Raw genomic sequence first — 54187 nt, 5'->3', positions numbered from 1 at the left:
AGGGCGGGCCAGCTGAACAGGCCGAACCATTCCACGGCCCGGCCGCCTGCCGACGATGCCGCCCAGCCGCCCAGCGGCAGGGCAATCAGCAGGACGTAGAACAGGATGTGGGTGGTGCGGGCCAGCAGGTTCTGCCAGCGCGGCGCGTCGACCGGCAAGGGATGGGCCGGGTTCATCAGCCGCCAGACGATTCGCCCCAGGGTCAGGACCAGAATCGTCATCCCCACCGACTTGTGCCAGTCGATCATGGCCCGCGACATCGGCCCCTCGGTCGCTTCGTGGACGGTGACCAGCCCGACCTGGACCGCGACCAGAAGCGCAATGCCCCAGTGCAGGGTCAGGGATACGGTCGAATAGCGATGACGGGGTTCGGCCATATCTCTTCCATTCCGCAACGGCAGGGCTTCAGATTGCAGCCAACAGCCGGTTTATGCCAAGCCGCTTGCGTCGTCCCTGTCTACACCGGCACATACCGCCCGATATACAGAAGATATCTGTCCAGGATTCCCTCGATGACCTACCGCGCGCCCGTCCGCGACCTCGCCTTTACCCTCGAAGCCATCGCCGGCATCGATATGGTCGCCGCCAGCGGGGCGTTTCCGGACTATGACGGCGACCTGATGCGGGCCGTGCTCGAGGCCGCCGGCCAGTTCTCCGAAGGGGTCCTGGCCCCGCTGAACCGCATCGGCGACCTGCAGGGATCGAGCTTTGCCGACGGTGACGTCACCGCCGCCCCGGGCTTCGCCGACGCCTATCGCCAGTTTGCGGCCGGCGGCTGGACCGGCCTGACGGCCTCGACCGACTCCGGTGGCCAGCACCTGCCCAAGGCGCTGGAACTGGCGGCCTATGAGACCGTCCACTCGGCCAATATGGCCTTCGGCCTGTGCCCGATGCTGTCCCTGGCCTCGATCGAGGCGCTGGAAGCGCATGGTACCGAGTCCCAGAAGGCCATCTATCTGACCCGGCTGGTTTCGGGCGAATGGACCGGGGCCATGGTCCTGACCGAGCCCCAGGCCGGCTCCGACCTCGGGGCGCTGACGACCACGGCCACGCCCAACGGCGACGGCACCTATGCCCTCAACGGCCAGAAGATCTACATCACCTGGGGCGACCACGACGCCACCGACAACATCGTCCATCTGGTGCTGGCCCGCCTGCCGGACGCGCCCGCCGGACCCAAGGGCATCAGCCTGTTCCTGGCCTCGAAATATGCGGTCACTCCCGACGGGTCGCTGGGCGCGCGCAACGCGTTCAAGCCGGTCGGCATCGAACACAAGCTGGGCATCCACGCCTCGCCGACCTGTGTGATGAGCTATGAGGGCGCGACCGCCGAACTGGTGGGCCGGCCCAACCAGGGCCTGTCGCATATGTTCGTGATGATGAACGCCGCCCGCCTCGCCGTCGGCGTGGAAGGAGTCGGGATCGCCGAACGCGCCTATCAGCACGCCCTCGCCTATGCCGCCGACCGGCGGCAGGGTCGCTCGATCTGGACCGGTGAGGCCAATGCCCCGATTCTTGATCATCCGGACGTGCGTCGCACCCTGTCGGTGATGAAGGCGAAGATCGCCGCCGCCCGGGCCATCTGCCTGGCGACCGGCGTCGCCGCCGACCTGGCCCGTCACGCGGCCACCGAAGAGGAGCGTCAGGCCTGGAAGGGTCGCGAGGACCTGTTCACCCCGATCGCCAAGGCCTGGTCGACAGATGTCGGCTGCGAGGTCGCCTCACTCGGCGTGCAGATTCACGGCGGCATGGGCTTCATCGAAGAGACCGGCGCGGCCCAGTACTACAGGGACGCGCGCATCGCCCCCATCTACGAAGGCACCAACGGCATCCAGGCCATCGACCTGGTCGGGCGCAAACTGGGCCAGGACGGCGGAGCCTCGGCCAAGGCCGTGATCCTGGCCATGAAGACCACCCTGCTGGACCTGCCGCGTCTGTTCGAGGGCAAGCCGGTCGAACGCTTCGCCAATGCCATCGAGGCCGTCGAGGACGCCACCCTGTGGATCCTGGACCGCAAGGCCGCCGAGGACGGCGGGGCCGATGTGCTGGCCGCCGCTGACGCCTATCTGAAGCTGCTGGGCGATGTGATCGGGGGCTGGATGCTGGCCAAGGGGGCCCTGGCTGCCAAGACCCGTCTCGACGCCGGTGACAGCGACACGGTCTGGCTCAACGGCAAGATCACCCTGTACGAGGTCTATGCCGCCAATGTGCTGGGCCATGTCTCCAGCCGTCTGGCCACCATCGGCCAGGGCGGGGCCCTGCTGGAGCGGATGTCGGCCGAGGTTCTGGCCGGCTGAATCCGCGCCTCAGCCCCGCTGCCGCAGATAGATGGGATTGGAATAGATCCAGACCGCGTTCCGATCCCGGCCGAAGAAGGTGGGGATGTCGGTCCGGACCTCGATCCGGTAGACCCCCGGCCCGCGGTCGGAGAACCGCACCGTGCCGTCCCGGCTTTCCAGCACGGCGATCTGGATCCCGTCCTTGATCAGATGGACGGTCGGCTTCACCGCGCGCGCGGTGGGCGGCAGGGTCACGGTGAACCGGGCCCCGGCCCGGGCGTCCAGCTCGTCCCCCATCACCACCTTGCGTCCGTCCTGGACCGCCGAGAACATGAAGCCTGTCGCATCGGCCAGGACGTCGAGCGACACATACAGATGTCCCGCGGCGATGGCTGCATAGACCGTCTGCCGGTCCACGGCGGCGTCGCCGGTGAACGGGGTCCGCGTCAGGATGTGGTTGCGCACCAGACCCATGATGTCCCGCGCCCGGGGAAAGGCGAAACAGCGGTCATTGATGATCTCGAGGCACTGGTGGAAATCCGGCGCGTAAAGACCGACGAATTTGCGCTTTTTCCCGACGCCGTCCCAGATGTCGAACGGCGAGCCCGCGCTACGGCCCAGTTCCAGATAGGCCGCGGTCCGGTTGACCGGCAGCAGGGCCACCGCGGTCAATTTCTCGCCGAGGCTGGCCATATGGAACAGGTCGGCCAGGTCCAGCATCTCCATCCCCGCGACCCGGTCGTCCAGCGGCCCCTGCCAGGCCCAGCGCGGACTGTCGGCATGGGCCAGGATGACCATGCCGCCCTGGGCCGTGACCGAGTCGAGGAAGCTGGCCGTCGCATCCTCCCGGGTGACCGGATAGGCGTCGATATCGAGGCCCAGCAGGGAGCCCTCGGGCCGGGTACTCTCCGCCCCGCTCAGCATCAGGGTCGACCCGTACCAGCCCTCGCGCCCGTCCCGCAGGGCGTCCAGATTCTCATGCTCGGTGGCGATCAGGAAGCGGACCCCGACCGCCTCCGCGTCCCGGGCCACGGCCGTATAGGTGCCGGACGCGTCCCCGGAATATTCGGTGTGCAGGTGCACCAGCCCCGTATAGTCGAAATAGCCGTCGGTGCTGACATGGCCGGCGAAGGACTCGGCCGCCGTCGTCAGCATCGACGCCCGCGCAAGCCCCGTCAGCAGCAGCGCCGCCAGCGTCATCAGGACGATCCTGAGCATCCCGTCCCCCGATCCGGGATGACGGCGACCGCATCCGTGATGCGTCACCGGGGATCGCCCCCCGCGACCCCGGCCGGACCCTCGGGGTGGTCGGTGGCAAGCGCATCACGGTCCGGCTGCGGATCGGACAAGAGTCCGCGACGGACCGGTGACCCATGCTCCGGGTACGGGTCGCGACCGGTGCCTCAGGGCCCCGGCGCGGCGTCCATCAGGGCGATGGCGTCAAGCACATAGCGGGCGTGGGCGACGACACCGATGCCGAGGTCCTGTCCATCGACCTCGACGGTCTGGACCAGCACCCCGGCGATGAACGGGTGGTCCGGCATCGGCGTGTCCGGCAGACGACGCGCGCTCGGGGTCCAGAACACCGGCCCGCCGGAGTCCCCGGCATGGACCGGGAAGTCCAGCAGGAAGGTCGGGAAGGCCGCGATCGGCGTCAGCGGCCATGAGGCGATCCGCCCGACCCTGAGGATCGGAAACCCGGCCCGGTTGGCCGACAGGCCGCGCGGAAAGCCCAGCGACAGCAGTTCGTCACCCGGCCCGACCTGCCAGGTGTCAAAGTCCGTCGATCCGGCCAGCCAGCCCAGCGGGATGGCGGCCCGGGCGAAGGTCTCGGGGGCGACGATCTCCATCACCGCGATGTCGCGATCGGGATGCCGGGTCCAGTCCGGTGTCAGGTCGGCCTCTCGGATGCGCAGCGGTTCCGGCGTGAACCGCCAGGCCCCGTCCGGCAGGGCCGTGCGCCAGCCGATCCGCGCCTCGGTACCGGGCATACGCTCAAACACATGGGCGGCGGTGACCAGCACGGTGCGTGGCGTGCCGTCCGGCCGGGGAGCCTCGACCAGGAAGCCGGTCCCGACCGTGCGCCGCCCGTTGCCGTCCGGCTGGTCCAGCTGCACCGTGGCGTCGATCAGGCCGCGCGTCAGGTCCCAGCTCGGGGCCATGACCGGGGCCGGAACCGGCGAGGGCTCGGGCGGAATCTGGATCGCGAACATGGACACTCCGGCGGCCAGGGCGGCTGAACTTCATTTGACGGCGCGGGGGCACCGCGCACAAGGTCGGCCGACACCGACAGGAGCCTGGCCCATGAACCGCCGTCAACTGATCGCCACCGCCGCCGCGACCGCCGTCGCCGGCCCTGCCCTTGCCCGCCAGACTCCCGGAGCCTCGATGACCCGTCCGCAAGCCCCCGTCGCGAAGAAGATTCCCGTGACCATCGAACAGCTGGGCCGGGTCCGGACCGACGACTATCAGTGGATGAAGGACGACAACTGGCAGGCCGTGCTGCGCGACCCGACCCTGATCAAGGCCGATGTGAAAGAGCATCTCACTGCCGAGAACGCCTATCGCGAGGCGATGATGGTCGCGACCCTGCCGCTGCAGGCGGCGATGTTCGAGGAGATGAAGGGGCGGATCAAGGAGGACGACAGCTCGGTCCCGTCACCGGATGGTCGCTGGGAGTATTTTACCGAATTCAAGACGGGGGACCAGCACCCGCGGTTCATGCGCAAGCCGAGGCTGAAGCTCCCGGATGGAACGGAACTCCACCCGAACCACGTCGAGCCCCAACTCCTCCTCGACACCAACGCCCTGGCCGAGGGCAAGGCCTATTCCCAGGTCTCGAGTGCGGACCACAGCCCCGACCACACCCTGTTCGCCTATGCCGAGGACGCCCAGGGGTCGGAGGTCCACCAGATCTATGTGAAGGACCTGGCCACGGGCGACGTCCTGCCCGACCCGATCGGTTCGGCGACCGGGGACTTCACCTTCTCGCCGGACAGCCAGTGGATCTTCTGGACCAACCGCAACGACAACGGCCGGCCGGACAAGATCTTCCGTCGGCCCGTCCGCGGCGGCGCGACCAGTCTGGTCGATGAGGAGGCCGACGAGGGCATGTTCATCAGCGTCGGGCGGACGTCCGACGACGCCTTCGTCCTGATCTCGATCGCCAACCAGGAGACGTCGGAGGCCCGGGTCATCCCGGCCGCGACCCCGACCGCCACGCCGGTCGTGCTGGAACCGCGCCACACCGGCCGCCTGTACGACGCCGACCACTGGGGCGACCGTTGGGTCATCCGCACCAATGCCGACGACTCGATCGACTTCAAGATCGTCGAGGCCCCGACCGCGACACCCGGCAAGGCCCACTGGACCGACCTCGTCGCCCATGCGCCGGGGCGTTACATCGAGGGGGTGGCCCTGGTGAAGGATTTCGTCGGCCGTCAGGAGCGGGCCGACGCCAACACCACCATCGTCATCCGCGACCGTTCGGGCAGCGAGCACCAGATCGCCGTCGACGAACCCGCCTATGCCCTGTCACTGCGCGGGGCGTCGGAGTTCGACACCACGGTCATGCGCTATGGCTACAGTTCGCCGTCCACGCCCAGCTCCACCTATGACTATGATCTGGCCACGCGCGAACGGACCCTGCGCAAGGTGCAGGAGGTGCCGTCGGGCCACGACCCGGCCGACTATGTGGTCGAGCGGCTGAACGCCCCCGCCGCCGACGGCGCGCTGGTGCCGGTCACCATCGTGCGCCGCAAATCGACGCCGGTTGACGGCTCGGCCCCGCTGCTGCTGTACGGCTACGGCTCCTACGGCATTCCGATGTCGGCCAGTTTCTCGACCAACCGGCTGTCGCTGGTCGACCGGGGCTGGATCTATGCGATCGCCCACATTCGCGGTGGCTCGGACAAGGGTTGGGGCTGGTTCCTCGACGCCCGGCGCTTCACCAAGAAGAACACCTTCACCGACTTCATCGCGGCGGCCGAACACCTGATCGGCAGCGGCCACGGCAAGGCCGGCCATATCGTCGCCCAGGGGGGGTCGGCCGGCGGCCTGCTGGTCGGGGCCGTGACCAATATGCGCCCCGACCTTTGGGCCGGCGTCATCGGCCAGGTTCCGTTCGTCGATGTGATCAACACCATGTCGGACACCAGCCTGCCGCTGACTCCGCCGGAATGGCCCGAATGGGGCAATCCGATCGAGGACCCCGAAGCCTACGACTACATGATGAGCTACAGCCCCTACGACAATGTCGAGGCCAAGGCCTATCCGGCCGTGCTGGCCACCGGCGGCCTGTCCGATCCGCGCGTCACCTACTGGGAGCCCGAGAAATGGGTGGCGAAGCTGCGCCCGGCGACGACCTCGGGCAGGCCGGTTCTGCTTAAGATCAACATGGAGGCCGGTCACGCCGGGTCATCCGGGCGGTTCGACTATCTGAAGGAGGTCGCCCACGACTACGCCTTCGCCGTCTGGGCCATCGACAGGGGCTGGGAGGCGGCCTGACCCCGGATCAGTGGGGGCTCTTGCCGGGCTCGAGCCGCGTCATCCACGGCGCGAGCCGGAACCGGCGCGGGATCTCACCCACGGTGTGATGGTCGATGAATTCGCGGGCGAAGCCCACGACATCATTGACGGTCCGCTCATCGACAGGCTTGGACATCGCCCCGAGGGCACCGGCAAACCCCTCCGGGATCTGTTCAGGATTCGCGGTCAGGAAGACGACGGCCGCGCCGTATTTCTTGACGAGGGTCTCGGCCACCAGCGGGCCGGTCATGCCGTCGAGAAGATTCACATCCACCAGCGCCAGATCGGGCCGTTCGCGCTCGGCGATGACCAGAGCCCCGGCCCGGTCCATGGCGCAGCCCACGACGGCGCAGCCTGAGTCGGCCAGGACCAGCTCGAGTTCCATGGCCAGCAGGGCCTGGTCTTCAACGATCATGACCCGGAGGTCAGGCTTTGCGGGCAACAGCCGATTCCAACTCGAACAACGCATCGACGCACAGATATGTCGGACAGCGAACAGTCTGAACGCGCGTCAGGCGGATTGGTTCACGCTCATTGACCATACAGGCCCGGCATCGGAGCCCGGAGTGGGAAAGCGCGGGTGCCGCGGAGCGGACGACGCCGCCACTCGCGGCGGACGGATGGCTGGGGAACAAGGACTCGAACCTTGAACGACGGTACCAAAAACCGCTGTGTTACCATTACACCATTCCCCAGCAGGTCCGGCATCCCTGACGACAGTGCGTCAGGAGGCGGTCGGGATACGCGAACGTTGCGGGCGATGCAACACCCGCTTTTCAGACAATTTTCGCAGGGCCGATATCCCCGCTTGCGACAGCCAAATGCCCTCGCTATAAGCCGCCTCCTTAAGTCGGAGTGTGGCTCAGTCTGGTAGAGCACTGCCTTCGGGAGGCAGGGGTCGGAGGTTCGAATCCTCTCACTCCGACCATTTATCCGGTTTCCCCCCGGATCGGACCTTGGACGCGCCCGGCTTCTGTCCACCGCATCGTCCTGAAAATCCTCACCGCCCCGCCACACAGCCTGACCCGTCTATGGACCCGCGCACTGCGGTCCCCCATGTTCAGGGCATGATCAGCGCCATCCCCCCCGAAACCGTCGTCACCTTCTGGCAGCAGGCCGGACCCGGCAAATGGTTCGCCAAGGATGACGCGTTCGACGCCGAATTCCGGCAGCGTTTCGAAACCGCCCATTTCGCCGCGGCCCGTCGCGAGCTGGACGACTGGATGGCGACGCCGGACGGGGCCCTGGCCCTGCTGATCCTGCTGGACCAGTTTCCGCGCAATGTGTTCCGCGACACCGGCCACGCCTTCGCCACCGACCCGCTGGCCCTCAGCCTGGCCAATGCGGCGGTCGCGCGCGGTCACCATGACGCGGTCGCCCCGGCCCTGCGCAATTTCCTGCTGCTGCCGTTCGAACATTCCGAGCGGCTGGAGGATCAGGACCGCTATCTGGCCCTGGTCGCCGGTGACGCCGACAGCGAAAAATGGGGCCGTATCCATCGCGACATCATCGTCCGCTTCGGCCGATTCCCGCATCGCAACGCCGCCCTCGGGCGGGAAACCACGCCGGAGGAACAGGCTTTCCTCGACGGCGGCGGTTTCGGCGGCTGATCCACAGGAAAGCGCGTTCGTGATGATTCGCCGGGCCGCGAATCAGGCAATCTGGCGTGATGAACGCCCTGGCCCAGATCGCTGACCTGCAGACCCGCACCGGGGCGGTTCCGGCCGCGTCGGCGGATCATCCCGAATTCCAGTATCTGAACCTGCTGCGCGACATCCTCGACAACGGGGTCAGGCGCGACGACCGGACCGGCACCGGGACCCTGGGGGTGTTTGGCCGCCAGATCCGTTTCGACCTGGCGCGGGGCTTTCCGCTGCTGACCACCAAGAAGCTGCACCTGCGCTCGATCCTCGTCGAACTGCTGTGGTTCCTGCGCGGCGACACCAACATTGCCTGGCTGCAGGAGAACGGCTGTTCGATCTGGAACGAATGGGCCGACGCGAGCGGCGACCTCGGCCCCGTCTATGGCAAACAGTGGCGCTCGTGGGCGACGCCGAACGGCGAGACGATCGACCAGATCACGCGACTGGTCGAAGGCCTGAAGACCAATCCCAACAGCCGTCGCCACATCGTGTCCGCCTGGAACCCGGGCGACATCGACGACATGGCCCTGCCGCCCTGCCACTGTCTGTTCCAGTTCTTTGTCGCTGACGGAAAGCTGAGCTGCCAGCTGTACCAGCGCAGCGCCGACGTCTTCCTGGGCGTGCCGTTCAACATCGCCTCCTACGCTTTGCTGACCCTGATGGTGGCCCAGGTGTGCGGTCTGGAGCCGGGCGAGTTCGTCCATACCTTCGGCGACGCCCACCTGTATCTGAACCACGTCGAACAGGCCGAGCTGCAGCTGACGCGCCAGCCCCTGCCCCTGCCGGTCATGACCCTCACCCCGCACGACGACCTGTTCGCCTATGAACCCGCCGATTTCGTGCTCAGCGACTATGCCCCCTGGCCGCACATCAAGGCCGCGGTCGCGGTGTGATGACGGACGGCAAACGCGCGCTGTCCCTGGCCGGGTTGACGGCCGACGTCCTGCGCATCTCCGACCTCTACGCCGCCGAGCACAATATCGACCGCGACCGCGACTGGGCCCTGCTGAAGCTGCAGGAGGAGCTGGGCGAGCTGACCGCCGAGCATCTGCGCCTGACCGGCCGGGCGCGCGGCACGCCGGATGCATCGGCGCTCGGCGACGAGGCGGCGGACGTGCTGGGGATGTTGCTGCTATACTGCGACCGCGCGGGCATCGATCTCGAGACCGCGATGCAGCGCAAATGGCTGCACTGGCTGGAGCCGCGCTGAATGCCCATCCCCACCCTCGCCCTCGTCGTTGCCCGCGGTCGCAACGGGGTGATCGGCCGCGACGGTGACCTGCCGTGGAAGCTCCGCTCGGACCTGCAGCGGTTCAAGGCCATCACCGTCGGCAAGCCCTGCATCATGGGTCGCAACACCTGGGAGAGCCTGCCGCTGCGGCCCCTGCCCGGCCGGCTCAACATCGTCCTGACCCGCGACGAGGGCTATGAGGCCGACGGCAAGTCGCGCGGGGCCCTGGTCTGCACCACCCTGGACGAGGCCCTGGACATCGCCCGCGAGCACGGGGCCGAGGATGAGGTCGACGAGATCTGCGTGATCGGCGGCACCGCCCTGTTCGCGGCGACGCTGGGGCGGGCGAAGACCCTGTATATCACCGAGGTCGAGGCCGAGCCCGAAGGCGACGCCCTGTTCCCGCCCTTCGACGAATCCGCCTTCGAGGAGGTCGCCTCCGAGCGCCACGAGCCCGGCGAGAAGGACGACCACGCCTTCACCTTCCGCGTCCTGAAACGGCGCTAACCATCCGGAGAGAAACGATGATCGTGGCAACCACCAACGACCTCGCCGGCTATCGCATCGTGCGACAGGTCGGGCTGGTACGCGGCATCACCGTGCGCTCGCGCAGCATCGTCGGCAATCTGGGCGGGGCGATCCAGTCGGTGTTCGGCGGCAAGCTGTCGATCTACGTCACCCTGGCCGAGACGGCCCGGCAGGAGGCGCTGGACCATCTGATCACCCACGCCCGGGAACAGGGGGCCAATGCCATCCTGGCCATGCGCTATGACGCCAACGAGATCATGGACGGCATCACCGAGGTCCTGGCCTATGGCACCGCCGTGGTGGTGGAGCCGGTCTGAACGGCCAGGGCGGCTGGGCGGCCCTGATTACCGGCAGGCATCAGAGATGTGGCCGGCGGCCATCACGCGGCCGGTTTCCGACGATGACCAGTGGTGAGCCGGGCAGCGGCGTGCCAACCTCTCCGGGGCCCGGCGGACAGGGCCGTTGGGGAAACTGACATGAGCCTCTTCAGCTGGCTGACCGGCAGCCGACCGGCCCCTGCAGGCGTGGCGCGCGAGCCGGTGGCGACGCTGCGTAAACGGCTGCTGGCGCTGAACCGCGACAGCGCGCCGTTCCATATCCGCAACGGCAAGCCGGAGGGCGTCGATCTGGTCGCCGAATGGAAGATCGTCGACGCACAGTGGCACGAGACCTTTGCCAGGGCCGGGATCAAACGGGTCTTCAAGGTGCTGATGAAGTTAGACGAAACGCTCGGCGTCGTCCGCTCAACCGACCAGGAGTGGTCGGTGGAATGGTCCGCCGGCGTGCCGACGCTGAGCCTGGCGGGATCGGCGTTCCGCGGCCAGCAATGGGAAATCAGCTACGAGAGCGTCCATGCCTTCCGCGAGGACGGGTCATGGGGCGAAATCTACAGCTACCATTTCAATACCGGCGAAATCAAAGGGCCGTTGCACAAGGCTGCGGCCGAGGGCGGCTGGGGCTGGAAGGGCGTGGCCTTCGGCAAGCTGTGAGGCTGCCGAGCGGCCACGCCCCGTGGCTCAGCTGAGGACCGCCATCGCGCTGCGATCGAAATCCTTCAGCTCGTCCATCCGCCCATCGCGGATCTTCTGAACCCACTGCGGATCGGCGAGCAGGGCACGGCCGACGGCGACCAGATCGAACTCCCCGGCTTCCAGACGTTTGATCAGACCATCCAGCGAGGCCGGCTTCGATCCCGCGCCGCCGAAGGCGGCGATGAACTCGCCGTCCAGACCGACCGAGCCGACGGTGATGGTCGGCTTGCCGGTCAGCTTCTTGGCCCAGCCGGCGAAATTCAGGTCCGAACCCTCGAACTCCGGCTCCCAGAAGCGGCGCTGGGAACAGTGGAAGACATCGACCCCGGCCTCGGACAGGGGAGCCAGCCATTCGGTCATCTGGTCCGGCGTCCCGGCGATACGGGCATCGAAATCCTGCTGCTTCCACTGCGACAGACGCAGGATCAGGGCCATGTCCTCACCCACGCCTTCGCGCACGGCCCTGACCACCTCGGCCCCGAAGCGGGCGCGCTCGCCGATGGACGGTCCGCCCCATTTGTCGGTGCGGTCGTTGAGGCCGCTCCAGAAGAACTGGTCGATCAGATAGCCGTGGGCCCCATGGATTTCGACGGCGTCGAAACCGAGGTCCCGGGCGGCGCGGGCCGAGCGACCGAAGGCGGCGATGGTGTCGGCGATGTCCTCCTCGGTCATCGGCTCCAGGCCGCGCTTGCCCGGCGTGGTCATGCCGGACGGGCTGTCGACCTTGCCCAGCGGCTTCCAGTCCGCGCCCTGCCCGCGGGCCGAGCCGACGTGCCAGATCTGCGGCGCGATCAGGCCACCGGCGGCGTGAACCTCGTCCACGACCTTCTTCCATTGTGGCAGGGCCTCGCCGTGAAAGACCGGCACATTGGCGTCATTGCGCGCGGCGGGCCGGTCGACGACCGTGCCTTCGGTGACGATCAGGCCGACGCCACCCTCGGCGCGGCGGCGGTAGTAGGCGGCGACGTCGTCGGTCGGAATCCCGCCCGGTGAAAAGGATCGCGTCATCGGCGCCATGACGATGCGGTTGGGCATCTTCAGGGACTTGACCTGGAAGGGCTGGAACAGGGCGTCGACGCTCATCGGGCTTCCTCGTGGGATACTGGAACCGACAAGGTGGCGATTAGAGTTGCGTTTGGAAACCCTCAGAAACCGAGTTTTTCCGCCAGGGTCCCCGCCACCGCCCCGAAACGGCGCGCCATGTCTCCATCGGATTCGACCGCGACCAGCGGGCGTCCGGCGTCGCCGCCCTCGCGCAGGGCCTGGCTGAGCGGCAGGTCGCCGAGAAAGCTGACCCCCAGACGCTCGGCCTCGTCGCGCGCCCCGCCATGGCCGAAGATGGGAATGAGCTTGCCGGTCACCGGATCCGGGAAGCCGCTCATGTTCTCGATCAGGCCCAGGGTCCGAGCTCCGACCTTCTCGAACATCGTATGGGCCCGGCGCGCGTCGGCCAGGGCCACCTCCTGCGGGGTCGAGACGATGACCATCCCGTCCAGCAGGGTCTTCTGCACAAGGGTCAGATGCACATCGCCGGTGCCGGGTGGCAGGTCGACGACCAGCACATCCAGCGGCTGGTCTTCGGTACCCCAGCGGGTTTGGGTCAGCATCTGGGTCAGGGCCTGGGAGGCCATGGGTCCGCGCCAGATCATCGCGTCCTCGGCCTTGGTCAGCAGACCCACGGACATCACCTTCAGCCCGAAGGCCTCATGCGGGATCAGGGCCCCGTCGACATAGTCCGGCTTGCCCGAGACGCCGAGCATGGTCGGCAGGGAGGGGCCGTAGACATCGGCGTCCAGCAGGCCGACCCGCAGGCCGCGCGCCGCCAGGGCGCAGGCCAGGTTGACGGCCACGGTCGACTTGCCGACCCCGCCCTTGCCGCTGGCCACGCCGACGACCCGCCGCACATGGGCCGGGCGGTCGGTGGCCACGGGGGCCTTGGCCCGCGACTGGTCCATCGCCTTGGGCGACAGGCCGGCCGTACGCCGGGCCGGGGTCGCGACGGCCTCGGCGGTCAGGATGACCGATACCCGGGCCATACCGGGCACCGCGGCCAGCGCCGCCTCGGCCGCGTCGCGGACGGGCGCATAGAGGCCGGTCTCGCCGGCCGGCACCTCGATGACGAATCCGGCCCGGTCTTCTGCTACCACCAGACCCTGAACCAGACCCGCCTCGAACAGGGGCTTGCCCGATTTCGGATCGATCACGGCCTCGAGGGCAGAGAGAACGGCGGCACGGTCAACCAAGGGGAAACTCCGACAAACCTTGAGGCGGGGGCCGGGGCGTTCTATCGCCCCCGGACACAAACCGCGAGCCTGCCATCTTGACCCACCCCCTGATCCAGCTGATCGCCGGCCCGACCGCCTCGGGCAAGTCCCGGCTGGCGCTGGAAACGGCCGAGCGGACGGGGGCGGTCATCCTCAATGCCGACAGCCAGCAGCTGTATGCCGACCTGCGCATCCTGTCGGCCCGGCCGACGGCCGAAGATGAGGCGCGCGCCGAACACCGGCTGTACGGAATCGCCGACGCCGCCGACGCCTGGTCGGTCGGCCGCTGGAGCCGGGCGGTGATGCCGGTGCTGACCGAACTGGCTGCCGAGGGTCGCCCTGCCCTGCTGGTCGGTGGCACCGGCCTGTATTTCAACGCCCTGACGCGCGGACTGGCCGACATTCCCGACATTCCCGATTCCGTGCGCGACGAGATCGGCGCGCTGTACGACTCAGCCGGCGAAGGCTCGGTCCGGCGCCGCCTGGTCGAGGCCGACCCCGAGTCCGAGGCCGCCATCGCGCCCGGCGACCGGCAACGGCTGATCCGCGCCCTCGCCGTGCTGACCGTCACCGGGCAACCGCTCAGCGTCTGGCGCGCCGACACCCGCCCGGTGCTGGCCGAGGGCAGCTGGCAGGCCGTGGTGGTCGAACCGCCGCGCGATCGCCTCTATGCCGCCTGCGACGCCCGGGTGGATACCATGGTCGAACAGGGGGCGCTGGATGAGGTGCGGGCCCTGGTGGCCCGGCGACTGGACCCGACCCTGCCGGCCATGAAGGCCGTCGGCGTGCGCGATTTCGCCGCCCATCTGCGCGGCGAGGTCAGCCTGAATGAGGCCGTCACCGCCGTGCAGCAGGCGACCCGCAACTATGCCAAACGCCAGCTGACCTGGTTCAGGAACCAGACGCCGGACTGGCCGCGTCATCCCGGCTTCACCTGACCCTTGGAAACGGCGGCATGACCGCCTATATTGGAGTTGCCGGGGCTTGCTCCGGATATGGCGATAAACGTGCTTGTAATAAGCGGACCGGACCCGGGTGCGATTCCCGGCGGCTCCACCATTCCTTCCCCGCGTTATCGGCGGAGCGAGCATGGGGCCGACTAGCATCGACGGACGTGTAAAAAGGTTTCTTTCGCCCGTCCTGGCCTACCGTATCGGGCCATTTTCTAACTGCGAACGATAACTTCGCTGGAGAAGTCCGCCTCGCCGCGTAATGCGGTTCGGTTGATTTCGAACTCTTAAGTCCTCAGGGATCAGTTCCTGGGGCGGGGCCGCCAGGGGGCCCGCCAACAGAACCCCTGGCACTTTTCCGGTTTTGGGCCCCGGTCCGGACCGTCTCTCCGACATTTCCTTTCGTCACCGTCTTCCGTCGCCTCGTCTGCACGGCTATCAGTCACACGAACACCCGAGGTGACGATGGCTGACGAGACCCCCCCGGTCGACGAGATGCACTATGAGCAACTCGCGCAGGACGCCCTGCGCGGCGTGATCCGCTCTGCCCTCGAGTTGGCGGCCGGCCCGAGCGGCATCCCCGGCGCCCACCATTTCTACATCACCTTCAAGACCCGGGCCCCCGGCGTCAGCATCCCGCCGGACACGCTCGCCAAATATCCGGACGAGATGACGGTGATCCTGCAACACCAGTACTGGGACCTGAGCGTCGATGCCGACCGGTTCAGCGTGATGCTGAAATTCGGCGGCATGCCCAAGGTTCTGAACGTGCCCTATTCGGCCGTGACCCGGTTCTATGACCCGGCGGTGCAGTTCATGCTGCAGTTCGAGGCCCCCGAGACGGTCGAGGAACTGACCGCCGAGCCCGAGCCGAATCCGCCGGTGCCGTCAGGCGATGACGGACCCAAGGTCGTGTCGCTGGACCAGTTCCGCAAGAAATAGCCGGCGGATCAGCCGTCGGCCGTGACCCGGGGGAAAACCCGGATCGTGATCCGCTCCCGTTCGCCCTGTCGCCGCTCGACCAGCAGGCGGGCGACCTGGCTGTCGTCGTGGAACAGATAGCCCTTGATCGCGTCCAGCAGGGCCTTGGCCAGGTTGTCGAGGTCCATCCACGGCGGATCGCCGACGTGCTCCATGACGATCTCGACCGTGTAGTCGCCATAGCTGGGGCGCGAGCTCCATTCCTTGCGGAAGAACTCATAGGCCAGCGGCTTGTAGTATTTGGCCTGGGTGGTCAGGCCGTCGATGGTGATCTCGACCACATCGCCGGTCTCCCGGGCGCGGACCTTGCCCGTGCCGATCCAGTCCGCCTGCATGCCGCTTTCCTCACCTTGCCCTGCCGGTTGCCCGTGCTACACCGCCGCGACCCCTCAAGCCACGCCTGAAGAGCCCGTTCAGATGACCAAGACCCGCACCGAGACCGACACCTTCGGCCCCATCGAGGTCGCCGCCGACCGCTACTGGGGGGCGCAGGCCCAGCGCAGCCTCGGAAACTTCAAGATCGGCTGGGAGACACAGCCCCTGCCGATCGTCCGGGCCCTGGGCATCGTCAAACGCGCCGCGGCCGAGACCAATATGGCGCTGGGCAAGCTGGACCCGACACTGGGCGCGACCATAATCGCCGCCGCCGACGAGGTCATCGCCGGCAGGCTCAACGACCATTTCCCGCTTGTGGTCTGGCAGACCGGCTCGGGCACCCAGTCGAACATGAACGCCAATGAGGTGATCTCGAACCGCGCCATCGAGATGCTGGGCGGCGAGATGGGATCGAAGAAGCCGGTCCATCCCAACGACCACGTCAATATGAGCCAGTCGTCGAACGACACCTTCCCCACGGCCATGCACGTGGCCTGCGCCGAACAACTGGTCAATGACCTGATCCCGGCGCTGAAGCATCTGCACGCGGCGCTGGACGCCAAGGCGAAGGCCTGGGCCCATATCATCAAGATCGGCCGCACCCATACCCAGGACGCCACCCCCCTGACCCTCGGTCAGGAGTTCGGCGGCTATGCCCAGCAGGTCGCCAACGGCATTGAGCGGATCGAACAGACCCTGCCGAAACTGATGGAACTGGCCCAGGGCGGCACGGCCGTGGGCACGGGGCTGAACGCCCCGATCGGCTTTGCCGAAAAGGTCGCCGAACAGATCGCCGCCATCACCGGCCTGCCCTTCACCACGGCACCGAACAAGTTCGAGGCCCTGGCCGCCCACGACGCCATGGTCTTCAGCCACGGCGCGATCAACACGGTCGCCGCGTCCCTGTTCAAGATCGCCAACGACATTCGCTTCCTCGGTTCGGGCCCGCGCTCGGGCCTGGGCGAGCTGGCCCTGCCCGAGAACGAGCCCGGCTCGTCGATCATGCCGGGCAAGGTCAATCCGACCCAGTCGGAAGCCCTGACCCAGGTCTGCGTCCAGGTGTTCGGCAACAACGCCGCCATCACCTTCGCCGGCTCCCAGGGGCATTTCGAGCTGAACGTCTACAACCCGGTGATGGCCTACAATTTCCTGCAGTCGGTGCGGTTGATGACCGATGCGGCGGTGTCGTTCACCGACAACTGCGTGGTCGGCATCGAACCGCGCGAGGACAATATCAAGCGCGGCCTGGACAATTCGCTGATGCTGGTTACCGCCCTGAACGGCAAGCTGGGCTACGACGCCTGCGCGAAGATCGCCAAGACGGCGCACAAAAACGGCACCACCCTGCGCGAGGAAGCCGTCGGTGGCGGCTATCTGACCGACGCCGAGTTCGACGAGGCCGTGCAGCCCGGGAAGATGATCTCACCGGGGTGAGGGGTACCTACTTCGGGTTGGTAGCGAGGCCGCGGGTTTCGGCGTAACCTCGCCTCATGGCCAAACCCGAATTGAAGAAGATCGAGATAGAGCCGGCACTGCTGGAACAGGCCGCGCGGCTCGGCATCGACGTCACCGGCGTGGATGAGCGCAGCCTGCGCCTGTACCTTCAGAAGGTCGATCCCGCCGGAGCCGAGGCCCGCGCCAGGCGCTGGGCCGAGGAGAACGCAGAGGCGTTGGAGGCCTACCGCGCCCGGATCGAGCGGGATGGTGTTTTCGGCGAGGATTTCCGGACCTGGTGATGCGTCAATTCGACGTGTTTCCGAACCCGTCCCCGCGTTCCGGTGTCGCCGCACCCTTCATCGTCCTGATGCAGTCCCACTTCATGGACCTGATGCCGACGGCGTTGATCGCGCCTCTGATCCGCGAGCCGCGCAGCGGCGACTTCACCAAGGTCTCGATCCCGATCCGGCTGAACGATGAAACGCTCCACCTCTCCCTGGCGGAAATGGCCCCGATCCTGCGTTCCGCACTCAAGCGAGCGGCAGGAAGCGTGGTGCCGTACGAAGACGACATCCGCCGCGCCCTCGACCGCCTGTTCACCAGCTTCTGATCAGGGCTTGTCGCGGATCGTCGCCCCGACCGGCAGCATGGCCAGCTTGGCCAGTTCCAGATCCTTCAGGGCGAACGGGATGCCGATGATGGTGATGGCCTCGGCGACCGCGATGATCAGGTGCGACAGGGCGATGTACCAGCCGGCGAAGACGAACCAGATCACATTCAGCCCGATCCCCAGACAGCCGACGTCCTTGCCCGTCGCCTCGCCGGCCCAGACGACCTCGCGCCCGAACGGCCAGAAGGAATAGCTGGCGATGCGCCAGGCGGCGAAGCTCCACGGCAGGCCGACCACGGTGATCGCCAGGATCGCCCCGCCCAGCAGCCACAGCAGGCCGGACAGCCAGCCGCCGAAAAACAGCCAGAGCAGGTTCAGGATCAGGCGAATCACGGATCGTCTCCTCGGTGCCGGGGCGGCGCGACCTGCGGATTATGCACGGCGACCGGCGGCACCGCCATGAATTCGCGGTAAGCCGTCCGGCCTTGATCCCGGAGCCGTCTGCGCCCAGCCTGTCGATCTTCTGTCGCACAGAGCCCGGAGACCCGGATGGCCGACATCATTAATCTGAACCAGGCCCGCAAGGCCCGGGCGAAGACCCGGGCGAAGGCGGAGGCCGCCACCAACCGCGTCGCCGGCGGACGCACGAAGGCGGAGCGTGCGGCGGTCGAAAAGGAAAAGGCCCGCGCCGCCCGTCTGCTGGACGGTCAGAAGCGCGAGGACTGACCATGGACGATCCGCGCAAGAACCGGCGTATCCGCCATGGCCTGATCCCGCTGATGGTCGCGATGCGGGTCATGGCCCGGCGCGAGGAAGAGGCCAGGAAGGCCGCGCGCGAGGCGGCGCGAAGCCCCGACGACAGGCCGCCGAAGCGCAAACGCCTCCGCTGGTTCAGCTAGGCCGCGGCGCGCGGATCAGCAGGGCTTGCCCGGACAGCACCAGCGCCAGACCGGCCAGGGCCGGCCAGCCGAAATGCGCCCCCTCGAACAGCACCGACACCAGCATGGCGATCGGTGGGGTCAGGGCCGAGATATAGCTGGCCAGGGCATAGCCGCGTGACCGGGCCAGGGTGAAATAGATCACAAAGGCGATGACCGAGCCGAAGATCGACAGATAGAGCAGCGATCCGAGATAGGCGGCGGTCGGCTCGAAACGCCAGTGCACGCCAGTGGCCAGTCCATAGAGAACCAGCAGACCCGTGCCATAGGCCATCGCCCAGGCCGTGGCCGGGATCACCGCCGCCCCGGCGATCTGGCCGCGCCAGGCGAAATAGTTGCCGACGGTCGAACTGGTGACCGCGATGATCGCGAAGCCGATTCCGATCAGGGCGGCGGTGCCCAGATGCGCCCCGACGATCTCGCTGGCCGACAGGACAGCGACCCCCAGCAGTCCCAGACAGGCCCCGGCCCAGGCCACCCGCGCCGCCTTCTGTCCGGCCACGACGCGGAACAGCACCAGGTTCAGAAAGGCCAGGGCGGCGAAAATCACCGCGACGATCGCCGAGGCAACCCGCTGTTCGCTGGCATAGACGAAGGCATAGCTGAGGGCGAAGACGAAGGCCCCCTGCCCGAGGGCCGCCAGATGCTGGGCCCGGGTCAGGCGGATTTTCCGCCCCGTCACCAGGCAGCCGGCGAACAGCACGATCGCGGCCAGGCCGAATCGCCAGACCACGGAGGCGATCGGATCAACCGTGCCCAGTTGCAGGGTGATGGCGAACCAGGTCGTGCCCCAGATCACGGCGCAGACGCCCACGCCCAGCAGGGCCAGCACACCGGCCGAGGGTCGACGAAAGCCGGAAAGGGTCAAGGGGCGCTCACGGAACAGGGACGGCGGAGCGATGAACCGACCCGCCGCAGGGTGCAACCCCTGTCAGGGCCGCAGGTGATCGACCGCTCAGGTCGAACGCAGTCTGAGCTTCTGGCGGGCCTCGACCGGCACGGCGTCATAGACGGTCGGGGGCCGGATGCCGAGGGTCCGGCGCGCCTCGTCCAGCGGCTGCTCGAACAGCGCCTCATAGTCCAGTGCCGGCAGCCAGCGGGCCGCACGGCCGTTGCGCCAGGCCTGCAACACCGCCCTGCGGGCCGGGATGCTGCGGTTTTCGCGCTGCACCTCGCGCGCCGCGCCCCAGCCGATGAAGGCAAAGCCGAGATTGCGGGTCTGGCCATAGGAAAAAGACACCACACAGGCCTCGCCCAGGGCGTCGGTCTCATAACCGGTCAGGACGTGCCAGATGTCGTGGACGTCGCGCAGGCGGCGCGAATACCAGATCAACGGATGCGGGGCGTCGATGAAGGGCACCACCTCCCGCTCGACCGCCGCCAGACCGTCGGCGGTAAAGCCGCGGGCGTTGCGAAAGGCGCGGTAGGCCCCGCCGACACTGCCCTCGGGAAACCGCGCCAGCCAGACCGGATCGTCGAGCTTGTGCGCCAGTTCGTCGCGCAGGAAGGCCTGCCGGCCGCCCTCGGTGGTCTTCAGTAACTGATTGTAGCCGCGCGACACAGACCGGCCGCTGAGGGCCTTCATGATCTCAAACACCTGGGCGGTGTCCTCCTTGTCGCGGATCAGCCGACCAAAGGCCTGGATGGCCTTGATCGGGCGCAGGCGCTCCGAGCGGTTGCGCATGAAATCGTCGGAACCGGTCGCAGTGGTCATCGTCATGGCGGAGGCCTTCCTGATCGCTGACAATATAGCCGGTTTCGCGCCCGGCGGGAACGGCCAAGCCCGGCTGGACTTTAAGGGGGGGACAGCAACAGGACCACAGCGCTTGCCCCAGACCCCTGCCCGTCTCGCCGCCCTGGCCGTCGCCTGGCCGCCGCATGTTCTGAGGCAGGAGGACGTGGCCGCCAACGGGGCCGAGATGTTCGCCACCACCCACGGCGGGTTCGCGCGACTGGCCCCGATCTATCGCAACGCCCTGATCGAAACCCGGCATTCCTGCGTACCGATCGACTGGTATCTGAAGCGGCACAGTTTCTCGGAGCGGAACGACCTGTTTCTGGAAAATGCCTTGGTCCTGCTGGCCGAGGCCTCGGGCAAGGCCCTGGACCAGGCGGGTCTGACGGCCGACCAGATCGACAGTATCGTCGTGGTCTGCACCACGGGCATCGCCACCCCGGCCCTGGACGCCCGACTGATGCAGGTGATGCCGTTCCGGCCGGATGTGAAGCGGTTGCCGGTGTTTGGCCTCGGCTGCGCCGGAGGCGTGGTCGGCCTGGCCCGCGCGGCCGACATGGCCCGGGCCCATCCGGACGACCGGGTCCTGCTGCTGGTCATCGAACTGTGCGCCCTGACCTTCCGGGCCCAGGACCGGTCCAGGAGCAATCTGGTGGCCACCGCCCTGTTCGGCGACGGCTGCGCCGCGGCGGTGATCTCGTGTCGGGACGACGTCACCGGCCCGGCCCTCGGCGTGTCCCATGAACACACCTGGCCCGACAGCCTCGAGGTGATGGGCTGGGAGGTCGCCGACGACGGCCTCAAGGTGGTGTTCAGTCGCGACATTCCGACCCTGGTCCAGAACGATTTCCGTCCGATCGCCGAGACCTTTCTTGAAGGCCAGGGCCTGACCCCGACCGACATCGGCGGCTTCGTCTGCCATCCCGGCGGGGCCAGGGTCATCGATGCGCTGGAGGACTGTTTCGCCCTGGAACGCGGGGCGCTGGTCCATACGCGGCAGGTGCTGCGGGACCACGGCAATATGAGTGCCGCCACCGTGCTGTTCGTGCTGAAGGCGACGCTGGAGGATAGGGCGGAGCGGGCCGAAGGGCCGCTGCTGCTGACCACCCTGGGGCCCGGCTTCACCACGGCCCTGATGCTGGTGCATCCATGATCTGGGTGCCGCTGGTCCTGGGCCTGGTCGCGGCCCAGCGTCTCGGCGAACTGGTGCTGGCCCGGCAGAATACCCGCCGGCTGAAAGCCGCCGGTGCGATCGAGATCGGGGCGGGCCACTATCCGCTGTTCGTACTGCTGCACGGCAGCTGGCTGGTCGCCCTGACGGTGTTCACGCCGTGGACGACTTTCCCGAACCCCTGGCTGGTCGGCCTGTTCGTCCTGCTGCAACTGGGTCGGGTCTGGGTGATCGCCACCCTGGGCCGGTTCTGGACGACCCGGATCATCACCCTGCCCGGTGCCCCGCTGGTGCGGCGCGGCCCCTACCGGTTTGTGCGCCATCCCAACTACTGGATCGCCTCGCTGGAGCTGGCTGTCCTGCCGCTGGCCTTCGGCCAGATCTGGATCGCGCTGGTCTGGAGCGTGGCGAACGCGCTACTGGTGCGGCATCGCGTGCGGGTCGAGGAAGGCGCGCTGTCGGAACGGAACTGATGCTGAAGAAACGGTCGGTGATGCTGTCGGGCCATGCCACCTCGGTGGCCCTGGAACCCGAGTTCTGGATTATCCTCGACCGGATCGCCGACGCGCGCGGTCTGAGCCATGCCGGACTTCTGGCCTGGGTCGACGAGACCCGCGGCCGCCGCCCCCTCGCCTCGGCCTGTCGCCTGTTGGCGCTGGATCATGCCGCCCGCCCTGGAGATGCGCAGGCCGATTGACAGGCCCCGGCATCGGCGCATCCTGAGGGCCAGACCCGGAGGCTGCCATGCGTGACCATCCCCTTTTGCCGGCCCTTATCGTGGGGGCCCTGTTGGCCGTCGGCCTGATCGGCAGCGGGGCCTTCGTCGGTCAGGGGCTGGTCAATGCCCGGATCGGCGACCGGTCGGTCACGGTGCGGGGTCTGGCCGAGCGGGATGTCCGCGCCGATCTCGCGGTCCTGCCGTTGCGCTTTACCGCCTCAGGGGATGTGTTGTCGGAGGTCCAGGCCCGGATCGATGGCGATCTGGCCATCGTGCGTCGATTCCTGACGGCCCAGGGTTATGCCGACGACGCCGTGTCACTGGGCCGGCTTGAGGTCGCCGACACCCGCTCACGCGAATACGCCAGCCAGACCGGCGGGCCACGTTTCATCCTGGCCCAGACGGTGGTGGTGCGCAGCACCGACGTCGACCGGGTCCAGACCACCAGCCGGGCCCTGAACGAACTGGTGCGCCAGGGCGTGGTGCTGCAGGACTACGCTGGACCCAGCTATATCTTCAGCAAGCTGAATGATGTGCGCCCGGCCATGATCGCCGAGGCGACCGCATCGGCCCGGACCGGAGCCGAACAGTTCGCCAAGGATTCCGGCGCGCCGCTGGGCCCGATCAGCCAGGCCAACCAGGGCTCGTTCCAGATTCTGGCGCGGGACGAGATCGGCGACGAGAGCCAGTCGCCGGACAAGAAGGTCCGGGTGGTGACGACGATCAGCTACCGCCTGCGCTAGCGCGCCGTCGTCAGCCGGCCGGCGATCCGGCCGGACCCGTGTCCACGCGCGGGTCGACCGGCGGCACGACCGGCCGCTCGGGGATACGGGGAACATCCGGCAGGACGGGCTCCGGCAGGGTGACGCCGAGGCGGGCCGGTCCATGGAAGGGCGGCGGCGTCGACCCCGTGATGACCAGGGTTATGATGACGATCGCCAGGATGATGACCGCCCCGCCCACCACAAGGCCCAGCCAGGCTCGACCCGGCCCCTTTCCGCTCGGGGAAGCGCGCGGCGCGGTCATCCTGGGTCTCAGCCGCCCGTAGGCGACGGCACCTGGGGCGCGGACACCTCGGGCAGGTTCACGTTGACATCAACCGTTTTCGGTTCGGGCGCGGCACCGGAAAAGACGAAATAGGCTACGATGGCCAGAACGACGACGACGCCGCCGACGATGAAGGCCAGACCGGCGTTGCCGCCGCCGCTGTTGGTGTTCTCGGTCATTCTGAAATCCTGTTGTCGTTCGATTTCTAACCAAACGACGGTCCGGCTTTGCGGTTCCCCACGCCCCTCCGGCACGATCGGTGCGGGCGTACCGGTCGACGGATGTGCTCATTCTGTTCTAGACAACGGCCTCCCCGCCCCCTGCCTGATCCGGAACCCCGCCGCCCGTGACCGACCTGCCCGCCCCCAGGATTTCCGACCTCGCCCGCGCGCACGGCCCGGACGGCCGCCCGTCCGCCGCGCCCGACTATCTGGCCGGGCTGAATCCCGAGCAGCGGCTGGCGGTCGAGACGGTCGACGGCCCGGTGCTGGTGCTGGCCGGGGCCGGGACCGGCAAGACCCGGGTCCTGACCACCCGCCTCGCCCACATCCTCGCCACCGGCCGGGCGAAGCCGTGGGACCTGCTGGTCGTCACCTTCACCAACAAGGCCGCGCGCGAGATGCGCGAGCGGATCACCCATCTGATCGGCCCCTCGGCCGAGGGACTGCGCTGGCTGGGCACCTTCCACTCGGTGGCGGCCCAGATCCTGCGCCGGCATGCCGAACTGGTCGGGCTGAAGTCCAGCTTCACCATCCTCGATACCGATGATCAGGAGCGCGTCTGCAAACAGCTGCTGGAAGCGGCCAATCTGGACACCAAACGCTGGACGCCCAAGTCGCTGAACGGGCTGATCGACCACTGGAAGAACCGCGGCTGGACGCCCGAGACCCTGCCGCCGTCCGAGGATTTCGCCAACGGCAAGGGGCACGGCCTGTACGCCGCCTATCAGGCCCGCCTGCGCAGCCTGAACGCCTGCGACTTCGGCGACCTATTGCTTCACAACCTGACCATCCTGTCGCAACATGCGGATATCGCCGAGGAATACCGACGGCGGTTCCGCTACATCCTGGTCGACGAATACCAGGACACCAATGTCGCCCAGTATCTGTGGCTGCGGCTGCTGACCTCCTCGACCGGCAATGTCTGCTGCGTCGGCGATGACGACCAGTCGATCTACGGCTGGCGCGGGGCCGAGGTCGATAACATCCTGCGCTTCGAGCGCGACTTCCCCGGCGCGAAGGTGATCCGGCTCGAGCGGAATTACCGCTCGACGCAACACATCCTCGGGGCCGCCTCGGGCCTGATCGCGGCCAACCGCGACCGGCTGGGCAAGACGCTGTGGACCGAGGACGACAGCGGCGACAAGGTCCAGGTGCGCGGTGTCTGGGACGGCGAGGCCGAGGCCCGGCTGATCGCTGACGAGATCGAGACCGCGCGCCGCCCCCACGCCGGCGAACCCGGCATGAAATACGGCGACATGGCCGTGCTGGTCCGGGCCTCGTTCCAGATGCGGGCCTTCGAGGAACGGTTCGTCATGCTGGCCATCCCCTATGTGGTGGTCGGCGGACCGCGCTTCTACGAGCGGGCCGAGATCCGCGACGCCCACGCCTATCTGCGGCTGCTCAATTCCGAGGACGACGACCTCGCCTTCGAGCGGATCGTCAATGTGCCCAAGCGCGGCATCGGCGACACCAGTGTGCAGAAGGTACTGTCGATCGCCCGCCAGTCCGGCGTCCCGGCCATGGCCGCGGTGCGCGACCTGATCACCTCGGACGAGCTCCAGGCCCGCACCCGCACCGCCCTGTCAAACTTCGTGCGCGACATCGACCGCTGGCGCGCCATGGCCGTCGACTCGCCCCACTGGGAGGTGACCGAAACCCTGCTGGAGGAGAGCGGCTATACCGACATGCAGAAGGCCGACCGCGCCACCGGCCAGACCCGGCTCGACAACCTGAAGGAACTGACCCAGGCGATGCAGGCGTTCGACACGCTGGGGGCCTATCTCGAGCACGTCTCCCTGGTGATGGAGATCGACCGCGGGGCCGGCGACGACGCGGTGCAGATCATGACCCTGCACGGGGCCAAGGGGCTGGAGTTCCCGCTGGTCTTCCTGCCCGGCTGGGAGGAAGGCGTCTTCCCGTCGCAGCGCTCGATCGACGAGAAGGGCGAGAAGGGCCTCGAGGAGGAGCGCCGCCTCGCCTATGTCGGCGTCACCCGGGCCAAGGCCAGCGCCCGCATCAGCTTCGCCGCCAACCGGCTGGTCTATGGTCGCTGGACCAGCCAGCTGCCCAGCCGCTTCGTCGATGAACTGCCGCTGGCCCATGTCGAGGCGCGCAGCGACACCGGCTACTACGGGGCGTCGGACGGGATGAAGGAGGCCAAGAGCCGCTGGGACGAGGCCCCCAGCTTCGGGGCCGGCTATTCCTCGCCCGGCTGGAAACGGGCCCAGGGTTTCACGGCTGCCTCGACCCCCCGCGAGCGCCAGGCCCGCAATACGGTGATCGAGGGCAGCGGCCGCCTGGTCGCCACCGCCGACCCCAAGGCCGGCTCGAAATGGGCCAAGGGCGAACGCGTCTTCCACCAGAAATTCGGCTACGGCGCGGTCCGCATCATCGAGGGCAACAAGCTGCTGGTCGATTTCGAAAAGGCCGGCGAGAAACGGGTCATCGACAGCTTCGTGGAGAAGACGGGGTGAGTTGATCCCGCGATCATACCCGCTTGGGGGAGCGGATGGCCCGAGGGCGGCGACCCCCGCACGGCGATCGCCGAACCTGTTATCGAGGACGGTGCTCGGGACTGGGATGAGGTGCGGCCGGAACTCGAGGCCTATCTCGAGGAGAAGCTGAAGGCACGGCGTTGAAGGTCCGGCTGACCAGCCGGGCCAATCTCGACCTCCGCCTCCAGATCGACTGACTGACCGGTCGCCGCGTTCCGCCCGTAAGGCAATACGCGCAATCTTCGACGCCATCGGTCGGCTCAAAAGCCACCCGCGCTCGGGGCGTGTCATCGCCGGTAGTGAGCGCGAGACCCAGGTGCGGTTCGGCCAGTCCGGTTTTGTCGTTCGCTATGAGGTTCGGCAAGACGAGGTGGTCATCATCCGGGTCTTCCACGGGGCCCAGGACCGCGCCTGACCCGGTGCCGTCAAACGCTGAAATGCCTCGCGCACACATCCCCGTCCCAACCCTTCGTTAAGCACGACCGCCCACCCTGCTTCCGTGCGCCCGATCCGTTCTGATTCCCGACTGAGCGATCCTGAACCGCCCCTGTGGGAGCGGGTCGGGGCGATGATCTGTATCATCATGCTGACCGGGGCTCTGATCGGGCCGGTGTTCGCGCCGGACCAGGGCGAGACCCCGATGCTGCGGCTGATCTGGCTGCCGGTCTATGCCATCATCCTCGGCCTGATCGCGGCCCGGTTCCAGCGGGTCATGCGGGCCTGGCCGGCCTGGCTGGCGCTGCTGGGCCTCGTCGGCCTGGCCTATGCCTCAAAATACTGGTCGATCGATCCGGCCGTGACCGGACGGCGGGTCATCGCCATGGCCATGACCGGCAGTTTTGCCCTCTACCTCGGCACGGCCTACGACGGCCAACGCCTGCCGCGCCTGCTGATGCAGACCGCCCTGGTCATGGCCCTGGGCAGTCTGGTGATGGTGTTCGCCTTCCCCACCATCGGTGTGCACCAGGCGGACAACGCCGGGCTGTGGCGCGGCCTCTGGTACGAGAAAAACCAGATGGGCATCGTCATGGTCGCCGGGGCCACGGCGGCAGCGGCCTGTCTGGCCGCCGGCGACGGCCGCTGGAAGGCTCCGGCCCTGACCCTGGTGCTGACCTCGGTCCTGGTGCTGGCGACCCAGTCCAAGACCTCCCTGCTGTGCCTGCTGATCGGCCTGGGTCTGGTTTCGGCCTTCTGGACCATGCGGCGCGGCGGCCCGGTCTTCACCATCGTCTGCGTCTGGCTGGGTATCGTGGTGGCCGGGATCGGCCTCTATGTCTTCCTGACCGAGCCGGAATCGATCCTGGCGGCCCTGGGCAAGGATCCGTCCCTGACCGGGCGCACCCATATCTGGGACAGTCTGATGCGCCGCGTCGGCGAACGGCCGTGGACCGGCTATGGCTACAGCGCCTTCTGGGGCCGGGAGTCGATTCCGGCCGCCTTCGTCCGGCAGGAAACCGGCTGGCTCGTTCCGTCTGCCCACAATGGCTGGATCGACCTGCTGGTCCAGCTGGGCTGGCCCGGGGCCGTGGCCGTCGGCGGCCTGTTCATTACGAGCGTGACCGTGACCCTGATCCGGCTGGGCTCGGCCGGGGTGCGCGAGGGCTATTGGGCCATCGCCTATCTGGGAGTCTTCCTGCTGCTGAGCCTGTCGGAGAGTGTGCTGCTCAGCCACGCCAGCCTGCCCTGGGCCCTGTTCCTGGCCATATTGGCGCGGGCCCTGTCGCCCCGGACGGCGGCGATATCCACATCGCTTGCCCCGAACCCGCATGCGGCCTACCAGACCCGTTCCCGAATCGCCGCACAGTATGCCCATGGGCCAGCCCGCAGACCTCTTCTCCGCCTTTGACGACGACCAGCCGACGCCGGTAACCCCTGCGGCCGCTACGCCTGTGTCCACGCCCCCGGCCCAGGCCCCGGCCCCGGCGGCGGCGACGGCCTCAGCCCCGACTGCGCCGCCCGCCGCGTCCAGCGCCGCTTCGACCCCCTCGGCCCCGCCTGTCCCCGGCAGCTATTCGGCTTCGTCGATTGAGGTTCTGGAAGGGCTGGAGCCCGTCCGCAAACGCCCCGGCATGTATATCGGCGGCACCGACGAGCGGGCTCTGCACCATCTGTTCGCCGAAGTCCTCGACAACGCCATGGACGAGGCCGTGGCCCGCCATGCCAAGCTGATCACCGTCGACCTCGACGCCGACGGCTTCCTGTCGGTGCGCGACGACGGGCGCGGCATCCCGGTCGACCCCCACCCCAAACACCCCGGCAAGTCGGCGCTGGAAGTCGTGATGACCGTGCTGCACTCGGGCGGCAAATTCTCGGGCAAGGCCTATGAGACCTCGGGCGGCCTGCACGGCGTCGGCGTCAGTGTCGTCAACGCCCTGAGCGAGCGACTGGACGTCACCGTCTGGCGCGACGGTCATGAGTGGAAACAGTCCTTCAGTCGCGGCCTGCCGCTGGGCCCGATCGAACGCAGCGTGCCGTCGAAGAAGAAGGGCACCCTGATCCGCTTCCGCCCCGACGAACAGATCTTCGGCACCGGCGCGGCCTTCAAGCCGGCCCGGTTGTTCCGCATGGCCCGGTCTAAGGCCTATCTGTTCCGCGGCGTCGAGATCCGCTGGAGCTGCGCCCCGGAACGGATCACCGACCACACCCTGACCGAGGCCGTGTTCCACTTCCCCAACGGCCTGGCCGACGCCCTGGCTGAGCGGGTCGGCGATCTGGAGACGGTGACCCCCGCCTTCGAGGGCCGGGTCGAACGCAAGGGCGAGGCCGGGGCGGTCGAATGGGCCGTGACCTGGTCGCCGATCGGCTTCGGCGAGTCCGACGGCTTCGTCCAGTCCTACTGCAACACCGTTTCCACGCCCGACGGCGGCACCCATGAGGCCGGCTTCCGCGCCGCCCTGGTCAAGGGGCTGAAATCCTATGGCGAGCTGAGTAACGAAAAGCGCGCCGGCCTGATCACGGCCGAGGATGTGATCGCCAATGCCGGAGCCATGATCTCGGTCTTCGTGCGCGAACCGGAGTTCCAGGGTCAGACCAAGGATCGACTGTCGTCGCCGGACGCCCAGCGCCTGGTCGAACAGCTGCTGCGCGATCCGCTCGATCACTGGCTGACCGAGAGCCCGAAACAGGCCAACACCCTGCTGGGCTTCGTCATCGAACGGGCCGAGGATCGCCTGCGCCGCCGCAAGGACAAGGAGGTCCAGCGGGCCCAGGCCACGCGCAAGCTGCGCCTGCCGGGCAAGCTGTCGGACTGTTCGCGCCAGTCGGCCAACGGCACCGAACTGTTCATCGTCGAGGGCGACTCGGCCGGCGGCTCGGCCAAACAGGCGCGCGACCGCACCACCCAGGCCATCCTGCCCCTGCGCGGCAAGATCCTGAACGTTGCGTCGGCCACGGCCGACAAGCTGCGCCAGAACATCGAACTGTCCGACCTGCAGCTGGCGCTGGGCGTGACTACGGGGCCGCGCTTCAACATCGACGACCTGCGCTATGAGCGGATCGTCATCATGACCGACGCCGATGTCGACGGGGCCCATATCGCGGCCCTGCTGATCACCTTCTTCTATCGCGCCATGCCCGAGGTCATCCGTCAGGGACGGCTCTACATGGCCCTGCCCCCGCTCTACCGGATCAGCGCCGGGGCCCTGTCGGACTATGCCCGCGACGACGCCCACCGCGACGAGCTGCTGGCCACCACCTTCAAGGGTCGCAAGGTCGAGATCGGCCGCTTCAAGGGTCTGGGCGAGATGATGGCCTCGCAGCTGAAGGAGACCACGATGGATCCGAAGAAGCGCACCCTGGCCCGCGTCACCCTGCCCGAGAGCGAGGACGAGATCGAGGATCTGGTCGAACGGCTGATGGGCAAGAAGGCTGACGCCCGCTTTCGCTTCATCCAGGACAATGCCCAGTTCGCGGTGGCCGACCTGGACGTGTGAGCCTAGTCTGTTCCCGCAGGACGGGAGATGACGATGCGCATGACCACGATTCTGGCCGCCCTTGCGGTGACCCTGTTGCCCGGCGGGGCGGCCGTCGCCGCCGCCGTTGACGCATCCCCGGCCACAGCGTCAACCGCCGCCGAACAGGCCCCCGCCCCGGTTCCGATCGAAGAGTGGTCGCTGGCCAGGATCACCGCCATGGGGCGCGAGATCTATCGCCACGACACCGCCGCCTGGCTGGCCACCGATGCCCTGCTGGCCGTCCACAGCCCGGAAAGCCTGCCCGGGCTGCGCGGCTGGATCGTGGTGCCTGCGGGCGACGGCCTCAAGGTCCGCTTCCTGCGTGAGGGCCCCTCCGGCTACAAGATCGGCTGGGACGTGGTCGTCACCGGGGACAGGGCCGGACCGGTGGTCGAGCCCGCCGACGGCAGCCTGACCCCCGCGGAGACGGCGCAATGGCAGGCGCGGCAGACGGCCATCGCCAACATCGGGACGCTGCGCTGTTCCGCCAGTCTGAACGCGGTCGTCGTCGCCGACCCGGACAGCGACAACTGGCTGGTCTGGCTGCTGACGGCGACAACCGACGCCAATATCATCCCCGTGGGCGGCCACTATCGCTTTCGCATCAGCGCCGACGGCCTGTCCGTGGTTCGCCGCGATCAGCTGTCAGTCGGGTGTCTGAACATGCCCCTGACCAGCCCCGAACACCCTGACAGTCCCGTCGGTCTGACGGTCACCCAGCTCGTGTCCTCTGGCCCGGTCGAGACCCATGTCTTCCTGTCGCTTCAGAACCGGATCCCGATCTATGTGATGGCGGGCGAGAAGGTCTTTGCGGTCGACGGCGACTGTATCCGCGACATCAGCTGCGACTTTCACTGACCGCGGATCAGGCCGGGACAACGATCGCATGCGGTGGCAGAGGGGCCGGCTGCCGCCGCGGCTCTGGCCGCACTGCCGCTCCGCAAAACCGCCCCCATACTACCCGGGTCAATTACTGACTGCCGCCAGCGGCATTGTCGCCCGACCGGCCGGCGACGAGGATGTTCTGCACCCGACGGCCCAGCGGATCGCGCGACTGCCAGGTCTCCCCGACCGAGGCGTCGATCATGGCCGTGCAGAAGCGGGGAATGATCATGCTGGGCTGCATCTGGTTCAGGCAGACCCGGTCACCGCTGACGGCCCAGCGGGCCCGAAGCTCGCGGCCGTCGGAGAACCGGGCCAGATAGGAACCATCGCGATTGAACCAGTGTTTGACCCAGCCACCGTCGGGATAGCGGGTGACGACGGTATTGCCGAAGACGACGTCGATACCGGCATGACCCGGTGAGGCCACGAGGCATCCGGCCAAGGCGATCATCAAGGCGAAAAGGCGCATGGATTAAAGCCCCCACTTCCATCCGGTTGAGGTGACTATTAACGATCTGTTAGGAAATGCAACCCGGCTCGCGGCAGCGTGAACCGGGGGCAAAACTTGACTTAGACGTGGGGCCTTCTATACCGCTGACATCCGGAACAGGTCTGGCGAATCCGCGCCGCCCGCTCGCCCATTGAGGGGCGGTTCCGAGCCTTTGCCGTCGTCCCGTAGCGAGGGGCGCCTATTGTTCCCAAGGATTCATGACAGATTTCAACCAACTGGGCCTCTCGCCCACGACCCTCCAAGCGGTCGCTGATACCGGCTACACCACGGCCACCCCCATTCAGGAGCAGGCCATTCCGGTCGCCCTGGCCGGACGTGACGTGCTGGGCATCGCCCAGACCGGCACCGGCAAGACCGCCGCCTTCACCCTCCCCCTCATCGACAAATTGTCCAAGGGCCGGGCCCGCGCCCGGATGCCCCGCGCCCTGGTGCTGGCCCCGACCCGCGAACTGGCCGACCAGGTGGCCTCCAGTTTCGAGAAATACGCCAAGGGCACCAAATTGACCTGGGTGCTGCTGATCGGCGGCGTCTCCATGGGCGAGCAGGTCGCGGCCCTGAACAAGGGCGTCGACGTGCTGATCGCCACACCGGGCCGTCTGCTGGACCTGTTCGAGCGCGGCAAGATGATGCTGAACGGCGTCGAGATCATGGTGGTCGATGAAGCCGACCGCATGCTCGACATGGGCTTCATCCCCGACATCGAGCGCATCTTCAAACTGACGCCGCCGAAGCGCCAGACCCTGTTCTTCTCGGCCACCATGCCGCCGGAGATCACCCGGCTGACCACGCAGTTCCTCAAGGATCCGACCCGGATCGAGGCCTCGCGTCCGGCCATGACCGCCGAGACCATCGCCCAGTATCTGGTGCGCATCCCCTCCTCCGACCCCAAGGCCAAGCGCGCGGCGCTGCGGGCCCTGGTCGGGCGTGACGACGTCAAGAACGGCATCGTCTTCTGCAACCGCAAATCCGAAGTCGACGTCGTCGCCAAATCGCTGCGCCAGCACGGGTTCGACGCGGCCCCGATCCATGGCGACCTCGACCAGTCGCTGCGCATGAAGACCCTGGCCGACTTCCGTTCGGGCGCGCTGAAGATCCTGGTGGCCTCGGACGTGGCCGCGCGCGGCCTCGACATCCCCGACGTCAGCCATGTGTTCAACTATGACGTCTCGCACCATGCCGACGACTATGTGCACCGCATCGGTCGCACCGGTCGGGCCGGCAAGAAGGGTCAGACCTTCATGATCGTGACCCCCGGCGACGACAAGTCGCTGGATAAGGTGCTGAAGCTGATCAAGATGGACCCCGAGGAACTGGTACTCGACCTCGATTTCGGAGCCATCAAGAGCGGCGCGCCGCGTCGTGACGAAGGCCGCGCCGGCCGGGGTCGCAGCGAACCCCGCGCCGAGCCCCGCAGCGGTCGCGCGCCCCGCGTCAAGGCCGCCGAAACGCCTGTCGCCGAGGTCGCGGCCGAAGCGGTTGCCGCCCGGCCCGCCGCCCCGTCCGCAACGCCCGCAACGCCCGAGACCGGTACCGAGGACGCACCGCGTCGCGCCCGCAGCCGCCGCACGCCGCGCACCGCGACCGCCGCCCGGGCGGAAACGACCGAGGCTCCGGCCCCGGTCAACGTCGAGGCCGGTGCCGAAGCCGTCCGCGCCGAACGCCCCCGGTCCGAGCGCAGTCGTCCGGAACGCAGCCGCAACGACCGCAGCCGCAACGAGCGGACCCCGCGCGCCGAACCGGCAGCGACTGTCGCCGTCGCCCCGGCCCCCTCGACCGCCCCGGCGGAACCCGCACCCGCGCGGCCGACCCAGGAGCCCCGGCTGCGCCAGGTTGACCGGCGTCCCGGTGCCGACGCCGCCGAACCGGCTACGGTCGGAACCGGCAAGGCTTTCGGCGAATCCGACGTCCCCGCCTTCCTGCGCCGCCCCGTCACGACCAGGGGTTGAAGCACGTCGAACCGGCGGATTCCGCCCCCGGTTTAACCCGGCGTTACGGAAACCCGGGCTAGGCTCTGCGCATCAGGGGCCGCTTCGGTGGCCCGCGGGGGCTGAGAATGACTGCACAGGTGGAAACCACGCTTCGGGGACCGAATTCCTACGCTCTGGCGCGTCGCGTCATTGAGGCGATGGAAGCGGCCGAGGTCTGGCCGACGCCGGTCAATTTCGAACTCTGGGTCTATTACCTCAGCGAACCCGAAGGCGAGCTGGGCCGCGAAATCACCCGTCTGCTGGCCACGCGCGAGCCGTTCAGCGAAGCCACCGCCGAGATGCTGGCCGCCGAATATCTGCCGCGCGGCCGACTGTCCGAAGAAATCCGTGACGCCGGACGCGTACTGGATCGCGAGCTGACCAGCGTGGCCGAGGCCATCTCCGACGCCCACAGCAGCAATGTCGCCTTCAGCGCCACCCTGGCCGAGGCTTCGGCCAATATCGAGAGCGCCGACGACCCGGAACAGCTGAAGGTTCTGGTCACCGGCCTGACGGCCGCGACCCATCAGGTCCAGGCCGAGAACGCCAGTCTCGAACAGCGGCTGGACACCTCGACCCGCGAAGTGGCCCGGCTGCGCGAACACCTGGAACAGGTGCGCCGCGACGCCATGACGGATGCCCTGACCAATCTGGCCAACCGCAAGGCGTTCGACATCCAGCTCGACGCCGCCACGGCGACGGCCCAGTCGGCCGGGACCCCCCTGGCCCTGGCCGTGCTCGATATCGACCATTTCAAACGGTTCAACGACACTTGGGGCCACCAGACCGGCGATCAGGTGCTCCGCTATGTCGCCAGTGTTCTGGCGCGCGTGTCGCCGGCCCCCCGCTTCGCGGCCCGCTACGGTGGCGAGGAGTTCGCCGTGATCTTCCCGGCCGAAACGACCGCCTCGGTCCTGGCCGCGCTGGAATGTATCCGCAAGGAAATCCGCTCCCGCGCCCTGCGACGCCGCTCGACCAATGACGATCTCGGCGCGGTCACGATCTCGATCGGCTTCGCTGAACACCTCCCGGGCGAGACCGCCATCTCGCTGCTGGAACGGGCCGATGCCGCCCTCTACGAGTCCAAACACGGCGGTCGCGACATGACCACCCGGGCCCGCAGCCAGGAACAGGTCGCCGCCTGATAGCGGTCCAGCATTTGCTGCTGTATCCGCCGCCCGCGGTGGCATAGTCGCCCGATGAGAAGCTTCACCTTCAGCCTCGCCTACTGGTCCCTGTCGATCACCTATGCGGGCGCGGCGGCCTTCGCGGCCCTGACACCGAGCCAGACCGCGACCGGCTGGATCATCCGCCGCTATGTGCGCCGCATGGTGCAGGCGATGCGGATCTTCGCCGGCATCCAAATCCAGACCCGCGGCCAGGAACATCTTCCCGCCGGGGCCTTCATCATCGCCTCGAAACACCAGTCCTGGGGCGACGGCTTCGCCACCTATGACCAGTTCGACGACCTGGCCTTCGTCACCGGCGACCATCTGGAGAAATTCCCGCTGCTGGGCACGGTGCTGCGCAAGCTGGGCGCGATCGTGGTCAACAATTGCGGCGGCCACGAAGCGCGCCAGGCCCTGGCCCAACGCGCCGCCGACGCCCACGCCCAGGGCCGGCGCATCCTGATCTATCCCGAGGGCAATCTGGCCCGGGTCGGCGAGAAATTCCGCTATCGCGCCGGCGTCTGGCACATGTACCGCGACTTCGACATGCCGGTGGTGCCCCTGGCCAGCAACCTCGGCCTGTTCTGGCCGCAGGAGGCCTATCGCAAGACTCCCGGCACGGCGACGCTGGAATTCCTCGCCCCCATCCCCACCGGCCTCGAAAAGGCGGAATTCCTGGCCCGTCTGGAGGCGGCGGTCGAGGACCGCACCGCCGAACTGATCGCCGAGGCCACGGGCCGGCCGGTGACGCCGGCGGTGCTGGTGATGGCACCCGACGAGATCGCGCGGGCCGCCGCGGCTGAAGCCCTCAGTCCTCGAGCGCGGTCGCCGGGATGATGGTGACGCTCTCGCCGCAGCCGCAGGCGTCGGTCTGGTTCGGATTACGGAACACGAATTTCGACGACAGGGTCGAGGTCTCGAAATCGATCTCGGAGCCGATCAGGAACAGGATCGCCTTGGGGTCGATCAGGATGGTGACCCCCTTGTCCTCGACCACCTCGTCCATCGGCCCGATCGCATCGGCATAGGCAAAGGTATATTCCTGTCCGGCGCAGCCGCCGTTCTTGACCCCGACGCGCAGGCCGACGCTGGGCGTCTCGGCCCGGGCCATGATGTCCTTGACGCGCGCGGCCGCGGCCTCCGTCAGGCTGACGGCCTTGGGACGCGGGCGGCGCGGACGGGCGGTGGTCTGCAGTTCGGTCAAGGCGTGTTCCTCAGAACATGTTCAGGGCCAGTTTGGCCTCGTCACTCATCTTCGACGGATCCCACGGCGGGTCGAACACCAGGCTGGCGCGGGCCGAGGTGATCCCGGGCACCGTCATCACCGCATCCTCGACCCAGCCCGGCATCTCGCCGGCCACCGGACAGCCGGGGGCCGTCAGGGTCATGTCGATCAGGACCGCCTTCTCGTCCGACACATCGACCTTGTAGATCAGGCCCAGCTCGTAGATGTCGACCGGGATCTCCGGGTCGAACACCGTCTTCAGGGCCGTGATCAGATCGTCGGTCAGCTGGTCCAGCTCGGCCTGCGACAGGGCGCTGGCCTTGGGCTCGTCCCAGCTCTCGGCGAAGGCCGGGCTGGTGGTGATGGGTCCGTCGTCCATTTTATCCGTCATACAAAGAACTCGCGCGCCCTGATCAGCGCATCGACGAAGGCATCGGCGTCCTCCACCGTATTATATAGGGCGAAACTGGCCCGGGCGCTCGAACTGACCCCGAACCGTTTCGCCAGCGGCTCGGCACAGTGCAGGCCGGCCCGCACCGCCACGCCGTAGCGATCCATGATCTGGGCCACGTCATGGGCGTGGGCCCCGTCGACGGTGAAGGTCAGGATAGCTCCCTTCCCTTCCGCGGTGCCGAGGATGCCCAGCCAGTCGAAATCCGCCAGCCGGTCGCGGGCGTGGGCGTATAGCGCCTGCTCATGCGCGGCGATCGCGGCCCGGTCGAAACCCGACAGCCAGTCCAGCGCCGCGCCCAGGCCGATGGCCTCGATGATCGGCGGGGTGCCGGCCTCGAACCGGTGCGGCACCCCGGCATAGCTGACCCGGTCTTCCTCGACGGTGGCGATCATCTCGCCCCCGCCCTGATACGGCGGCAGGGCCTCCAGCGCCGCGCGCTTGCCGTACAGGCCGCCGATCCCGGTCGGGCCGTACAATTTGTGGCCGGTAAAGACATAGAAGTCGGCGTCCAGCGCCTGAACGTCCGGAGCGCAATGCACCGCCCCCTGGCAACCGTCGACCAGCAGCAGCGCCCCGGCCTTGTGCGCCAGGTCGGCGATGGCCCGGACATCGTTCACCGTGCCCAGCACATTGGACATATGGGTCACGGCCACCATCCGGGTGCGCGGCCCGATCAGAGACGCCAGGGCATCCATATCCAGCGATCCGTCGTCCAGAACCGGGGCCCATTTCAGCACCGCCCCGAACCGCTCGCGCAGCATGTGCCAGGGCACGATATTGGCGTGGTGCTCCATCTGGGTGACGACGATCTCGTCGCCCGCCCGGATCGACTGGCCCAGACCGGCCGCGACCAGATTGATCGCCTCGGTCCCGCCCTTGGTCCAGACGATCTGGTCGGCGGTCTCGGCGTTCAGATAGCGGGCCACGGTCTCACGCGCGGCCTCGAAGGCCTCGGTCGTCTCATTGGCCAGGGTGTGCAGGCCGCGATGCACATTGGCGTACGACGTCTCCATCAACCCGGTCATGGCGTCGATCACCGCCCGCGGCTTCTGGGCCGAGGCGGCCGAGTCCAGATAGACCAGAGGCTTGCCGTTGACCCGTCGCGACAGGATCGGGAACTGGGCCCGGGCGGCATGAGCGTCGAACTCAAAAGCCCTTCCCCCTCGAGGGGGGAAGGGTTGGGATGGGGGTGGGGGCACGACGGCACCCGGGATCACCGAAGACTCGGTCATGAGCTCACAGCCGCTCCGTCAACCATTGATTAACCAGATCCCGCACCGCCTCGGGCTCGATCCGGTCGGTCACCTCCCGCAGGAAGGCCTCGGTCAGCAGGGCCGTGGCCTCATCCAGCGGCAGGCCGCGCTGCTGCAGATAGAACAGGGCGTCCGCGTCCAGATTGCCGACCGTATTGCCGTGGGCGCACTGCACGTCATCGGCATAGATCTGCAGTTCCGGCTTGGCGTCGACCTCGGCCCGCTCGCCGAGGATCAGGGCGTGGTGGCCCATGCGGGCGTCGGTGCCGTCGGCCCCGCGTTCGACAATGATCTTGCCCTGGAAGACGCCGCGGGCGGTGTCACGCACCACCCCCTTGGTCAGCTGCGCGGTCAGGCCGTTCGGCCCGACATGGTCGACGACCGTGGTCTGGTCGGACTGGCGACCGCCGGTCAGCAGATACAGGCCGTCGAGCCGCACATCGGCCCCGTGGCCGTCATGCACGACCCGCGTCTCCAGCCGCTGCAGCCGGGCCCCGGTGGTGATCACGGTCTGCCGATAGGTGGCCCCCTGGCCGACATTGACCGTGGCCTCGGTGATCGAGACCGCGTCCTCAGGCTCATCGACCAGCACGATCCGGGTCACATGGGCCCCGGCGGCCAGATCGATGGTCAGCCGGTTGTGGGCCGCATAGGCCGAGCCCCGCCCCTCATGGCTCTCGAGGATCAGCAGGTGCGCATCCGGTCGCGCCGCGATGCGCACGGCGGTCGAATGACCGGTCCCGACCGCGTCCGAGACGAACCGCAGCCGCAGGGTCTTCTCGCCATAGGCGACATAGGCATCGGGCCCGACGGCGCGGCCGTTGGCGAACACCACCCCGTCCCCGTCCATCGCGAAGAAGGGCCCGCCCCCGGGGATCAGCCCCGGCGGCGACGGCGGCGGCGCATCGCGCAGCCCGCGCGCCAGGTCCGAATATTTCCACGTCTCGACCCGACGGTTCGGGAAGGTGGTGGCGTCGGTCAGATCGATGCGGACGGGCGCGTTCACGCCGCCGCCGGAAGGTACTGGTCGTAGCCCTCCGCCTCCAGCTGATGCGCCAGCTCCGGCCCGCCCGAGGCGACGATCCGGCCGGCCACCAGCACATGCACCCGGTCCGGTTTGATATAGTCCAGCAGCCGCTGATAGTGGGTGATCACCAGCATGGCCCGCTCGGGCGAGCGCATCGCATTGACCCCGTCCGCGACGATCCGCAGCGCATCGATGTCCAGACCGGAATCGGTCTCGTCCAGGATCAGCAGCGACGGCTCCAGCAGGGCCATCTGCAGGATCTCCATCCGCTTCTTTTCGCCGCCGGAAAAGCCGACATTGAGCGGCCGCTTCAGCATGTCGAAATCCATCTTCAGCGCGCTCGACGCCGCCCTGACCTGTTTCAGGAAGGCGGGGGCCGAGACCTCCTCCTCGCCGCGGGCGCGCTTCTGCGCATTCAGCGCCGTGCGCACAAACGTCAGCGCCGGCACGCCGGGGATCTCGATCGGATACTGGAACGACAGGAAGACGCCGTGCGCCGCCCGCGCGGCCGGGTCCAGCGCCAGCAGGTCCTCGCCCTTCCAGCTGACCGCGCCCTCGGTCGCCTCATAGCCGGGCCGCCCCGACAGGGCATAGCCCAGCGTCGACTTGCCGGCCCCGTTCGGCCCCATGATCGCATGCACCTCCCCCGCCGGAACGTCGAGCGTCAGGCCGTTGAGGATGGGTTTGTCACCGATGGCGACGTGGAGGTTTTGGATAGAGAGCATTCAGTTGGACTCGGTCGTGGGGTGAACGCGGCTCAAATTCTGCCGCGCGTCGTAGAAGGCGATGATGGCAACTGCGTCCTTCGTCACTTGAAAGACGATGATCTTGTGCCACCGGATAAGGCTTGCTTCCCGAAGTCCGCCCCAACGTGAGGGGCGAAAGCTATAGGGGCGCTTTCCGGTACTGGTCGAAAGCGCTTCACTTTCCGCCAGGGCGCGATCAGTCAGGCGTGGGTCGATGGTCTCAAGGTGGTCGAGCCAGGCGCGCTGCGCATCCCGGGCCTCCCTTGACCATCGCACCTGTCTCATCGAGCGAAGCGGTCCTTCAACTCCTCAAAAACCTCGGCGTGGGAAGAAGTCTGCCCGGCCGCGACATCGGCCAGTCCCTGCTCGATCGCAGCGACCTGTTCGGGCGAAAGCGGGTCGCCCAGACGGGCCTCATTGTCGGTGACGAACTGCTCGGCAGCCGAGGCGATGAAAGCCTCCAGCGGCATACCGATTTCCGCTGCCGCGCGCTTGAGGCGGTCGGCTGCATCGGACTGGAACGGAACGGCGATGGTCTCCATCAGGTCTCCTCCAGCACTGGTGCGATCGCCTGCTTGCCCATCGGTCATCCGACTGATCCCTCCAGCGAAATCGCCACCAGCTTCTGCGCCTCGACGGCGAACTCCATCGGCAGTTTCTGCATCACGTCGCGGACGAAGCCGTTGACCAGCAGGGCCACGGCCTCTTCCTGGCTCAGCCCGCGCTGCTGCGCATAAAACATCTGGTCGTCGCTCAACCGCGTCGTCGTCGCCTCATGCTCCAGCTGGGCCGAGCCGTTGCGGGCCTCGATATAGGGCACGGTGTGGCTGCCGCAGTCGCCGCCGATCAGCAGGCTGTCGCACTGGGTGAAGTTGCGCACCCCCGTCGCCTTCGGATGCACCGAGACCAGGCCGCGATAGGTCGAGTCCGACTTGCCCGCCGACACGGCCTTGGCGATGATCCGGCTCTTCGAATTCTTGCCCAGATGGATCATCTTGGTGCCGGTGTCGGCCTGTTGGTGACCGTTGGTGATGGCGATCGAATAGAATTCGCCCGAGCTGTCCTCGCCCTTCAGGATGCAGGACGGATATTTCCACGTCACGGCCGAGCCGGTCTCGACCTGGGTCCATGACACCTTGGCCCGGTCGCCGCGGCAGTCGGCGCGCTTGGTGACGAAGTTGTAGATGCCGCCCCTGCCCTCGGCGTCGCCGGGGTACCAGTTCTGCACCGTCGAATATTTGATCTCGGCGTCGTCCAGCACCACCAGTTCGACCACGGCGGCGTGCAGCTGGTTCTCGTCGCGCATCGGGGCCGTGCAACCCTCCAGATACGAGCAATAGGCCCCCTTGTCGGCGATGATCAGCGTGCGCTCGAACTGGCCGGTGTTGGAGGCATTGATGCGGAAATAGGTCGACAGCTCCATCGGGCAGCGCACGCCCGGCGGGATGTAGACGAAGGACCCGTCCGAAAAGACCGCGCTGTTCAGGGCGGCGAAATAGTTGTCCGAGACCGGCACGACCGAGCCCAGATATTTGCGCACCAGCTCAGGATGTTCGCGCAAGGCCTCGGAAATCGGCATGAAAATGACGCCAACCTTGGCCAGCTCGGCCTTGAAGGTGGTGACCACGCTGACACTGTCGAACACCGCGTCCACCGCATAGCGGGGCGCACCCTCGACCCCGGCCAGAACCGCCTGCTCGCCCAGCGGAATGCCCAGCTTGGCATAGATGGCCAGGATCTCCGGATCGACCTCGTCCAGGCTCTTGGGCCCGTCCTTTTTCTTCGGCGCGGCGTAGTAGAACAGCTCCTGATAGTCGACGGGCGTGTATTTCACCGACGACCAGGTCGGCTCCTCCATCGCCAGCCAGCGCTCATAGGCGGCCAGCCGCCATTCCAGCATCCACGCCGGCTCGCCCTTCTTCTCGGAGATGAAGCGCACGATGTCGGCGTTCAGCCCCTTGGGGGCGAACTCCTGTTCGATGTCCGAGCTGAAGCCGTGCTCGTATTTCTCGAGGGCGGCGACGGCGTCGATGGTCTTCTGGACAGCGGCCATGGCTCAGGCGGTTTCCTTCGCGCGTTCGGTCAGCCGGGCACGGTGCCGGGCGTAGGCGGCGACCCACAGGTCGGCGAACCGCTGCCAGTCGGCCTCGGTCGTGCCCCAGCCGCCGGAGATGCGCACCCCGCCGGTCTCCAGGTCGTACAGTCCCATGGCCGAGACAGCCTTGGACGGCTTGGTCTTGCCCGAGGAACAGGCCGATCCGGCCGAGACCATCACCCCCTGCAGGTCGAGGGTGATCAACTGCTGCGGGCTGTCCCAGTCGGGCACGGCCATGAACAGGGTGTTGGGCAGACGCTCGGCCTTGGCCCCCAGAACCGTGGCCCCGGCCGCCGTGACTGCCTCGGCCGCGGCGTCACGCCAGGCGGCGTGGCTCACGCTCTCCGGCAGGTCGCGCAGGGCGCAGACCGCGGCCTCACCGAAGCCGGCGATGCCGGGGGTATTCTCGGTCCCGGCGCGCAGGCCGCGCTCCTGGCTGGAGCCGTGCACCATGCGCACGACCGGCAGGCCCTCGCGCGAGATCAGCGCCCCGATGCCCTGCGGCCCGCCCAGCTTGTGGCCGGACAGGGTCAGGGTGTCGGCGTCCAGCGCCGCCATATCGACCGGGATCTTGCCCGCCGACTGGATGGCGTCGACATGCATCCAGCCGTCGGCGGCATGGACCAGACGCGCGGCCTCGGCGATCGGCTGGATCACCCCGGTCTCGTTATTGGCATGATGGACGGCGACCACAGCGCGACCCGGCCGCTGCAGGGCCTCGGCCAGCCAGGCCAGGTCGATCACCCCCTGGTCGTCGACCGGCAGGGTCTCGACCGGATGGCCGAAGGTCAGGGCCGTCTCGGCGACACAGGGATGTTCGGTAGCGCTGATGATCAGCCGCTCGCAACCGGCGGCCAGGGCGCTGACCAGGGCCTGGCCGTTGGACTCGGTCCCGCCCGACGAAAACACCACGGCGGTCGGATCGACCCCGACCAGTTCGGCCACCTGGGCCCGGGCCGTCTCGATCCGGGCCCGGGCGCGACGCCCGGCGGCATGGACGGCATTCGGGTTGCCGTTGTCGGCCAGGGCCGCGGCCATGATGGCCTGGACCTCGGGGCGCACGAGGCCGGAAGCATTGTAGTCCAGATAGATCGCGCTCACGCCGCCGCTCCAACACTGTCATCACCGGCATTGCGTCGCCGCGCCCCGGTTCGGTTCAAGACCACATCCTCCAGCGACACCTGCGCCAGGAAGCGGTGAATTTCGTCGCCCAGATCCTCCCACAGATTGTGGGTGATGCAGCGTTCCCCGGCCATCATACAGCCCTTGGGCGAGGTATGACCGGTGCAGCGGGTGGCCCGGATCGGTTCGTCGACGGCAAAGACGATCTCGGCCACCACGGTCTCATGCGCCCCCTTGGCCAGACGATAGCCGCCGCCGGGCCCGCGCACGCTCTTGACCAGACCGCTCTTGCGCAGCCGCGCGAACAGCTGTTCGAGGTAGCTGAGCGAGATCTCCTGGCGCGTGGCGATCTCGGCCAGCGACACCGCGCGATCGGTCCCGTTCCGGGCCAGATCGGCCATCGCCATCACCGCATATCGTCCCTTGGTCGACAGACGCATGGTCCACCTTCAAAAATCGCGCGCATTTCGGGGCTGTTGTGCTAGAACCCGCGCCTTCAAGAAGGCTGCGGCGCGCTTGCCGGACATATAAAGTCCCACTAGCGCAGTCAAGTATTACGCAGCCGCGAAACGACAGTTGAACGGATTTTTCGAGCCCCCATGCCTGAAGTCATCCTGCCCGGCGCCTCCGGCCGTATCGAAGGTCGTTATTCCCCCGGCAAGCGCCCCAATGCGCCCATCGCCCTGATCCTGCACCCCCACCCCAAGGCGGGCGGGCATATGAACAACCCGGTGACGGTCACCCTGTACCAGCTGTTCCAGAAGCGCGGCTTCGCGACGCTGCGCTACAACAGCCGCGGCGTGGGCAAGTCCCAGGGTGAGTTCGATTCCGGTATCGGTGAGCTGGCGGATGCCGCCACCGCCCTGGACTGGCTGCAGTCGAACAACCCGGCCGCCACCCAGACCTGGGTCGCCGGCTACCAGTTCGGGGCCTATATCGGCATGCAGCTGCTGATGCGCCGGCCCGAGACGGACGGCTTCATCTCCGTCTCGCCGCCCTCGAACATGTACGACTTCAGCTTCCTGGCCCCCTGCCCCGCCTCGGGCCTGTTCCTGCACGGCACCGCCGACACCGTGGTGCCGCCGGTCGAGGTCGAGCGCGTCGTCAACAAGCTGCGCACCCAGAAGGGCATCGTCATCGACTATGAGCTGGAAGAGGGCGCGAGCCATTTCTGGCAGGACCATATCGACGCCGTCGACCGCCGCGTCGGCCTGTATCTGGACAAGCGGCTGGAAGAACGCCCGGCGTAAGCCGGCCGCACAACCCTTTCTTTCGTCATCCTCCGGCAAGCCGCGCCTTCGCGGCGCAGACCGGGGGACCCAGCGGCGCGCGAGAGCGCGAAGCTGTCGAGAGCGCGGCCGGGTGAGTCATCGCCTTCGCTACGCTTCGGCGCCGCTGGGTCCCCCGGTCTCGCTACGCTCGCCGGAGGATGACGAAAGCAAAGGCACTCAATACAGCAGGAACGGCTTGCGGGTCTTCGCCCAGGCCTGCTCGTCCGGCCCGGTCATCGCGTCCAGCTCGTCCGGCGTCGCATCCGCCCGGTCGACCCATTCCCGCAGGCCCGGCCCGCCGTTGATCACGTCGATGGCCAGCTTGCCGAAGGCGTATTCATACGGAAAATCCCGCCACAGCTCATAGTCGGGATACAGCCGCCGGATCGCCTTGAAGCCCAGGGCCTGGACCCGCCACGGCTGGAAGGCGTCGTGATCATAGGCCGGGTCGTCGACATGGATCTGGACCCCGCTGCACAGCTGGCCGACGTGTTTGTGGAAGGTCGGCTCGAACCAGCAGTCGCGCAGCCGGCAGCCCTTCAGCCACTGCGGCGCAAACGCCTGCATTTCGGCGATCACGGCCCGGGCGTCGATGTCGGGGGCCCCGAACAGCTCCAGCGGCCGGGTCGTGCCCCGCCCCTCGGACAGGGTCGTGCCCTCCAGCATCACCGTCCCGGCATAGGCCCGCGCCATCGACAGGTTCGGGGCGTTGGGGCTGGGATTGATCCAGCTGCGCTCACCCAGCGGCCAGCCGAAGCCGGGCCCCTGCTCCGGCGACCAGCCCTCCATCGCGATGACGCGATAGTCGACGTCCAGTTTGAAGTGGTCGATGAACCAGTGACCCAGTTCGCCCAGGGTCACGCCGTGCCGCATCGGCATCGGCCCGGCCCCGACGAAACTCTCCCAGCCCGGCAGCAGGGTCAGCCCCTCGACCGGACGCCCGGCGGGGTTGGGCCGGTCCAGCACCCAGACCGTCTTGCCGTGTCTGGCTGCCGCCTCCAGCACATAGAGCAGGGTCGTGACATAGGTGTAGATGCGACAGCCCAGGTCCTGCAGATCGACCAGCATCACGTCGAAGGTCTGCATCGACGCCTCGGTCGGTCGCCGCACCTCGCCGTACAGGCTGAACACCGGAAAGCCGTGCACCGGATCGGTGAAGTCCGGGGACTCCATCATATTGTCCTGCAGGTCGCCGCGCATGCCGTGCTGCGGCCCGAAGGCGGCGGTGATGGTCAGGTCCGTACAGGCTGTCAGGGCGTCGATCGCATGGGTCAGGTCGGCCGTGACCGAGGCCGGATGCGCCAGCAGGGCCACCCGCCGCCCCTTCAGGGGGGCACGCAATTCAGGATCGGACAGCAGGCGGTCGAGGCCGAATTTCATGCGGGCTCCGGGGGCGGCAGGGTCAGGACAAAGGAGTCGGGATGATGGAAGTCGGGCGTGTCCGACGGATGGGCCAGGGCCCAGTAGGAAAGGCCGTCGTCGGCGTCTTCAACGACTGCCGACAGACCGACGGACCAGGCCAGGGCGGGATCGAGGTCGTCCAGACGCAGAATCGCGGTCAGGGCCAGATGATCGTCATCCGATGCCCGCAGGACGGACTCGCTTGCCACCCCGGCCGGCGCGGTTCCGCCCTGCCGGTAGCCGTCGAAGCCATAGACAGCCCATTCGCCCGACGGGGACAGATTGACCTCATGATAGCCGGGCCCGTCACCCGTGCGAATGAAGGCCTCGAAACAGGTGTGCCGCCACAGGTCGTCAGCCCGGCCTGGGGCTGTCGGGCCGGGCACGAGCACCCGGAACAGGTCACCGGTCAGGACATAGTCCAGCGCCAGCACCGACGGCTCCGGGCGGAAGGCACTGACCGTCAGCCGCGCCACCGGCCCGGCGGACCCGACGGGGTGGCAGATCAGGTCGAGAAGGGGCCCCGGCGCACCGGTGGTTCGCGCTTGCATAGGCTCGTGCTACACGCCCTCCTCTCTCCAGGCAAAGCCCATCCCGATGACCGATCCTGTCTTCAAGTCCGACTTCCTCAAGACGCTGCAGGCGCGCAGCTACATCCACCAGATCACCCATCCGGTGGAGCTGGATGAGGCCGCCACGACGGGGATCGTCACCGGCTATATCGGCTTCGACGCCACCGCCCCCAGCCTGCATGTCGGCAGCCTGATCCAGATCATGATGCTGCGCCGTCTTCAGCAGGCCGGGCACAGGCCGATCGTCATCATGGGCGGCGGTACCACCAAGGTCGGCGACCCGACCGGCAAGGACACCTCGCGCCCGCAGCTGACCGAGGCCGACATCGCCGCCAACATCGCCTCGATCAAGACGGTGTTCGAGAAATTCCTGACCTTCGGCGACGGCCCGACCGACGCCCTCATGGTCGACAATGACGAGTGGCTTTCGCAATACGGCTACATCGAATTCCTGCGCGACTACGGCACCCATTTCACCGTCAACCGGATGCTGGCCTTCGACTCGGTGAAACTGCGGCTCGAGCGCGAGCAGCCGATGACCTTCCTCGAGTTCAACTACATGCTGATGCAGTCGGTCGACTTCCTCGAGCTGAACCGCCGCTACGGCTGCACCCTGCAGATGGGCGGCTCCGACCAGTGGGGCAATATCGTCTCGGGCGTCGATCTGGTGCGCCGGGTCGACCACAAGGCGGCCTTCGGCCTGACCACGCCCCTGCTGACCACGGCCTCGGGCGGCAAGATGGGCAAGACGGCCCAGGGTGCCGTCTGGTTGAACGCCGAACAGCTCAGCCCCTATGACTACTGGCAGTTCTGGCGCAACGCCGACGACGCCGACGTCGGCAAATTCCTGCGCCTGTTCACCGACCTGCCACTGAACGAAATCGCCGCCCTGGAAGCGCTGGACGGGGCCGCCATCAATGACGCCAAGAAGGCCCTGGCCGACGCCGCCACCACCATGCTGCATGGCGCGGACGCCGCGGCCCATGCGCGCGGTGCCGCCGAGGCCGCCTTCGAACAGGGCAAGCTCTCTGTCGACCTGCCCACGGTCGACATGCCGCGCGACGAGGTGATCGGGGCCATGATCGCCGCCGTGACCACAAAGGCCGGACTGACCAGCTCCAACGGCGAGGCGCGCCGCCTGGCCCAGGGCGGTGGCCTGCGCCTGAACGACGCCGTGGTCGCCGACGGGGCTCAACTGGTCGCCGAGGCCGACATCAATGCCGACGGCGTGTTCAAACTGGCCGCCGGCAAGAAGAAGATCGTTCTGGTCCGCCCGATCTGACCCAATCCGTTCATCCCGGCGCAGGCCGGGTCCCGGGTCTTCGGGCGATCAACGGGACCGGCGAGCCGCGCCGTCGAACCCGCGCAGCGACACAAAAACTGGGTTCCCGCCTTCGGGGGGACGATCGGAGAATTAGAATGCCGGAAATTACCGAGGGATCGAAAGCCCCCGCCTTCGACATGGCAACCGACAACGAAGGTCGCGCTCGCCTGTCCGACTTCGCTGGCAAGACAGTGGTCCTGTATTTCTATCCCAAGGCGGATACCCCCGGCTGCACCACGGAGGGCCAGGACTTTTCGGCCCTGTTCGACGAATTCGCCGCCGCCAACGCGGTCGTCATCGGCGTGTCGCGGGATGCCGTTAAAAAGCTGGAACGGTTCAGGGCCAAACACGACCTCAAGGTCATTCTCGGCTCGGACGAGGACGGCACCGTCTGCGAGGCCTTCGGCACCTGGGTGCAGAAGCAGCTCTACGGCCGGGAATATATGGGCGTCGAACGGGCCACCTTCGTGATCGACGGTCAGGGCACGATCCGTCAGATCTGGCACAAGGTGAAGGTCAAGGCACACGCCATGGCTGTTCTGGAAGTCGTGCGCACGCTTCAAGGTGTGTAACGCGGTTCTCTGACAAGCTTCGACAAGGTCGCGATAGATTCGTTTTTTCGCCTCACAGGCGATTTTTGCCCGCGCTCAGGTCATTATTCGCCTGAATCCTTGCCGGGATGGTTAACCGCAGGTGAATCGTCTTGATGCCCCATCCGCGTTGCCGCATATTTGCCTTATGTTTTGGGGGCGTTGGGCATGAACGACGAAGAGATCGCTGCGAAGCGCTCTTTGATCGAGCGTTGGTTTCCGGTCCGCTACCTGTATCTCAGGAACGGGGACGACGTCCGCGCCTGTGCCCTGTCCCCCGGTCGCCAATGTCTGATCGCAGTTGCCGCCGTCCTGTTCTCGGCCTGGACCCTGATCGCCTCGGGCGGCCTGATCTTTGACCTGATTACCAACAGCCAGGCCGACAGCGCGGTGATCCGCGCCCGCGCCGCCTCGGAACGGGTCAATGCCGATCTCCAGGCCCGGCTCGACAGCGCCGTCGTGCGGATGACCACCACGACCGGCTCGATCGACGATATGGCCACCATGGTCGAACGTCGCCATGCCGCCCTGACCAATGTCATGGGCATGTTCCACGGGGTCGACGGGGCCGAAATGGCCCTGCGTCCCGCCCTGCCGGAAAACACGGCCGGTCGCAGTCCGGTCCAGCGTATCCTCGCCGTCCGGCTGGACCAGGAACGACTGATCGCCCGGGCCGAGGAAGTGTCCCAGACCCGCGCCGAACGCCTGCGCCTCGCCTTCCGCCTGGCCGGCCTCAACCCCTCGGCCTATGCCGCCACCGGCCCCGGCCTCGGCGGCCCGCTGGTCGAGGCCAGGGATCCCCGCGCCCTGGCCGCCGTCCTCGACGTTGATGAAGCCTTCGCCGTGCGCATCCGCCACGCCGCCGACAATCTGAATGACATGCGCCGCCTCGCCGACGCGGCCGAGGGCCTGCCCTTCCGCCGGCCGACCCAGGCCCGGACGACGTCCAGCTTTGGCGTGCGTTTCGATCCGTTCAACCGCCGCCCCGCCCTGCACCAGGGGCAGGACTTTGCGGCCCCGCTGAACACCCCCATCTATGCCACGGCACCGGGCGTCATCTCTTTTGTCGGTGTCCGTTCAGGGTATGGCAACACCGTTGAGATAGACCATGGTCGCGGTTTCAAGACGCGCTTCGCCCATCTCAACTCCATGGCCGTCACATCCGGCCAGCAGATCGCGCTTGGCCAGCGCATCGGCGCCATGGGGACAACCGGACGCTCCACCGGCGTTCACCTGCACTACGAAGTGTGGATGAACGGCCGCCCCCAGAATCCCGCACGCTTCATGAAAGCCGGAGACCAACTTGTTCAACAAGAATAAATCCCCCGCCCCGTCGCCGCAGCCCCGTCCCACGACTGCGGCCGCCATCCCGCCCCTGCCCGACATGCCGTCGGCCGGAAGCGCCAAGCCGGCCACGCCGGTTACCTCGAGCCGGGGTCTGTCGACCCTGTCGTCAGATCTCAAATTCGAAGGCACCATCAGCGGTGCCGGTGACCTGCAGATCGACGGCCAGATCAAGGGCGACGTGCGCGTCGGCCGGCTGATCGTCGGCGAGACCGGTGCCGTCGAAGGCAATGTCTCGGCTGACTATATCGAGGTTCGCGGCCGTATCGTCGGCACCACCTCGGGCAAACAGGTCAAGCTGGTCTCGACCGCCTATGTCGACGGCGACATCACCGCCGAACAGCTGTCGATCGACATCGGGGCCTATTTCCAGGGCCGCTGCGTCCAGGGCCGTCGCGACGCCCCGGCGGCCACCGCCGCCAAGCCCGCGGCCGCACCGGCGTCCGACCTGGCCCCGATCCCGCAGCCGCCTGCGGCCCAGGTCATCGACATGAAGCCGCACTAGTCGACCAGCGTCGATCCAGGAAAAAAGGGGCCCCGGAGTGATCCGGGGCCCCTTTTTTCTATTGGCCGGTGGCGTCGCGGGTCTCACCGACCCGGGCGGCCAGGGCCGCGCCCATGAAGGCATCCAGGTCCCCGTCCAGCACCCCCTGGGTGTCGGAGGTCTCGACGTTGGTGCGCAGGTCCTTGACCATCTGGTACGGCTGCAGGACGTAGCTGCGGATCTGGTGACCCCAACCGATGTCGGTCTTGGCGTCGGCCACGGCCTGGGCCGCCGCCTCACGCCGCTGCAGTTCCAGCTCGTACAGACGGGCGCGCAGCATCTTCCACGCCTGTTCGCGGTTCTGGTGCTGGGACCGGCCGGCCTGGCAGGCCACGACGGTATTGGTCGGGACGTGGGTCAGGCGGATGGCCGAGTCGGTCTTGTTGATGTGCTGACCGCCCGAGCCCGAGGCCCGGTAGGTGTCGGTCCGCACGTCCGACGGGTTGATCTCGATCTCGATCGTGTCGTCGACCACGGGCGAGACCCCGATCGAGGCGAACGAGGTGTGGCGTTTGGCGGCCGCGTCATAGGGACTGATGCGCACCAGCCGGTGCACGCCTGATTCCGACTTCAGCCAACCATAGGCGTTGGGCCCCGAGATCAGGATGGTGGCGGACTTGATGCCGGCCTGGTCGCCGTCTTCCGAAGCCTCCAGCTCAACCTCATAGCCATGGGCCTTGGCCCAGCGCGAATACATCCGCAGCAACATCCCGGCCCAGTCGCAGGACTCGGTGCCGCCGGCCCCCGAGTTGACCTCGAGATAGGCGTCATTGCCGTCAGCCTCGCCGGACAGCAGGGCCTCCAGCTCGGCGCGGGCCGCGCGGTCCTTGATGGCCTTCAGCGAGGCGCGGGCGTCCTCAAGGGCGGCTTCGTCGCCCTCCTCATCGGCCATGTCGGCCAGCATGACGCCGTCCTCAAGGCCGGTTTCCATCTGCAGGACGGTGTCGATCTGGCCCTGAAGCCGGGTGCGGTCGCGCATCAGGGCCTGGGCGGCCTCGGCGTCGTCCCACAGAGTCGGGTCCTCGACCCGCGCGTTCAGCTCATCGAGCTTGCGAAGTGCAGGGTCCCAGTCAAAGACGCCTCCTGAGCAGAGCGAGGCTCTGCTCGATGTCGGCCTTCATGGCCTCGACATCCGGTCTCATCGCAATCTCCACGCGACAGAAAAGCAAAGCGGCGCGCCGCTTTCGGGGCGCGCCGCAGGGAGGCACTACCTAGGGCCTTAGTAGAGCCCGCTCAAGTCCTCAGCCGGTTCCTTCTTGTCCGGCGGGGCGACGGGCGGGGCGACGACGGTCACCGGCGGCCGTGCGGCCTCCTGTTCGCGGCGGACCACCTCGGAATAGTTCTGCGGACCGATCGGGGTCAGGACCTCGGGGGCCAGTTCGTCCTGGCGGCGGCGTTCGGTGCCGGGGCGGAAGGCCTCCTCGATGCCGTTGACGGTCCGGAACACCGCATTGCGCGGCCGCACGAATGGCCGGGCCGGACGCGTACGCAGGGCCGTCTGCATGAAGTCGGTGAACACCGGCAGGGCCGCCTGGGCCCCGGCCTCGCCATAGCCCAGCGAGCGGTTGTCATCAAAACCGACGAAGACACCGACCACCATGTCGGTCGTGAAGCCGACGAACCAGGCCGAGCGGTATTCATTGGTCGTGCCGGTCTTGCCGCCGACCCACCGGCCCAGGCCGCGGGCGCTGGCGGCGGTGCCGCGCTGGACCACACCCTCCAGCATCGAACTGATCTGATAGGCGGTGATCGGATCGATGACCTGGGTGCCGCGCGGCTCGAGGCGCGGCGACTCCTGGCCGCTGAAGGGCCGGCCGCACTCGCGGCAGCTGCGCTCATCGGCACGGAATTTGGTCTCGCCGTTCCGGTCCTGAACCAGTTCGATCAGATAGGGATCGACCCGGCGCCCACCGTTGACGAAGGCCGAGTAGGCCGCGGTCAGGTGATAGGGGGTGGTCTCGCCCGCCCCCAGCGACACCGACAGATTGGGCTGCAGGGTGTCGGACACCCCCATCCGCTTGGACAGGTCGACGATGTTGCGCATGCCGACCTGTTCGGCCAGCCGCACCGTCATCACATTACGCGACAGCTCCAGCCCGCGCCGCAGCGACTGCGGCCCGTAATACTGGCGGCTGTAGTTCTCGGGCGTCCAGCGCTCGCCGTTGCGGCCGCCGGCAAAGCTGATCGGCGCGTCCAGCACGATCGAGGCCGGCGTGAAATCCCCTTCCAGCGCCGCGGCATAGACGAAGGGTTTGAAGGCCGAGCCCGGCTGGCGATTGGCCTGGGTCACGCGGTTGAAGCTGGACAGGACGTAGGAATAGCCCCCGACCATGGCCAGGACCCGCCCTGACTGCGGCTCGATCACCACCAGGGCCCCGTTGACGGCGGGCACCTGTTTCAGGGCGAACTGACCGTTGGTCGGCTCGACGAAGATCAGGTCGCCGCGCTTCAGCTGCCGGTTGGCATTGGCCCAGGCCGCATCGGCGCTGACCAGCGTCCCGATACGGTCGTCACGGGCGGTGCGCACACGCACGACATTGCCGGCAACGCTCTCGACCGCCGCCGCCTGCCAGGCGCGTCGTTCGGGCGGACGGGTCTGTTTCAGGGCCTCGGCCTGCCAGCCGGGGGCGAAATCGGTCGTGCCCCATGCCCCGCGCCAGCCGTGGCGGCGGTCATAGTTCTCCAGCCCGCGCATCAGGGCGTCACGCGCCGCCGACTGCAGGCCGGGATCGAGGGTGGTGCGGATATAGTAGCCGCCGCCGTTGACGGTCTCGCGGCCGAACCGGGCCGTGGCCTGGCGACGCGCCTCCTCGACGAAGAAGTCGGCGTCGGCATACTGGGCCCGGCGCGGCGCATCCTGGGTGACCAGCGGCCGGGCCCGGGCCGTGACCAGCTGTTCGGGGGTGATGAAGCCGCTTTGCTCCATCTCGCCCAGAACCCAGTCCCGCCGCCCCTTGGCCGCCTCGGGAAACCGCTTCGGATGATAGTTGTTCGGTCCCTTGGGCAGGGCCGCCAGGAACGCCGCCTCGTCCGGCGTCAGCTGGCTCAGCGACTTGCCGAAATAGTTGTAGGCCGCCGAGGCCACGCCATAGGAGCGATAGCCGAGGAATATCTCGTTCAGATACAGTTCCAGGATCTGCTGTTTGGTCAGGGTCGCTTCCAGCCGGCTGGAGAGGATGGCCTCCTTCAGCTTGCGGTTCAGGCTCGACTCGTTGGTCAGCAGCACATTCTTGGCGACCTGCTGGGTGATGGTCGATCCACCCTCCAGCCGTCGGCCGGACACCACATTGAACAGGTTCTTGAACATGGCCCGGCCGATGCCGCCCACGTCGATGCCGCCGTGCTGGAAGAAGTTGCGATCCTCGGCCGCAAGGAAGGCCTGGACCACGGTCGTCGGGATCTGGTCGAACGACACATAGATGCGCCGCTCGTCCGAGAATTCCCCGATCAGGGTCCCGTCCCCGGCATAGACCCGCGTCGCCGTCGGCGGGCGATAGTCGGCCAGGTCCGAGGCGTCCGGCAGGTCGTGGAACAGCCACGCCGCATAGACGGCCACCACCAGCCCGACCAGCGCAATCGCGCCCAGCAGGCCAATGCCCGCCATCACGAACCAGCGTTCGGCAATCTTCACCGCAAACTCCGAGCGACCACAGAAGGGAGGGTTTAGCCCGCGTCGCCACCGACCGCCAGAGCCCCGGTGACGCCCCCGGCGCGACGGTCCAGTTCCTGTCGCGCCGCGGCCACGACATCGGCGTCCATATCGCCCTGCCCGGCCATCCAGCGCAGATAGTCCTCGGGCGGTTCGGCCCACGGCTTGCCGCGATGTTTGCCGAACGGAATCCGGTCCAGTTTGCGCGGTTCGTTGGTCCAGGCGATCATCTGCTCGACCGTCGCCGTCTGCAGCAGGTCGATCAGCAGATGCGCCGTCACCCAGGCGTCCGGTCCGGCCCGGTGCGCCGGATTGGCCAGGGCCGGATCGAGGTCCAGCGCCCGCCAGTACCTCAGCACCTGGTTCGAATGCCCCGGGGCCTCGGGCCAGGCATTCTTCGACGCCCGCACCGTACAGATCCACGGCAGGCCGCCATGGGCCGTATCGGCGATAAAGCCGCGCTCGAACTGCGCCGAATGCGCCACCATCACATCGGCCGGCTCGCCCAGGAACATCTCACGCAGCGCCTGTTCGTCGCAGTGCGGATCGTCGTCCCGGAAATGCGCCGGCGTCAGATGATGCACCGCCATCGCATGGAACGAGATTTCCCCGCGCGGCCGGAACAGCTTGGTCACCGGCGGCAGGGCCACCCACCCGGCCCCGTCAGCCACCACATCGACGATCCCGACCTCGAGTATCTCCGAGGTCCGGTCCCCGCCGGAGGTTTCAAGATCGACGACTCTGAGACGCATGGAGCGGAGATAGGGGGTTTGCGACGCGAGGGCGAGTGGGGGGACGTCTGCGCCCGTCCGCCCGGTCGCGCCGAGGCCGCGTCCGGGCCGGCGAACACTCACAGGCCGCCGACCACGTCCTTCAGTATGTCTGCCGCCGAGCGATCGCGCGG

The 54187-nt window shown here is 67.7% G+C and carries 60 protein-coding genes, 2 tRNA genes and 1 other RNA gene (1 of these 63 cut by a window edge); 34 read left to right on the top strand and 29 right to left on the bottom strand.

From position 1 onward, the window contains the following. Positions 1-377, bottom strand: partial view of a cytochrome b gene (locus PSV00_RS12055; protein ID WP_300447531.1) — the 5' portion only. Its footprint begins 175 nt before the window's first position; 377 of the gene's 552 nt are visible here — the first part of the coding sequence; it begins with the start codon at positions 375-377; its stop codon lies beyond the left edge, outside the window. 135 nt (positions 378-512) lie between these two features. Between PSV00_RS12055 and PSV00_RS12050 the strand changes: the two genes are divergently transcribed. Next, positions 513-2297 carry an acyl-CoA dehydrogenase gene (locus tag PSV00_RS12050; RefSeq protein WP_300447529.1) on the top strand — a complete coding sequence of 595 codons (1785 nt, stop codon included), beginning with the start codon at positions 513-515 and terminating at the stop codon, positions 2295-2297. Between the two features lie 9 nt (positions 2298-2306). Here the strand turns inward: PSV00_RS12050 and PSV00_RS12045 are convergent, their stop codons facing one another. Then, on the bottom strand, positions 2307-3497 hold the full coding sequence (locus PSV00_RS12045) for a hypothetical protein (RefSeq protein ID WP_300447527.1): 1191 nt from the start codon (positions 3495-3497) through the stop codon (positions 2307-2309). 185 nt (positions 3498-3682) lie between these two features. After that, positions 3683-4492, bottom strand: coding sequence for a serine protease (locus PSV00_RS12040; protein WP_300447525.1), 810 nt, complete (start codon positions 4490-4492; stop codon positions 3683-3685). A 91-nt stretch (positions 4493-4583) separates the two neighbouring features. On the opposite strand from PSV00_RS12040, the gene PSV00_RS12035 reads away from it, so the two are divergent. Then, positions 4584-6785 carry a S9 family peptidase gene (locus PSV00_RS12035; protein ID WP_300447523.1) on the top strand — a complete coding sequence of 734 codons (2202 nt, stop codon included), beginning with the start codon at positions 4584-4586 and terminating at the stop codon, positions 6783-6785. A gap of 7 nt (positions 6786-6792) precedes the next feature. On the opposite strand, the gene PSV00_RS12030 is transcribed toward PSV00_RS12035, so the two are convergent. Both PSV00_RS12030 and PSV00_RS12025 read right to left on the bottom strand, forming a co-directional pair. Continuing rightward, on the bottom strand, positions 6793-7221 hold the full coding sequence (locus PSV00_RS12030; protein WP_300447521.1) for a response regulator: 429 nt from the start codon (positions 7219-7221) through the stop codon (positions 6793-6795). Between the two features lie 206 nt (positions 7222-7427). After that, a tRNA-Gln gene (locus tag PSV00_RS12025) sits at positions 7428-7501 on the bottom strand. A 156-nt stretch (positions 7502-7657) separates the two neighbouring features. On the opposite strand from PSV00_RS12025, the gene PSV00_RS12020 reads away from it, so the two are divergent. From PSV00_RS12020 to PSV00_RS11990, 7 genes are all read left to right on the top strand, one after another. Further along, positions 7658-7734: transfer RNA gene (locus tag PSV00_RS12020), tRNA-Pro, on the top strand. 139 nt (positions 7735-7873) lie between these two features. Then, positions 7874-8416, top strand: coding sequence for a DUF924 family protein (locus PSV00_RS12015; RefSeq protein ID WP_300447519.1), 543 nt, complete (start codon positions 7874-7876; stop codon positions 8414-8416). A gap of 59 nt (positions 8417-8475) precedes the next feature. Then, a complete protein-coding gene (locus PSV00_RS12010) occupies positions 8476-9342 on the top strand; it encodes a thymidylate synthase (protein ID WP_300447701.1) in 867 nt (288 codons plus the stop codon). Further along, positions 9342-9659: a phosphoribosyl-ATP pyrophosphohydrolase gene (locus PSV00_RS12005; RefSeq protein WP_300447517.1), complete on the top strand. Its 318-nt coding sequence runs from the start codon at positions 9342-9344 to the stop codon at positions 9657-9659. The genes PSV00_RS12010 and PSV00_RS12005 overlap by 1 nt, the downstream gene beginning before the upstream one ends. After that, entirely contained in the window at positions 9660-10187 is a 528-nt protein-coding gene (locus PSV00_RS12000; protein ID WP_300447515.1) for a dihydrofolate reductase, read from the top strand. A 17-nt stretch (positions 10188-10204) separates the two neighbouring features. Then, positions 10205-10525 carry a heavy metal-binding domain-containing protein gene (locus PSV00_RS11995; protein WP_300447513.1) on the top strand — a complete coding sequence of 107 codons (321 nt, stop codon included), beginning with the start codon at positions 10205-10207 and terminating at the stop codon, positions 10523-10525. A 159-nt stretch (positions 10526-10684) separates the two neighbouring features. Then, the gene (locus tag PSV00_RS11990) at positions 10685-11197 is read left to right on the top strand and encodes a hypothetical protein (protein ID WP_300447511.1); all 513 of its coding nucleotides are present in this window, start codon (positions 10685-10687) and stop codon (positions 11195-11197) included. A 27-nt stretch (positions 11198-11224) separates the two neighbouring features. Here the strand turns inward: PSV00_RS11990 and PSV00_RS11985 are convergent, their stop codons facing one another. Beyond that, the gene (locus PSV00_RS11985; RefSeq protein WP_300447509.1) at positions 11225-12322 is read right to left on the bottom strand and encodes an NADH:flavin oxidoreductase; all 1098 of its coding nucleotides are present in this window, start codon (positions 12320-12322) and stop codon (positions 11225-11227) included. A gap of 62 nt (positions 12323-12384) precedes the next feature. Beyond that, positions 12385-13482 (bottom strand): Mrp/NBP35 family ATP-binding protein, encoded by a 1098-nt coding sequence (locus PSV00_RS11980; protein ID WP_300447507.1) that lies wholly within the window; start codon positions 13480-13482, stop codon positions 12385-12387. A 77-nt stretch (positions 13483-13559) separates the two neighbouring features. On the opposite strand from PSV00_RS11980, the gene miaA reads away from it, so the two are divergent. From miaA to PSV00_RS11965, 3 genes are all read left to right on the top strand, one after another. Continuing rightward, positions 13560-14441: a tRNA (adenosine(37)-N6)-dimethylallyltransferase MiaA gene (miaA, locus tag PSV00_RS11975; protein WP_300447505.1), complete on the top strand. Its 882-nt coding sequence runs from the start codon at positions 13560-13562 to the stop codon at positions 14439-14441. Further along, positions 14441-14808, top strand: a transfer-messenger RNA (tmRNA) gene (gene ssrA, locus PSV00_RS11970). The genes miaA and ssrA overlap by 1 nt, the downstream gene beginning before the upstream one ends. 110 nt (positions 14809-14918) lie before the next feature. Next, positions 14919-15395 carry a ClpXP protease specificity-enhancing factor SspB gene (locus tag PSV00_RS11965; RefSeq protein ID WP_300447503.1) on the top strand — a complete coding sequence of 159 codons (477 nt, stop codon included), beginning with the start codon at positions 14919-14921 and terminating at the stop codon, positions 15393-15395. 8 nt (positions 15396-15403) lie between these two features. Here the strand turns inward: PSV00_RS11965 and PSV00_RS11960 are convergent, their stop codons facing one another. Then, complete coding sequence (locus PSV00_RS11960; RefSeq protein ID WP_300447501.1) at positions 15404-15769, bottom strand: RusA family crossover junction endodeoxyribonuclease; 366 nt, start codon at positions 15767-15769, stop codon at positions 15404-15406. A gap of 82 nt (positions 15770-15851) precedes the next feature. Here PSV00_RS11960 and fumC point away from each other — a divergent pair, with 82 nt between their 5' ends. The 3 genes from fumC to PSV00_RS11945 are packed head-to-tail and all read left to right on the top strand — an operon-like array spanning position 15852 to position 17856. Then, positions 15852-17243 carry a class II fumarate hydratase gene (fumC, locus tag PSV00_RS11955; protein ID WP_300447499.1) on the top strand — a complete coding sequence of 464 codons (1392 nt, stop codon included), beginning with the start codon at positions 15852-15854 and terminating at the stop codon, positions 17241-17243. 56 nt (positions 17244-17299) lie between these two features. Next, positions 17300-17545, top strand: a complete 246-nt coding sequence (locus tag PSV00_RS11950; protein WP_300447497.1) for a type II toxin-antitoxin system CcdA family antitoxin — start codon at positions 17300-17302, stop codon at positions 17543-17545. Continuing rightward, on the top strand, positions 17545-17856 hold the full coding sequence (locus PSV00_RS11945) for a CcdB family protein (RefSeq protein ID WP_300447495.1): 312 nt from the start codon (positions 17545-17547) through the stop codon (positions 17854-17856). Before PSV00_RS11950 ends, PSV00_RS11945 begins: the two co-directional genes overlap by 1 nt. Here PSV00_RS11945 and PSV00_RS11940 read toward each other — a convergent pair whose 3' ends face one another. After that, complete coding sequence (locus PSV00_RS11940) at positions 17857-18249, bottom strand: YccF domain-containing protein (protein ID WP_300447493.1); 393 nt, start codon at positions 18247-18249, stop codon at positions 17857-17859. It abuts the gene before it with no gap. A gap of 156 nt (positions 18250-18405) precedes the next feature. Here PSV00_RS11940 and PSV00_RS11935 point away from each other — a divergent pair, with 156 nt between their 5' ends. Together PSV00_RS11935 and PSV00_RS11930 are read left to right on the top strand one after the other, a co-directional pair. After that, entirely contained in the window at positions 18406-18582 is a 177-nt protein-coding gene (locus PSV00_RS11935; protein WP_300447491.1) for a DUF4169 family protein, read from the top strand. Between the two features lie 2 nt (positions 18583-18584). Further along, positions 18585-18755, top strand: coding sequence for a hypothetical protein (locus PSV00_RS11930; RefSeq protein WP_300447490.1), 171 nt, complete (start codon positions 18585-18587; stop codon positions 18753-18755). Here PSV00_RS11930 and PSV00_RS11925 read toward each other — a convergent pair. Together PSV00_RS11925 and PSV00_RS11920 are read right to left on the bottom strand one after the other, a co-directional pair. Further along, positions 18748-19662, bottom strand: a complete 915-nt coding sequence (locus PSV00_RS11925; protein ID WP_300447489.1) for an EamA family transporter — start codon at positions 19660-19662, stop codon at positions 18748-18750. The genes PSV00_RS11930 and PSV00_RS11925 overlap by 8 nt on opposite strands. Before the next feature lie 87 nt (positions 19663-19749). Beyond that, entirely contained in the window at positions 19750-20514 is a 765-nt protein-coding gene (locus tag PSV00_RS11920; protein WP_300447487.1) for a Coq4 family protein, read from the bottom strand. A 106-nt stretch (positions 20515-20620) separates the two neighbouring features. Here PSV00_RS11920 and PSV00_RS11915 point away from each other — a divergent pair, with 106 nt between their 5' ends. Genes PSV00_RS11915 through PSV00_RS11900 form a run of 4 tightly spaced genes read left to right on the top strand, consistent with a single transcriptional unit; the run spans position 20621 to position 23161 of the window. Continuing rightward, positions 20621-21682 carry a 3-oxoacyl-[acyl-carrier-protein] synthase III C-terminal domain-containing protein gene (locus tag PSV00_RS11915; RefSeq protein ID WP_300447485.1) on the top strand — a complete coding sequence of 354 codons (1062 nt, stop codon included), beginning with the start codon at positions 20621-20623 and terminating at the stop codon, positions 21680-21682. Further along, positions 21679-22173: an isoprenylcysteine carboxylmethyltransferase family protein gene (locus tag PSV00_RS11910; RefSeq protein WP_300447483.1), complete on the top strand. Its 495-nt coding sequence runs from the start codon at positions 21679-21681 to the stop codon at positions 22171-22173. The genes PSV00_RS11915 and PSV00_RS11910 overlap by 4 nt, the downstream gene beginning before the upstream one ends. Next, positions 22173-22397, top strand: coding sequence for a ribbon-helix-helix domain-containing protein (locus PSV00_RS11905; RefSeq protein ID WP_300447481.1), 225 nt, complete (start codon positions 22173-22175; stop codon positions 22395-22397). Before PSV00_RS11910 ends, PSV00_RS11905 begins: the two co-directional genes overlap by 1 nt. Before the next feature lie 47 nt (positions 22398-22444). After that, complete coding sequence (locus PSV00_RS11900; protein WP_300447479.1) at positions 22445-23161, top strand: SIMPL domain-containing protein; 717 nt, start codon at positions 22445-22447, stop codon at positions 23159-23161. Between the two features lie 10 nt (positions 23162-23171). Here PSV00_RS11900 and PSV00_RS11895 read toward each other — a convergent pair whose 3' ends face one another. Further along, positions 23172-23444 (bottom strand): hypothetical protein, encoded by a 273-nt coding sequence (locus tag PSV00_RS11895; protein ID WP_300447477.1) that lies wholly within the window; start codon positions 23442-23444, stop codon positions 23172-23174. An 8-nt stretch (positions 23445-23452) separates the two neighbouring features. Then, positions 23453-23644 carry a hypothetical protein gene (locus PSV00_RS11890; protein WP_300447475.1) on the bottom strand — a complete coding sequence of 64 codons (192 nt, stop codon included), beginning with the start codon at positions 23642-23644 and terminating at the stop codon, positions 23453-23455. A 167-nt stretch (positions 23645-23811) separates the two neighbouring features. Here PSV00_RS11890 and PSV00_RS11885 point away from each other — a divergent pair, with 167 nt between their 5' ends. From PSV00_RS11885 to PSV00_RS11870, 5 genes are all read left to right on the top strand, one after another. Then, the gene (locus PSV00_RS11885) at positions 23812-26160 is read left to right on the top strand and encodes an ATP-dependent helicase (protein ID WP_300447473.1); all 2349 of its coding nucleotides are present in this window, start codon (positions 23812-23814) and stop codon (positions 26158-26160) included. 214 nt (positions 26161-26374) lie between these two features. Continuing rightward, positions 26375-26596: a type II toxin-antitoxin system RelE/ParE family toxin gene (locus PSV00_RS15320; protein WP_366944664.1), complete on the top strand. Its 222-nt coding sequence runs from the start codon at positions 26375-26377 to the stop codon at positions 26594-26596. A gap of 153 nt (positions 26597-26749) precedes the next feature. After that, a complete protein-coding gene (locus PSV00_RS11880) occupies positions 26750-28027 on the top strand; it encodes an O-antigen ligase family protein (protein WP_300447471.1) in 1278 nt (425 codons plus the stop codon). Next, positions 27993-30113, top strand: coding sequence for a DNA topoisomerase IV subunit B (locus PSV00_RS11875; RefSeq protein WP_300447469.1), 2121 nt, complete (start codon positions 27993-27995; stop codon positions 30111-30113). The genes PSV00_RS11880 and PSV00_RS11875 overlap by 35 nt, the downstream gene beginning before the upstream one ends. A gap of 39 nt (positions 30114-30152) precedes the next feature. Next, positions 30153-30992: a hypothetical protein gene (locus PSV00_RS11870; RefSeq protein WP_300447467.1), complete on the top strand. Its 840-nt coding sequence runs from the start codon at positions 30153-30155 to the stop codon at positions 30990-30992. 112 nt (positions 30993-31104) lie between these two features. Here the strand turns inward: PSV00_RS11870 and PSV00_RS11865 are convergent, their stop codons facing one another. Next, the gene (locus PSV00_RS11865) at positions 31105-31488 is read right to left on the bottom strand and encodes a hypothetical protein (protein ID WP_300447465.1); all 384 of its coding nucleotides are present in this window, start codon (positions 31486-31488) and stop codon (positions 31105-31107) included. A 239-nt stretch (positions 31489-31727) separates the two neighbouring features. Here PSV00_RS11865 and PSV00_RS11860 point away from each other — a divergent pair, with 239 nt between their 5' ends. The 3 genes from PSV00_RS11860 to PSV00_RS11850 all read left to right on the top strand — a co-directional run bounded on the left by PSV00_RS11860 (position 31728) and on the right by PSV00_RS11850 (position 35503). Next, on the top strand, positions 31728-33476 hold the full coding sequence (locus PSV00_RS11860; RefSeq protein ID WP_300447463.1) for a DEAD/DEAH box helicase: 1749 nt from the start codon (positions 31728-31730) through the stop codon (positions 33474-33476). 107 nt (positions 33477-33583) lie between these two features. Then, entirely contained in the window at positions 33584-34642 is a 1059-nt protein-coding gene (locus PSV00_RS11855) for a GGDEF domain-containing protein (protein ID WP_300447461.1), read from the top strand. A 54-nt stretch (positions 34643-34696) separates the two neighbouring features. Continuing rightward, complete coding sequence (locus PSV00_RS11850) at positions 34697-35503, top strand: 1-acyl-sn-glycerol-3-phosphate acyltransferase (protein WP_300447459.1); 807 nt, start codon at positions 34697-34699, stop codon at positions 35501-35503. Here the strand turns inward: PSV00_RS11850 and PSV00_RS11845 are convergent. From PSV00_RS11845 to PSV00_RS11800, 10 genes are read right to left on the bottom strand one after another with little or no spacing between them, the layout of a single operon-like run. Then, positions 35475-35870, bottom strand: coding sequence for an iron-sulfur cluster assembly accessory protein (locus PSV00_RS11845; protein WP_300447457.1), 396 nt, complete (start codon positions 35868-35870; stop codon positions 35475-35477). The two genes, PSV00_RS11850 and PSV00_RS11845, sit on opposite strands and share 29 nt — an antisense overlap. A gap of 10 nt (positions 35871-35880) precedes the next feature. Then, the gene (locus PSV00_RS11840; RefSeq protein ID WP_300447456.1) at positions 35881-36270 is read right to left on the bottom strand and encodes an SUF system Fe-S cluster assembly protein; all 390 of its coding nucleotides are present in this window, start codon (positions 36268-36270) and stop codon (positions 35881-35883) included. An 8-nt stretch (positions 36271-36278) separates the two neighbouring features. Continuing rightward, complete coding sequence (locus PSV00_RS11835) at positions 36279-37577, bottom strand: cysteine desulfurase (protein ID WP_300447454.1); 1299 nt, start codon at positions 37575-37577, stop codon at positions 36279-36281. 4 nt (positions 37578-37581) lie between these two features. Further along, positions 37582-38604 (bottom strand): Fe-S cluster assembly protein SufD, encoded by a 1023-nt coding sequence (gene sufD, locus PSV00_RS11830; protein ID WP_300447452.1) that lies wholly within the window; start codon positions 38602-38604, stop codon positions 37582-37584. After that, a complete protein-coding gene (gene sufC, locus PSV00_RS11825; RefSeq protein WP_300447450.1) occupies positions 38601-39350 on the bottom strand; it encodes a Fe-S cluster assembly ATPase SufC in 750 nt (249 codons plus the stop codon). The genes sufD and sufC overlap by 4 nt, the downstream gene beginning before the upstream one ends. After that, positions 39351-39656 (bottom strand): hypothetical protein, encoded by a 306-nt coding sequence (locus tag PSV00_RS11820; protein WP_300447448.1) that lies wholly within the window; start codon positions 39654-39656, stop codon positions 39351-39353. Beyond that, entirely contained in the window at positions 39653-39913 is a 261-nt protein-coding gene (locus tag PSV00_RS11815; RefSeq protein ID WP_300447446.1) for a hypothetical protein, read from the bottom strand. Before PSV00_RS11815 ends, PSV00_RS11820 begins: the two co-directional genes overlap by 4 nt. A 44-nt stretch (positions 39914-39957) precedes the next feature. Then, a complete protein-coding gene (gene sufB / locus PSV00_RS11810) occupies positions 39958-41424 on the bottom strand; it encodes a Fe-S cluster assembly protein SufB (protein WP_300447444.1) in 1467 nt (488 codons plus the stop codon). 3 nt (positions 41425-41427) lie between these two features. Further along, positions 41428-42567, bottom strand: coding sequence for a cysteine desulfurase family protein (locus PSV00_RS11805; RefSeq protein ID WP_300447442.1), 1140 nt, complete (start codon positions 42565-42567; stop codon positions 41428-41430). Continuing rightward, positions 42564-43028: an Rrf2 family transcriptional regulator gene (locus PSV00_RS11800; protein WP_300447440.1), complete on the bottom strand. Its 465-nt coding sequence runs from the start codon at positions 43026-43028 to the stop codon at positions 42564-42566. The genes PSV00_RS11805 and PSV00_RS11800 overlap by 4 nt, the downstream gene beginning before the upstream one ends. A 159-nt stretch (positions 43029-43187) precedes the next feature. On the opposite strand from PSV00_RS11800, the gene PSV00_RS11795 reads away from it, so the two are divergent. Next, the gene (locus tag PSV00_RS11795) at positions 43188-43838 is read left to right on the top strand and encodes an alpha/beta hydrolase (RefSeq protein WP_300447438.1); all 651 of its coding nucleotides are present in this window, start codon (positions 43188-43190) and stop codon (positions 43836-43838) included. A 198-nt stretch (positions 43839-44036) separates the two neighbouring features. On the opposite strand, the gene PSV00_RS11790 is transcribed toward PSV00_RS11795, so the two are convergent. Both PSV00_RS11790 and PSV00_RS11785 read right to left on the bottom strand, forming a co-directional pair. Then, entirely contained in the window at positions 44037-45239 is a 1203-nt protein-coding gene (locus PSV00_RS11790; RefSeq protein WP_300447436.1) for a DUF1343 domain-containing protein, read from the bottom strand. Then, positions 45236-45811 (bottom strand): DOMON-like domain-containing protein, encoded by a 576-nt coding sequence (locus PSV00_RS11785; protein ID WP_300447432.1) that lies wholly within the window; start codon positions 45809-45811, stop codon positions 45236-45238. Before PSV00_RS11785 ends, PSV00_RS11790 begins: the two co-directional genes overlap by 4 nt. Before the next feature lie 46 nt (positions 45812-45857). On the opposite strand from PSV00_RS11785, the gene tyrS reads away from it, so the two are divergent. From tyrS to PSV00_RS11765, 4 genes are all read left to right on the top strand, one after another. Continuing rightward, positions 45858-47114 (top strand): tyrosine--tRNA ligase, encoded by a 1257-nt coding sequence (gene tyrS / locus PSV00_RS11780; protein WP_300447429.1) that lies wholly within the window; start codon positions 45858-45860, stop codon positions 47112-47114. Between the two features lie 137 nt (positions 47115-47251). Next, the gene (gene bcp / locus PSV00_RS11775; protein ID WP_300447427.1) at positions 47252-47728 is read left to right on the top strand and encodes a thioredoxin-dependent thiol peroxidase; all 477 of its coding nucleotides are present in this window, start codon (positions 47252-47254) and stop codon (positions 47726-47728) included. 186 nt (positions 47729-47914) lie between these two features. Next, the gene (locus PSV00_RS11770; RefSeq protein ID WP_300447424.1) at positions 47915-49066 is read left to right on the top strand and encodes a peptidoglycan DD-metalloendopeptidase family protein; all 1152 of its coding nucleotides are present in this window, start codon (positions 47915-47917) and stop codon (positions 49064-49066) included. Continuing rightward, on the top strand, positions 49050-49595 hold the full coding sequence (locus PSV00_RS11765; RefSeq protein ID WP_300447422.1) for a polymer-forming cytoskeletal protein: 546 nt from the start codon (positions 49050-49052) through the stop codon (positions 49593-49595). The genes PSV00_RS11770 and PSV00_RS11765 overlap by 17 nt, the downstream gene beginning before the upstream one ends. Before the next feature lie 58 nt (positions 49596-49653). Here PSV00_RS11765 and prfB read toward each other — a convergent pair. The 3 genes from prfB to PSV00_RS11750 form a co-directional block, all read right to left on the bottom strand. Continuing rightward, a protein-coding gene (gene prfB, locus PSV00_RS11760) for a peptide chain release factor 2 (RefSeq protein WP_300447421.1) occupies positions 49654-50776 on the bottom strand; the annotation gives its coding sequence in 2 pieces (ribosomal slippage) (positions 49654-50706 and positions 50708-50776; 1122 coding nt in all). A 77-nt stretch (positions 50777-50853) separates the two neighbouring features. Beyond that, positions 50854-53238 carry a penicillin-binding protein 1A gene (locus PSV00_RS11755; RefSeq protein WP_300447698.1) on the bottom strand — a complete coding sequence of 795 codons (2385 nt, stop codon included), beginning with the start codon at positions 53236-53238 and terminating at the stop codon, positions 50854-50856. A gap of 59 nt (positions 53239-53297) precedes the next feature. Then, on the bottom strand, positions 53298-54035 hold the full coding sequence (locus PSV00_RS11750; protein WP_300447416.1) for a DUF3820 family protein: 738 nt from the start codon (positions 54033-54035) through the stop codon (positions 53298-53300). Between the last annotated feature and the right edge of the window lie 152 nt (positions 54036-54187).

The organism is Brevundimonas sp., from assembly GCF_029945885.1.
Taxonomy (GTDB): domain Bacteria; phylum Pseudomonadota; class Alphaproteobacteria; order Caulobacterales; family Caulobacteraceae; genus Brevundimonas.
Note: the sequence above shows the minus strand (reverse complement) of the source record. Positions and strands in the feature narration are given on the sequence as shown.

What these genes read in the sequence shown, in the direction of transcription:
- PSV00_RS12050 (WP_300447529.1), top strand. Translation starts at nt 513, where the DNA reads ATGACCTACCGCGCGCCCGTCCGCGACCTCGCCTTTACCCTCGAAGCC.
- PSV00_RS12045 (WP_300447527.1), bottom strand. Translation starts at nt 3,497, where the DNA reads ATGCTCAGGATCGTCCTGATGACGCTGGCGGCGCTGCTGCTGACGGGG.
- PSV00_RS12040 (WP_300447525.1), bottom strand. Translation starts at nt 4,492, where the DNA reads ATGTTCGCGATCCAGATTCCGCCCGAGCCCTCGCCGGTTCCGGCCCCG.
- PSV00_RS12035 (WP_300447523.1), top strand. Translation starts at nt 4,584, where the DNA reads ATGAACCGCCGTCAACTGATCGCCACCGCCGCCGCGACCGCCGTCGCC.
- PSV00_RS12030 (WP_300447521.1), bottom strand. Translation starts at nt 7,221, where the DNA reads ATGATCGTTGAAGACCAGGCCCTGCTGGCCATGGAACTCGAGCTGGTC.
- PSV00_RS12015 (WP_300447519.1), top strand. Translation starts at nt 7,874, where the DNA reads ATGATCAGCGCCATCCCCCCCGAAACCGTCGTCACCTTCTGGCAGCAG.
- PSV00_RS12010 (WP_300447701.1), top strand. Translation starts at nt 8,476, where the DNA reads ATGAACGCCCTGGCCCAGATCGCTGACCTGCAGACCCGCACCGGGGCG.
- PSV00_RS12005 (WP_300447517.1), top strand. Translation starts at nt 9,342, where the DNA reads ATGACGGACGGCAAACGCGCGCTGTCCCTGGCCGGGTTGACGGCCGAC.
- PSV00_RS12000 (WP_300447515.1), top strand. Translation starts at nt 9,660, where the DNA reads ATGCCCATCCCCACCCTCGCCCTCGTCGTTGCCCGCGGTCGCAACGGG.
- PSV00_RS11995 (WP_300447513.1), top strand. Translation starts at nt 10,205, where the DNA reads ATGATCGTGGCAACCACCAACGACCTCGCCGGCTATCGCATCGTGCGA.
- PSV00_RS11990 (WP_300447511.1), top strand. Translation starts at nt 10,685, where the DNA reads ATGAGCCTCTTCAGCTGGCTGACCGGCAGCCGACCGGCCCCTGCAGGC.
- PSV00_RS11985 (WP_300447509.1), bottom strand. Translation starts at nt 12,322, where the DNA reads ATGAGCGTCGACGCCCTGTTCCAGCCCTTCCAGGTCAAGTCCCTGAAG.
- PSV00_RS11965 (WP_300447503.1), top strand. Translation starts at nt 14,919, where the DNA reads ATGGCTGACGAGACCCCCCCGGTCGACGAGATGCACTATGAGCAACTC.
- PSV00_RS11960 (WP_300447501.1), bottom strand. Translation starts at nt 15,769, where the DNA reads ATGCAGGCGGACTGGATCGGCACGGGCAAGGTCCGCGCCCGGGAGACC.
- fumC (WP_300447499.1), top strand. Translation starts at nt 15,852, where the DNA reads ATGACCAAGACCCGCACCGAGACCGACACCTTCGGCCCCATCGAGGTC.
- PSV00_RS11950 (WP_300447497.1), top strand. Translation starts at nt 17,300, where the DNA reads ATGGCCAAACCCGAATTGAAGAAGATCGAGATAGAGCCGGCACTGCTG.
- PSV00_RS11945 (WP_300447495.1), top strand. Translation starts at nt 17,545, where the DNA reads ATGCGTCAATTCGACGTGTTTCCGAACCCGTCCCCGCGTTCCGGTGTC.
- PSV00_RS11935 (WP_300447491.1), top strand. Translation starts at nt 18,406, where the DNA reads ATGGCCGACATCATTAATCTGAACCAGGCCCGCAAGGCCCGGGCGAAG.
- PSV00_RS11930 (WP_300447490.1), top strand. Translation starts at nt 18,585, where the DNA reads ATGGACGATCCGCGCAAGAACCGGCGTATCCGCCATGGCCTGATCCCG.
- PSV00_RS11920 (WP_300447487.1), bottom strand. Translation starts at nt 20,514, where the DNA reads ATGACGATGACCACTGCGACCGGTTCCGACGATTTCATGCGCAACCGC.
- PSV00_RS11910 (WP_300447483.1), top strand. Translation starts at nt 21,679, where the DNA reads ATGATCTGGGTGCCGCTGGTCCTGGGCCTGGTCGCGGCCCAGCGTCTC.
- PSV00_RS11905 (WP_300447481.1), top strand. Translation starts at nt 22,173, where the DNA reads ATGCTGAAGAAACGGTCGGTGATGCTGTCGGGCCATGCCACCTCGGTG.
- PSV00_RS11900 (WP_300447479.1), top strand. Translation starts at nt 22,445, where the DNA reads ATGCGTGACCATCCCCTTTTGCCGGCCCTTATCGTGGGGGCCCTGTTG.
- PSV00_RS11895 (WP_300447477.1), bottom strand. Translation starts at nt 23,444, where the DNA reads ATGACCGCGCCGCGCGCTTCCCCGAGCGGAAAGGGGCCGGGTCGAGCC.
- PSV00_RS11890 (WP_300447475.1), bottom strand. Translation starts at nt 23,644, where the DNA reads ATGACCGAGAACACCAACAGCGGCGGCGGCAACGCCGGTCTGGCCTTC.
- PSV00_RS11880 (WP_300447471.1), top strand. Translation starts at nt 26,750, where the DNA reads ATGATCTGTATCATCATGCTGACCGGGGCTCTGATCGGGCCGGTGTTC.
- PSV00_RS11875 (WP_300447469.1), top strand. Translation starts at nt 27,993, where the DNA reads ATGGGCCAGCCCGCAGACCTCTTCTCCGCCTTTGACGACGACCAGCCG.
- PSV00_RS11870 (WP_300447467.1), top strand. Translation starts at nt 30,153, where the DNA reads ATGACCACGATTCTGGCCGCCCTTGCGGTGACCCTGTTGCCCGGCGGG.
- PSV00_RS11865 (WP_300447465.1), bottom strand. Translation starts at nt 31,488, where the DNA reads ATGCGCCTTTTCGCCTTGATGATCGCCTTGGCCGGATGCCTCGTGGCC.
- PSV00_RS11860 (WP_300447463.1), top strand. Translation starts at nt 31,728, where the DNA reads ATGACAGATTTCAACCAACTGGGCCTCTCGCCCACGACCCTCCAAGCG.
- PSV00_RS11855 (WP_300447461.1), top strand. Translation starts at nt 33,584, where the DNA reads ATGACTGCACAGGTGGAAACCACGCTTCGGGGACCGAATTCCTACGCT.
- PSV00_RS11850 (WP_300447459.1), top strand. Translation starts at nt 34,697, where the DNA reads ATGAGAAGCTTCACCTTCAGCCTCGCCTACTGGTCCCTGTCGATCACC.
- PSV00_RS11840 (WP_300447456.1), bottom strand. Translation starts at nt 36,270, where the DNA reads ATGGACGACGGACCCATCACCACCAGCCCGGCCTTCGCCGAGAGCTGG.
- PSV00_RS11835 (WP_300447454.1), bottom strand. Translation starts at nt 37,577, where the DNA reads ATGACCGAGTCTTCGGTGATCCCGGGTGCCGTCGTGCCCCCACCCCCA.
- sufC (WP_300447450.1), bottom strand. Translation starts at nt 39,350, where the DNA reads ATGCTCTCTATCCAAAACCTCCACGTCGCCATCGGTGACAAACCCATC.
- PSV00_RS11820 (WP_300447448.1), bottom strand. Translation starts at nt 39,656, where the DNA reads ATGAGACAGGTGCGATGGTCAAGGGAGGCCCGGGATGCGCAGCGCGCC.
- PSV00_RS11815 (WP_300447446.1), bottom strand. Translation starts at nt 39,913, where the DNA reads ATGGAGACCATCGCCGTTCCGTTCCAGTCCGATGCAGCCGACCGCCTC.
- sufB (WP_300447444.1), bottom strand. Translation starts at nt 41,424, where the DNA reads ATGGCCGCTGTCCAGAAGACCATCGACGCCGTCGCCGCCCTCGAGAAA.
- PSV00_RS11800 (WP_300447440.1), bottom strand. Translation starts at nt 43,028, where the DNA reads ATGCGTCTGTCGACCAAGGGACGATATGCGGTGATGGCGATGGCCGAT.
- PSV00_RS11795 (WP_300447438.1), top strand. Translation starts at nt 43,188, where the DNA reads ATGCCTGAAGTCATCCTGCCCGGCGCCTCCGGCCGTATCGAAGGTCGT.
- PSV00_RS11790 (WP_300447436.1), bottom strand. Translation starts at nt 45,239, where the DNA reads ATGAAATTCGGCCTCGACCGCCTGCTGTCCGATCCTGAATTGCGTGCC.
- PSV00_RS11785 (WP_300447432.1), bottom strand. Translation starts at nt 45,811, where the DNA reads ATGCAAGCGCGAACCACCGGTGCGCCGGGGCCCCTTCTCGACCTGATC.
- tyrS (WP_300447429.1), top strand. Translation starts at nt 45,858, where the DNA reads ATGACCGATCCTGTCTTCAAGTCCGACTTCCTCAAGACGCTGCAGGCG.
- bcp (WP_300447427.1), top strand. Translation starts at nt 47,252, where the DNA reads ATGCCGGAAATTACCGAGGGATCGAAAGCCCCCGCCTTCGACATGGCA.
- PSV00_RS11770 (WP_300447424.1), top strand. Translation starts at nt 47,915, where the DNA reads ATGAACGACGAAGAGATCGCTGCGAAGCGCTCTTTGATCGAGCGTTGG.
- PSV00_RS11755 (WP_300447698.1), bottom strand. Translation starts at nt 53,238, where the DNA reads ATGGCGGGCATTGGCCTGCTGGGCGCGATTGCGCTGGTCGGGCTGGTG.
- PSV00_RS11750 (WP_300447416.1), bottom strand. Translation starts at nt 54,035, where the DNA reads ATGCGTCTCAGAGTCGTCGATCTTGAAACCTCCGGCGGGGACCGGACC.